This window comes from Streptococcus sp. TATVAM-FAB8, assembly GCF_046592795.1.
GTDB lineage: Bacteria > Bacillota > Bacilli > Lactobacillales > Streptococcaceae > Streptococcus > Streptococcus ruminicola.
Genome location: NZ_JAWVPQ010000006.1, coordinates 1 through 57671, shown reverse-complemented (window position 1 = coordinate 57671; position 57671 = coordinate 1). Strand labels below are relative to the sequence as shown.

At 37.8% G+C, this 57671-nt stretch carries 52 protein-coding genes and 1 other RNA gene; 46 read left to right on the top strand and 7 right to left on the bottom strand.

Features of this window, described 5'->3' with window-relative positions; genetic code table 11:
* Nucleotides 1–197 precede the first annotated feature (197 nt).
* Both SFC32_RS04990 and SFC32_RS04985 read right to left on the bottom strand, forming a co-directional pair.
* Nucleotides 198–707: a YgjV family protein gene (locus SFC32_RS04990; protein WP_411049381.1), complete on the bottom strand. Its 510-nt coding sequence runs from the start codon at nucleotides 705–707 to the stop codon at nucleotides 198–200.
* Nucleotides 708–709: 2 nt separating this feature from the next.
* Nucleotides 710–1315 carry a peptidase gene (locus SFC32_RS04985; protein ID WP_411049361.1) on the bottom strand — a complete coding sequence of 202 codons (606 nt, stop codon included), beginning with the start codon at nucleotides 1313–1315 and terminating at the stop codon, nucleotides 710–712.
* A gap of 365 nt (nucleotides 1316–1680) precedes the next feature.
* On the opposite strand from SFC32_RS04985, the gene SFC32_RS04980 reads away from it, so the two are divergent.
* The 24 genes from SFC32_RS04980 (at nucleotide 1681) to pepC (ending at nucleotide 29608) form a co-directional block, all read left to right on the top strand.
* Nucleotides 1681–3312: a Na/Pi cotransporter family protein gene (locus SFC32_RS04980; protein WP_133017839.1), complete on the top strand. Its 1632-nt coding sequence runs from the start codon at nucleotides 1681–1683 to the stop codon at nucleotides 3310–3312.
* Nucleotides 3313–3451: 139 nt separating this feature from the next.
* The gene (gene nagA / locus SFC32_RS04975) at nucleotides 3452–4600 is read left to right on the top strand and encodes an N-acetylglucosamine-6-phosphate deacetylase (protein ID WP_411049362.1); all 1149 of its coding nucleotides are present in this window, start codon (nucleotides 3452–3454) and stop codon (nucleotides 4598–4600) included.
* Between the two features lie 347 nt (nucleotides 4601–4947).
* On the top strand, nucleotides 4948–5865 hold the full coding sequence (glyQ, locus tag SFC32_RS04970; protein WP_006531137.1) for a glycine--tRNA ligase subunit alpha: 918 nt from the start codon (nucleotides 4948–4950) through the stop codon (nucleotides 5863–5865).
* Nucleotides 5865–7904, top strand: a complete 2040-nt coding sequence (glyS, locus tag SFC32_RS04965) for a glycine--tRNA ligase subunit beta (protein WP_411049363.1) — start codon at nucleotides 5865–5867, stop codon at nucleotides 7902–7904. Before glyQ ends, glyS begins: the two co-directional genes overlap by 1 nt.
* Before the next feature lie 126 nt (nucleotides 7905–8030).
* Nucleotides 8031–8288, top strand: coding sequence for a DUF896 family protein (locus SFC32_RS04960; RefSeq protein WP_039695920.1), 258 nt, complete (start codon nucleotides 8031–8033; stop codon nucleotides 8286–8288).
* A gap of 150 nt (nucleotides 8289–8438) precedes the next feature.
* A complete protein-coding gene (tkt, locus tag SFC32_RS04955; RefSeq protein ID WP_074565104.1) occupies nucleotides 8439–10424 on the top strand; it encodes a transketolase in 1986 nt (661 codons plus the stop codon).
* A 153-nt stretch (nucleotides 10425–10577) separates the two neighbouring features.
* Nucleotides 10578–10871 (top strand): bacteriocin immunity protein, encoded by a 294-nt coding sequence (locus SFC32_RS04950; RefSeq protein WP_039695918.1) that lies wholly within the window; start codon nucleotides 10578–10580, stop codon nucleotides 10869–10871.
* Nucleotides 10872–10893: 22 nt separating this feature from the next.
* Nucleotides 10894–11625, top strand: a complete 732-nt coding sequence (locus SFC32_RS04945; RefSeq protein WP_411049364.1) for an ABC transporter ATP-binding protein — start codon at nucleotides 10894–10896, stop codon at nucleotides 11623–11625.
* Nucleotides 11626–11629: 4 nt separating this feature from the next.
* Entirely contained in the window at nucleotides 11630–13252 is a 1623-nt protein-coding gene (locus SFC32_RS04940) for an ABC transporter permease (RefSeq protein ID WP_411049365.1), read from the top strand.
* 108 nt (nucleotides 13253–13360) lie between these two features.
* Nucleotides 13361–14164, top strand: a complete 804-nt coding sequence (gene proB / locus SFC32_RS04935) for a glutamate 5-kinase (protein ID WP_039695915.1) — start codon at nucleotides 13361–13363, stop codon at nucleotides 14162–14164.
* Nucleotides 14165–14180: 16 nt separating this feature from the next.
* On the top strand, nucleotides 14181–15431 hold the full coding sequence (locus SFC32_RS04930; protein WP_411049366.1) for a glutamate-5-semialdehyde dehydrogenase: 1251 nt from the start codon (nucleotides 14181–14183) through the stop codon (nucleotides 15429–15431).
* A gap of 110 nt (nucleotides 15432–15541) precedes the next feature.
* A complete protein-coding gene (gene rsmH / locus SFC32_RS04925) occupies nucleotides 15542–16492 on the top strand; it encodes a 16S rRNA (cytosine(1402)-N(4))-methyltransferase RsmH (protein WP_039695993.1) in 951 nt (316 codons plus the stop codon).
* Nucleotides 16492–16815 carry a cell division protein FtsL gene (ftsL, locus tag SFC32_RS04920; protein ID WP_039695913.1) on the top strand — a complete coding sequence of 108 codons (324 nt, stop codon included), beginning with the start codon at nucleotides 16492–16494 and terminating at the stop codon, nucleotides 16813–16815. Before rsmH ends, ftsL begins: the two co-directional genes overlap by 1 nt.
* 3 nt (nucleotides 16816–16818) lie before the next feature.
* Entirely contained in the window at nucleotides 16819–19083 is a 2265-nt protein-coding gene (pbp2X, locus tag SFC32_RS04915; protein ID WP_074603658.1) for a penicillin-binding protein PBP2X, read from the top strand.
* 6 nt (nucleotides 19084–19089) lie between these two features.
* Nucleotides 19090–20103, top strand: coding sequence for a phospho-N-acetylmuramoyl-pentapeptide-transferase (gene mraY, locus SFC32_RS04910; RefSeq protein ID WP_411049367.1), 1014 nt, complete (start codon nucleotides 19090–19092; stop codon nucleotides 20101–20103).
* 201 nt (nucleotides 20104–20304) lie between these two features.
* Nucleotides 20305–21648, top strand: a complete 1344-nt coding sequence (locus tag SFC32_RS04905; protein WP_074565088.1) for a DEAD/DEAH box helicase — start codon at nucleotides 20305–20307, stop codon at nucleotides 21646–21648.
* 192 nt (nucleotides 21649–21840) lie between these two features.
* On the top strand, nucleotides 21841–22668 hold the full coding sequence (locus SFC32_RS04900) for a transporter substrate-binding domain-containing protein (RefSeq protein ID WP_411049368.1): 828 nt from the start codon (nucleotides 21841–21843) through the stop codon (nucleotides 22666–22668).
* 14 nt (nucleotides 22669–22682) lie between these two features.
* A complete protein-coding gene (locus tag SFC32_RS04895; protein ID WP_039695908.1) occupies nucleotides 22683–23486 on the top strand; it encodes an amino acid ABC transporter permease in 804 nt (267 codons plus the stop codon).
* Complete coding sequence (locus SFC32_RS04890; RefSeq protein WP_074561298.1) at nucleotides 23486–24229, top strand: amino acid ABC transporter ATP-binding protein; 744 nt, start codon at nucleotides 23486–23488, stop codon at nucleotides 24227–24229. Before SFC32_RS04895 ends, SFC32_RS04890 begins: the two co-directional genes overlap by 1 nt.
* An 81-nt stretch (nucleotides 24230–24310) precedes the next feature.
* The gene (locus SFC32_RS04885; protein ID WP_039695906.1) at nucleotides 24311–24535 is read left to right on the top strand and encodes a DUF4059 family protein; all 225 of its coding nucleotides are present in this window, start codon (nucleotides 24311–24313) and stop codon (nucleotides 24533–24535) included.
* A 66-nt stretch (nucleotides 24536–24601) separates the two neighbouring features.
* Nucleotides 24602–25516 (top strand): thioredoxin-disulfide reductase, encoded by a 915-nt coding sequence (trxB, locus tag SFC32_RS04880; protein WP_074603646.1) that lies wholly within the window; start codon nucleotides 24602–24604, stop codon nucleotides 25514–25516.
* Between the two features lie 247 nt (nucleotides 25517–25763).
* Nucleotides 25764–27224, top strand: coding sequence for a nicotinate phosphoribosyltransferase (locus tag SFC32_RS04875; RefSeq protein WP_074561296.1), 1461 nt, complete (start codon nucleotides 25764–25766; stop codon nucleotides 27222–27224).
* Nucleotides 27224–28048, top strand: a complete 825-nt coding sequence (gene nadE, locus SFC32_RS04870; RefSeq protein ID WP_074869967.1) for an ammonia-dependent NAD(+) synthetase — start codon at nucleotides 27224–27226, stop codon at nucleotides 28046–28048. The genes SFC32_RS04875 and nadE overlap by 1 nt, the downstream gene beginning before the upstream one ends.
* A gap of 222 nt (nucleotides 28049–28270) precedes the next feature.
* Nucleotides 28271–29608: an aminopeptidase C gene (gene pepC, locus SFC32_RS04865; protein ID WP_133017851.1), complete on the top strand. Its 1338-nt coding sequence runs from the start codon at nucleotides 28271–28273 to the stop codon at nucleotides 29606–29608.
* An 85-nt stretch (nucleotides 29609–29693) separates the two neighbouring features.
* On the opposite strand, the gene pbp1a is transcribed toward pepC, so the two are convergent.
* Both pbp1a and recU read right to left on the bottom strand, forming a co-directional pair.
* Nucleotides 29694–31910, bottom strand: coding sequence for a penicillin-binding protein PBP1A (pbp1a, locus tag SFC32_RS04860; protein WP_133017852.1), 2217 nt, complete (start codon nucleotides 31908–31910; stop codon nucleotides 29694–29696).
* The gene (gene recU, locus SFC32_RS04855) at nucleotides 31897–32505 is read right to left on the bottom strand and encodes a Holliday junction resolvase RecU (RefSeq protein WP_014334359.1); all 609 of its coding nucleotides are present in this window, start codon (nucleotides 32503–32505) and stop codon (nucleotides 31897–31899) included. Before recU ends, pbp1a begins: the two co-directional genes overlap by 14 nt.
* Nucleotides 32506–32579: 74 nt before the next feature.
* On the opposite strand from recU, the gene SFC32_RS04850 reads away from it, so the two are divergent.
* The 6 genes from SFC32_RS04850 (at nucleotide 32580) to SFC32_RS04825 (ending at nucleotide 37839) form a co-directional block, all read left to right on the top strand.
* Complete coding sequence (locus SFC32_RS04850) at nucleotides 32580–33098, top strand: DUF1273 domain-containing protein (RefSeq protein ID WP_411049369.1); 519 nt, start codon at nucleotides 32580–32582, stop codon at nucleotides 33096–33098.
* A gap of 127 nt (nucleotides 33099–33225) precedes the next feature.
* The gene (gpsB, locus tag SFC32_RS04845) at nucleotides 33226–33555 is read left to right on the top strand and encodes a cell division regulator GpsB (protein ID WP_006531162.1); all 330 of its coding nucleotides are present in this window, start codon (nucleotides 33226–33228) and stop codon (nucleotides 33553–33555) included.
* An 87-nt stretch (nucleotides 33556–33642) separates the two neighbouring features.
* Nucleotides 33643–34008: RNase P RNA component class B (gene rnpB / locus SFC32_RS04840), an RNA gene on the top strand.
* A gap of 168 nt (nucleotides 34009–34176) precedes the next feature.
* Nucleotides 34177–35349, top strand: coding sequence for a class I SAM-dependent RNA methyltransferase (locus SFC32_RS04835; protein ID WP_039695898.1), 1173 nt, complete (start codon nucleotides 34177–34179; stop codon nucleotides 35347–35349).
* A gap of 63 nt (nucleotides 35350–35412) precedes the next feature.
* Nucleotides 35413–36927, top strand: a complete 1515-nt coding sequence (locus tag SFC32_RS04830; RefSeq protein WP_411049370.1) for a cell division site-positioning protein MapZ family protein — start codon at nucleotides 35413–35415, stop codon at nucleotides 36925–36927.
* 147 nt (nucleotides 36928–37074) lie between these two features.
* Nucleotides 37075–37839 carry a (S)-acetoin forming diacetyl reductase gene (locus SFC32_RS04825; RefSeq protein ID WP_411049371.1) on the top strand — a complete coding sequence of 255 codons (765 nt, stop codon included), beginning with the start codon at nucleotides 37075–37077 and terminating at the stop codon, nucleotides 37837–37839.
* Between the two features lie 90 nt (nucleotides 37840–37929).
* Here the strand turns inward: SFC32_RS04825 and SFC32_RS04820 are convergent, their stop codons facing one another.
* Entirely contained in the window at nucleotides 37930–38415 is a 486-nt protein-coding gene (locus SFC32_RS04820) for an S-ribosylhomocysteine lyase (protein WP_039695895.1), read from the bottom strand.
* A gap of 149 nt (nucleotides 38416–38564) precedes the next feature.
* Between SFC32_RS04820 and SFC32_RS04815 the strand changes: the two genes are divergently transcribed.
* The 13 genes from SFC32_RS04815 (at nucleotide 38565) to SFC32_RS04755 (ending at nucleotide 53110) form a co-directional block, all read left to right on the top strand.
* The gene (locus SFC32_RS04815) at nucleotides 38565–40172 is read left to right on the top strand and encodes a ribonuclease Y (RefSeq protein ID WP_039695894.1); all 1608 of its coding nucleotides are present in this window, start codon (nucleotides 38565–38567) and stop codon (nucleotides 40170–40172) included.
* A gap of 160 nt (nucleotides 40173–40332) precedes the next feature.
* Nucleotides 40333–40950, top strand: coding sequence for a guanylate kinase (gene gmk, locus SFC32_RS04810; protein ID WP_003063524.1), 618 nt, complete (start codon nucleotides 40333–40335; stop codon nucleotides 40948–40950).
* Nucleotides 40951–40973: 23 nt separating this feature from the next.
* Nucleotides 40974–41288 (top strand): DNA-directed RNA polymerase subunit omega, encoded by a 315-nt coding sequence (gene rpoZ, locus SFC32_RS04805; protein ID WP_014334364.1) that lies wholly within the window; start codon nucleotides 40974–40976, stop codon nucleotides 41286–41288.
* A 134-nt stretch (nucleotides 41289–41422) separates the two neighbouring features.
* The gene (locus SFC32_RS04800; protein ID WP_411049372.1) at nucleotides 41423–43813 is read left to right on the top strand and encodes a primosomal protein N'; all 2391 of its coding nucleotides are present in this window, start codon (nucleotides 41423–41425) and stop codon (nucleotides 43811–43813) included.
* A 61-nt stretch (nucleotides 43814–43874) separates the two neighbouring features.
* Nucleotides 43875–44810, top strand: coding sequence for a methionyl-tRNA formyltransferase (gene fmt / locus SFC32_RS04795; RefSeq protein WP_411049373.1), 936 nt, complete (start codon nucleotides 43875–43877; stop codon nucleotides 44808–44810).
* Nucleotides 44800–46122 (top strand): 16S rRNA (cytosine(967)-C(5))-methyltransferase RsmB, encoded by a 1323-nt coding sequence (gene rsmB, locus SFC32_RS04790; RefSeq protein ID WP_411049374.1) that lies wholly within the window; start codon nucleotides 44800–44802, stop codon nucleotides 46120–46122. Before fmt ends, rsmB begins: the two co-directional genes overlap by 11 nt.
* 37 nt (nucleotides 46123–46159) lie before the next feature.
* The gene (locus tag SFC32_RS04785; RefSeq protein WP_074482688.1) at nucleotides 46160–46897 is read left to right on the top strand and encodes a Stp1/IreP family PP2C-type Ser/Thr phosphatase; all 738 of its coding nucleotides are present in this window, start codon (nucleotides 46160–46162) and stop codon (nucleotides 46895–46897) included.
* Nucleotides 46897–48786 (top strand): Stk1 family PASTA domain-containing Ser/Thr kinase, encoded by a 1890-nt coding sequence (pknB, locus tag SFC32_RS04780; protein WP_411049375.1) that lies wholly within the window; start codon nucleotides 46897–46899, stop codon nucleotides 48784–48786. The genes SFC32_RS04785 and pknB overlap by 1 nt, the downstream gene beginning before the upstream one ends.
* A 97-nt stretch (nucleotides 48787–48883) precedes the next feature.
* Nucleotides 48884–49579, top strand: coding sequence for a cell wall-active antibiotics response protein LiaF (gene liaF / locus SFC32_RS04775; protein ID WP_039695888.1), 696 nt, complete (start codon nucleotides 48884–48886; stop codon nucleotides 49577–49579).
* Nucleotides 49576–50601, top strand: a complete 1026-nt coding sequence (locus SFC32_RS04770; protein WP_411049376.1) for a sensor histidine kinase — start codon at nucleotides 49576–49578, stop codon at nucleotides 50599–50601. The genes liaF and SFC32_RS04770 overlap by 4 nt, the downstream gene beginning before the upstream one ends.
* Nucleotides 50585–51229: a response regulator transcription factor gene (locus tag SFC32_RS04765; protein ID WP_074626744.1), complete on the top strand. Its 645-nt coding sequence runs from the start codon at nucleotides 50585–50587 to the stop codon at nucleotides 51227–51229. Before SFC32_RS04770 ends, SFC32_RS04765 begins: the two co-directional genes overlap by 17 nt.
* Before the next feature lie 124 nt (nucleotides 51230–51353).
* On the top strand, nucleotides 51354–52754 hold the full coding sequence (locus SFC32_RS04760) for a bifunctional Cof-type HAD-IIB family hydrolase/peptidylprolyl isomerase (protein WP_081341909.1): 1401 nt from the start codon (nucleotides 51354–51356) through the stop codon (nucleotides 52752–52754).
* The gene (locus SFC32_RS04755) at nucleotides 52754–53110 is read left to right on the top strand and encodes a S1 RNA-binding domain-containing protein (RefSeq protein WP_020916316.1); all 357 of its coding nucleotides are present in this window, start codon (nucleotides 52754–52756) and stop codon (nucleotides 53108–53110) included. The genes SFC32_RS04760 and SFC32_RS04755 overlap by 1 nt, the downstream gene beginning before the upstream one ends.
* 97 nt (nucleotides 53111–53207) lie before the next feature.
* Here the strand turns inward: SFC32_RS04755 and cysK are convergent, their stop codons facing one another.
* Together cysK and SFC32_RS04745 are read right to left on the bottom strand one after the other, a co-directional pair.
* The gene (cysK, locus tag SFC32_RS04750) at nucleotides 53208–54137 is read right to left on the bottom strand and encodes a cysteine synthase A (protein ID WP_411049377.1); all 930 of its coding nucleotides are present in this window, start codon (nucleotides 54135–54137) and stop codon (nucleotides 53208–53210) included.
* Nucleotides 54138–54236: 99 nt separating this feature from the next.
* On the bottom strand, nucleotides 54237–54863 hold the full coding sequence (locus tag SFC32_RS04745; protein ID WP_411049378.1) for a YigZ family protein: 627 nt from the start codon (nucleotides 54861–54863) through the stop codon (nucleotides 54237–54239).
* Nucleotides 54864–54917: 54 nt separating this feature from the next.
* Here SFC32_RS04745 and SFC32_RS04740 point away from each other — a divergent pair, with 54 nt between their 5' ends.
* The 3 genes from SFC32_RS04740 to hpf all read left to right on the top strand — a co-directional run bounded on the left by SFC32_RS04740 (nucleotide 54918) and on the right by hpf (nucleotide 57503).
* Nucleotides 54918–56216, top strand: coding sequence for a DEAD/DEAH box helicase (locus SFC32_RS04740; protein WP_411049379.1), 1299 nt, complete (start codon nucleotides 54918–54920; stop codon nucleotides 56214–56216).
* Complete coding sequence (locus SFC32_RS04735) at nucleotides 56216–56878, top strand: ComF family protein (RefSeq protein WP_411216631.1); 663 nt, start codon at nucleotides 56216–56218, stop codon at nucleotides 56876–56878. Before SFC32_RS04740 ends, SFC32_RS04735 begins: the two co-directional genes overlap by 1 nt.
* Nucleotides 56879–56954: 76 nt before the next feature.
* A complete protein-coding gene (hpf, locus tag SFC32_RS04730; protein ID WP_074603611.1) occupies nucleotides 56955–57503 on the top strand; it encodes a ribosome hibernation-promoting factor, HPF/YfiA family in 549 nt (182 codons plus the stop codon).
* The last annotated feature ends 168 nt before the right edge of the window (nucleotides 57504–57671 follow it).

Sequence of the window (57671 nt, the reverse complement as noted above, 5' to 3'; positions counted from 1 at the left end):
CAATATAAAACTGCATGAGTATGACTCATGCAGTTTTTGCATACTAATGAAAAAAGTCTTAAATAAAATCAATTTCAAGCCATTATTGCCGCAATTTGATTTTAGGACTGTTTGCGAGTGAAATGAGCAACAAAAAAGATACTTTCACACGGCAGAAAGTATCAGAAAATGAGTTTATTTCTAGTCTTGATGAAAAATCAAGACTTATTTTTCTTATGATTAAGTGAACTGTATTTTGAAATAGCAATTAAGGTTGTTAGTGTGATGACAATATCCATAAGTAAAGCAGGATAAGCTTTAATAGTGAAGTCATAAAATGCCCAGAGTAGCATATTTTCAACAGTAACCCAGCGTAGCCATTGCACTTTATCAGTTGCAAAAGAGACGATAGTATACGATACTGAAGAAATTAACGGAAGTAAGCCAAACAAACCAAGGTTGTTAAAATAAGTCCCCGCAGAAACTTGGATAATCACTAAAATAATGGTTGTGTAGATGGAATCCCAGTGTTTAATCATTAACGTGTTACGAATAATAGACACGCTGATAGAGATGGCGCCAGTGTAACCACCGAGTAAAAAATTAGCAATCATCGTAAAGAAATAATCCGATAATTGCCAAGTTAACATAGTTTTTTTCGTTTTAGCAAATGATGAAATGGCTAAGCAAGTTGCACCAATTGCTGAGAAGATAAATCCAATTGAAATCATTAATAGCTATAATAAGTGTTAGTACCATCAGTTGTAACTGATGTAGGAGTGCGAGAGGCATTGTTTGGGTCAATAGTAGACTCAGTTGTGCTGTCAGAAGATGCAGCAGTATCTGTAGTTGCTGTATTGGCAGCAGCAATAGCGTTAGAAACAGCATCAAGACGTGCTTGAAGTTGATCTTTAATAGCTTGGTTAGTTAGCACATCAATCGCAGCTTGAGCAGCAGCGACATTGTCGCTTGTTTGATTGTCTTCAGCAGTTTTTACAGCATTTTCAGCATTTGTTTGATTTGTCACTTCAGCAGAAACAACATCTAGTTGAGATTGGAAATCTGTTTTCTTAGCTTCATCAGAGATTTTGTTGATAGCCGCTTGTGCATTTGTCACAGCTTCAGCAGATGGATTAGCTTGAGCAGCTGATAACAATTCTTGGGCTTTAGCTTCTAAGTCAGCTTGACTAGAAGAGGAAGAACTGATTGAGCTTTTTGGTTGTGAACTTGACGTATTAGTCTTTGTATTACCAAAGAAAAGGTAAATACCACCAGCAAAGGCAATTAAAATGATACTTAGAATAAAATAAGTAACTTCACTTTTTGAGGCTTTCATGAAAACTCCTTCTATAATAAAATAAATGCGATGTGATAAAGAAGTTGTTATCACATTTTTTTGATAATAAACGTATTTAGTAGCATTCTGTGGCAAGCACAGCGTCCTTAACTATTATAACATATAAATGACAGCGCATTAATTTTTTTCTAAAAAGCTCCCTCAAATTTTAGTCTTTTTATCATTTATGTTTAGAAATGGCTGCTAAAAGGGGGAAAATGACTGCTTATCTTAAAAGAGTAGTATTTTTCAGTTAGTTATCAATTTAGAAAAAGCTTAAAAAACACTTGTTTGTTTTCTTTGAATACATTAAAATGGAAGTATCGGGTTTTTCCGGTAAAATTATAATATTTGAGGATAAGACTGTGTCAGTAAATTGGCAAGAAATTGCTTTTGGTTTTTTTGGAGGTCTAGGACTCTTTCTCTTCAGTATTAAATATATGGGAGACGGTCTACAACAGGCTGCAGGAGACAGACTTCGTTTTTATATCGACAAATATACGAGTAATCCTTTCTTAGGAATTCTTGTTGGTTTAGCCATGTCAGCTCTAATCCAATCAAGTTCAGGGGTAACAGTTATCACTGTTGGTCTTGTGTCAGCAGGACTTTTAACCTTGCGACAAGCGATTGGTATTGTCATGGGAGCCAATATCGGGACGACTGTAACGTCCTTTCTGATTGGTTTTAATTTGGGTGACTATGCGCTCCCAATGATTTTTATTGGTGCCGCTTTGTTATTCTTCACGTCAAACCGACGTTTGAACAATATCGGACGTATCATCTTTGGTGTTGGAGGAATTTTCTTCTCACTTAACATCATGGGTGACGCCATGGGACCATTAAAAACTGTTCCAGCCTTTCAGGATTATTTAGCAACCTTAGGTGACAAACCGATTATGGGTGTTTTGATTGGGACTGGATTGACCATGCTTATCCAATCATCAGCTGCCATTATTGGTATTTTACAAGGGTTATATGCAGGTCATTTGCTTGACCTTCAAGGCTCAATTCCTATTCTTTTAGGAAGTAATATCGGTACTTGTATCACAGCCGTGCTAGCAGCGATTGGTTCAAATATCGCAGCCAAACGTGTGGCTGGTGCTCACGTTCTCTTCAACGTTGTCGGAACAGTGCTCTTTATGATTCTTTTGGTGCCATTTACTAGCTTGATGCAATGGATGGAAGTTCATTTCAAATTGACGCCAGCCATGACGGTTGCCTTTGCCCACGGAACCTTTAACATTACAAATACCATCTTGCTCTTCCCATTCATTGGAACCTTGGCATTTGTTGTGACAAAATTAATTCCTGGTGAAGATGAAGCTGCTAAATACAAAGCTGTTTACCTTGATAAGATTATTCTAAAACAAGCGCCAGCTATTGCCCTTGGTAATGCTAAAAAACAATTGATTCACTTGGGTGCCTTTGCCACACAAGCCTTTGAAGCAGCATTCTTGTTTGTTGAAACATGTAATGAAAAATACGCTGATAAGACACAAAAATTTGAAGATACTATCAATAATGTCGATGAAGAATTGACTAAATATTTGATTGACCTTTCAAGTGAACAATTGAATCAACACGAAAGTGAAATTTTATCAAGTATCTTAGATTCATCACGTGATTTGGAACGTATCGGTGACCACAGTATCAGCTTGGTGCATTTGATGGAGCATAATATTTCAAAAGATATTACTTTCTCTCCAGTTGCTGTTCAAGAAATCGATCAACTTTACCATGAAACACATCGCATGATTTTGGATTCATTGAAAGTTGTTATTGATAACGATCTGCCTTTAGCAAATGAGTTGGTAGATCGTCACAAAGATATCGCTCATTTGGAACGTCGCATCCGTAAGAATCACATCAAACGCATGAACAACGGTGAATGTACACCACTTGCAGGGGTTAACTTCATCGATTTGATTACACCATGTACACGTATCACAGATCACGCACTTAACTTGGTTGAAAAAGTACTTGAAAATCAAATTTAATCATACATTTAATACCTTTGAACCTTTTTGGGTTTGAAGGTATTTTTTTGAATACCAATTTAGAATTGGTCTAATTTTGGTATATACCATTTACAAAAAAGCGCTTTTATTTTATAATATAAGCATGGAGGCGATTCAAATGACAAAATATATCAAAGCAGATGAATTTTACTATCCTTACCATGTTAAAGGTGCAGGTTACCTTGCTATCGAAGGCGATTCTTTTGGTGATTGGCAAGCAGAAGCACCGCATGGCGCAGACATTATAGATTATACAGGTTTTAGTGTGGCACCTGGTTTAGTAGACACACATATCCATGGCTTTGCTGGTGTTGATGTCATGGACAATCATCAAGAGGTTTTTGAAACAATGAGTAAGGCTCTTTTGGGAGCTGGTGTTACAAGCTTTTTACCAACAGCTTTGACAGCATCATTTGAGACATTAGATGATATTTGTCGTACGGCAGCTGATTTTGCTGGTAAAGAAAGCGGTGCGCGTATCCAAGGACTTTTCTTTGAAGGACCTTATTTTACAGAAAAATACAAAGGGGCTCAAAACCCGTCTTATATGAAAAATCCTTCAACAGCAGAACTTGATCAATGGCTTGAAAGTTCAAAAGGATTATTGAAAAAAATTGCTTTAGCACCTGAACGAGACGAAGTTGAAGACTTTATCGATTATGCGACTCGTAAAAATGTGATTGTAGCTCTAGGACATTCAGATGCTACTTACCAGCAAGCAGCGCAAGCAGTCGAAGCAGGGGCATCTGTTTGGGTTCATGCTTATAATGGTATGCGTGGCCTTAATCACCGTGAGCCAGGAATGGTCGGTGCAGTTTATGAACTACCAAATACCTATGCCGAGTTGATTTGTGATGGGCATCATGTGCATCCATCAGCATGTGATATTTTGATGCATCAAAAAGACCACGAACATGTTGTTTTGATTACGGATTGCATGAGTGCTGGTGGTCTTAAAGATGGTGATTATATGCTCGGAGAATATCCTGTTATCGTTGAAAAAGGAACAGCACGTTTGAAATCAAACGGTGCCCTTGCAGGTTCTATTCTTCAGTTGAAGGATGCTGTTAAAAATGTGGTTAATTGGGGAATTGCCTCAAAAGCGCAAGCTATTAGCATGGCAAGTCTCACAGCAGCAATCTCAGTTGGCATCGACGATAAATGCGGTCAAATCAAAAAAGGACACAAAGCTGATTTTATCGTTCTAGACAAAGACCTTGATTTACGAGCAACGTACCTAGGCGGACAAGAAGCCTGGAAAGCGTAATAGACTAAAAGTTGAATTTACAGTAGTAGATTCAGCTTTTTTGATATTTACTAGACACTCAAATGCATTTGTGCTAAAATAGCTGGTAAAGAGAGAGAGCCTCATGGTGTTTCTTAGCGAGTCCGAGGTGGTGGAAGTCGGATGAAACTGAAGTGAGTCGCTGGCGCTTTCGCTTAGCAATGCTAAGTTAAAATCAGATAAATGAAGTAATAAAATAGGGTGGAACCGCGTTTTAACGCCCCTTATGAGGTATCATATGGGTGTGTTGGCGGTTTTTTATATTGTAAAAAAGCTGATTTCCTTAGATACTTCGCAAAAACTAAGTTAACAAAATAAGGAGTAGATGTATGTCTAAAAAATTGACTTTCCAAGAAATTATTTTGACTTTGCAACAATTTTGGAACGACCAAGGTTGTATGTTAATGCAAGCTTACGATAATGAAAAAGGTGCTGGTACAATGAGCCCTTACACATTCCTTCGTGCCATCGGTCCAGAACCATGGAATGCAGCTTATGTAGAACCATCACGTCGTCCTGCAGATGGTCGTTACGGTGAAAACCCTAACCGTCTTTACCAACACCACCAATTCCAAGTTGTTATGAAACCATCTCCATCTAACATTCAAGAACTTTACCTTGAATCATTGGAACGTTTGGGAATCAACACTTTGGAACACGATATTCGTTTCGTTGAAGATAACTGGGAAAACCCATCAACTGGTTCAGCTGGTCTTGGATGGGAAGTTTGGCTTGACGGTATGGAAATCACTCAATTTACTTACTTCCAACAAGTTGGTGGTTTGCAAACTGGTCCTGTAACTTCAGAAGTTACTTACGGTCTTGAACGTTTGGCATCATACATCCAAGAAGTGGATTCAGTTTATGATATCGAATGGGCTCCAGGTGTAAAATACGGTGAAATCTTCCTTCAACCAGAATTTGAACACTCAAAATACTCATTTGAAATTTCTAACCAAGACATGCTTCTTGAAAACTTTGAAAAATTTGAAACTGAAGCAAAACGTTGCTTGGAAGAAAACTTGGTTCACCCAGCTTACGATTACGTTTTGAAATGTTCACACACGTTCAACTTGCTTGATGCGCGTGGAGCTGTTTCTGTAACAGAACGTGCTGGTTACATCGCTCGTATCCGTAACTTAGCTCGTGTCGTTGCTAAAACATTTGTTGCTGAACGTAAACGCCTTGGTTACCCATTGCTTGATGAAGCAACACGTGAAAAACTTTTGAAGGAGGATGCTGAATAATGGCTAAAAATTTACTTGTAGAACTTGGTTTAGAAGAATTACCAGCTTATGTTGTTACTCCAAGTGAAAAACAACTTGGCGACCGCATGGCAGCATTTTTGAAAGAAAAACGTTTGGCTTTTGAAGGCATTCAAACCTTCTCAACACCACGTCGTTTGGCTGTTCGTGTTCTTGGACTTGCAGATGCTCAAACTGATTTGACAGAAGACTTCAAAGGTCCTTCTAAAAAAATTGCTTTGGATGCTGAAGGTAATTTTACAAAAGCTGCTCAAGGTTTTGTTCGTGGTAAAGGTTTGACAACTGATGACATCGAATTCCGCGAAGTCAAAGGTGAAGAATATGTCTACGTTACAAAACACGAAGCAGGAAAAGCTGCTAAAGAAGTCCTTGTTGACATTCCAGAAATTTTGTCAGCTATGACTTTCCCAGTAAACATGCACTGGGCAAACAATACATTTGAATACATTCGCCCAGTTCACACATTGACTGTACTTCTTGATGACGAAGCTCTTGACCTTGACTTCTTGGATATCCACTCAGGTCGCGTGAGCCGTGGTCACCGTTTCCTTGGTCACGAAACAGAAATCGCAACTGCTGATTCATACGAAGAAGATTTGCGTAAAGTCTTTGTTATCGCTGATGCTAAAGAACGTCAAGACATGATTGTTAGCCAAATCAAAGCTATCGAAAAAGCTGAAAACGTTCGTGTTGAAATCGATGACGAATTGCTTAATGAAGTGCTTAACTTGGTTGAATACCCAACTGCCTTCATGGGAAGCTTCGATACTAAATACCTTGAAGTTCCAGAAGAAGTGCTTGTGACATCAATGAAAAACCACCAACGTTACTTCGTTGTTCGTGACCTTGATGGTAACTTGATGCCAAACTTCATCTCAGTTCGTAACGGTAACGAAAAACACATTGAAAACGTTATTAAAGGTAACGAAAAAGTGCTTGTCGCTCGTTTGGAAGATGGTGAATTCTTCTGGCGTGAAGACCAAAAACTTAATATCGCTGACCTTGTCGCTAAACTTGATAACGTAACATTCCATGAAAAAATTGGTTCACTTTCAGAACACATGAAACGCAGCAAAGTGATTGCTGCTTACCTTGCTGAAAAAGCTGGCGCTTCTGCTGAAGAAAGCAAAGCACTTGCACGAGCTGCCGAAATCTATAAATTTGACCTATTGACTGGTATGGTTGGTGAATTTGACGAATTGCAAGGTATTATGGGTGAAAAATATGCCCTTCTTGCTGGTGAAGATGCCGCAGTAGCAACAGCTATTCGCGAACACTACCTTCCAAACTCAGCTGATGGTGACCTTCCAGAAACTAAAGTTGGTGCACTTTTGGCACTTGCTGATAAATTGGATACAATCCTATCATTCTTCTCAGTTGGCTTGATTCCATCAGGTTCAAACGACCCATACGCTCTTCGTCGTGCGACAGCTGGTGTGGTTCGTATCATGGATGCCTTTGGTTTGAAAATTCCAATGGATGAATTGGTTGACAACCTTTACGCTTTGGAATTTGATAGCTTGACATACGAACACAAAGCAGAAGTAATGGACTTCATTCGTGCACGTGTTGAAAAAATGATGAACAAATCAGTTTCTAAAGACATTAAAGAAGCTGTTCTTGCTGGTTCAAACTTTGTTGTTGCTGAAATGCTTGAAGCTGCTGACGCTCTTGTTGAAGCAAGCAAAGTAGAAGGCTACAAAGCCGCTGTTGAAAGTCTTTCACGTGTCTTCAACCTTGCTGAAAAAGCACAAGCAGGTGTAGTAGTTGATGCTAACTTGTTTGAAAATGATGAAGAAAAAGCTTTGGCACAAGCCGCAGCTGACCTAAACTTGGCTGGTTCTGCTAGCGATAAATTGGCACAATTATTTGCTCTAAGCTCAGTTATCGACAAATTCTTTGACAATACAATGGTTATGGTGGATAATGAAGCTGTTAAAAATAACCGCTTAGCTATTCTTGCTGAATTGACAGCAAAAGCAAGCAGCGTTGCCGCATTTAACAAATTGAATACCAAATAAGCTTAAGAAATCTACTCTTTGAGTAGATTTCTGGCGTATATCAGACTTCTTAGTTTAGAGGTTTTGGTAAATTATAGAAAGGAAATAACGTTTAAACATAATTTAGACGTTAGGTGAGTCTTACTCATGAATGAAAAAAAGATTCAACGTATTAATGAACTTGCACGCAAGAAAAAAACAGTTGGTTTGACTGGTCCAGAAAAAGTTGAACAAGCTAAATTGCGTAAAGAGTATATTGAAGGTTACCGTCATTCACTTCTTCACCACATCGCTGGTATTAAAATCGTCGATGAAGATGGAAATGATGTGACACCAGAAAAACTTCGTCAATTGCAACGTGAACGTGGTTTGCACGGTCGTAGCCTTGACGATCCAAATTCATAAGAAATCGCTCAGCTATGTTTAGCTGGGCTTTTTTAGAAACTGCTTACAAGAAAGCAAATGACAATTTAATTTAAAAAGTCAAGTTTTTTATGATATAATAGAATCCGAACAATAATACTTTAAGTCCTTAAAAACAGAAAGGTTTCACTCATGACATTTGATGCTATTGATCAGTTGGCAGTAAACACTGTCCGTACGCTCTCAATTGATGCCATTCAGGCAGCCAATTCAGGTCACCCAGGCCTTCCAATGGGAGCTGCACCTATGGCTTACGTTCTTTGGAATCATGTAATGAATGTTAATCCAAAGACAAGTCGTTCTTGGTCTAACCGCGACCGTTTCGTATTGTCTGCAGGTCACGGTTCTGCTCTTTTGTATAGCCTACTTCACTTATCAGGCTACGATGTAACAATCGATGACTTGAAGAACTTCCGTCAATGGGGTTCAAAAACACCAGGTCACCCAGAAGTTAACCACACTGATGGTGTAGAAGCAACTACAGGACCACTTGGTCAAGGTATCGCTAACGCTGTTGGTATGGCAATGGCAGAAGCTCACTTAGCTGCTAAATTTAACAAACCAGGCTTTGATATTGTAGACCACTACACTTATGCTTTGCATGGTGATGGTTGTTTGATGGAAGGTGTCAGCCAAGAAGCTGCTAGTCTTGCAGGTCACTTAAAACTTGGTAAATTAGTCCTTCTTTACGATTCAAATGACATCTCACTTGATGGTCCAACATCAAAAGCCTTTACAGAAGATATTAAAGGTAAATTCGAAGCTTACGGTTGGCAACACATCTTGGTTAAAGATGGTAACGACCTTGAAGCTATTGCTAAAGCTATCGAAGAAGCTAAAGCTGAAACAGAAAAACCATCTATCATCGAAGTGAAAACAATCATTGGTTTCGGTGCTGAAAAACAAGGGACATCAGCTGTTCACGGTGCCCCTCTTGGTGTTGATGGAATTGCTTATGCTAAAAAATCTTACGGTTGGGAATATCCAGAATTCACAGTACCAGAAGAAGTTGCTAAACGCTTTGAAGTTGGTATTAAATTCCGTGGTGAAGCTGCTGAAAACGCATGGGAAACTAAATTCCGTGAATACGAAGCTGCTTATCCAGAATTAGCTGCTGAATACAAAGCTGCATTTGCTAACAAACCAGTTGACGTGAAACTTGACGACTTCGAACTTGGAACTAGCCTTGCTAGCCGTTCATCAAGTCAACAAGCTATCCAACAAATCTCAGCTCAAGTCCCATCATTCTGGGGTGGTTCAGCTGACCTTTCTGCATCAAATAATACAATGGTCAAAGTAGAATCTGATTTCCAACCAGATAACTACCTTGGTCGTAACATCTGGTTTGGTGTTCGTGAATTCGCTATGGCTGCTGCAATGAACGGTATCGCTCTTCATGGTGGTACTCGTGTTTATGGTGGTACATTCTTCGTATTCTCAAACTACCTACTTCCAGCTGTTCGTATGGCTGCTCTTCAACAATTACCAACTGTCTATGTGATGACACACGACTCAATCGCTGTTGGTGAAGATGGTCCAACACACGAACCAATTGAACAATTAGCTAGCGTTCGTTCTATGCCTAACCTTAACGTTATCCGTCCAGCAGATGGTAACGAAACAAATGCTGCATGGAAACGTGCTCTTGCTGAAACAACTCGTCCAACAATGCTTATCTTAACTCGTCAAAATCTTCCTGTTCTTGAAGGAACAAAAGAATTGGCAGAAGAAGGTTTGAACAAAGGTGCTTACATCCTTTCAGAAGCTAAAGGTGACCTTGACGGTATCCTTATCGCTACAGGTTCTGAAGTGAAATTGGCTCTTGATACTCAAGCTGCTTTGGAAGCTAAAGGTGTTCACGTTCGCGTGGTTTCAATGCCAGCACAAAACATCTTTGACGAACAAGATGCTGCTTATAAAGAAAGTATCCTTCCATCTAACGTTACAAAACGTTTGGCAATCGAAGCTGGTTCAAGCTTTGGTTGGGGCAAATATGTTGGTCTCCAAGGTAAAACTCTTACAATCGATACTTGGGGAGCTTCTGCACCAGGTGCTAAAATCTTTGAAGAATATGGATTCACAGTTGATAACGCTGTTAGCCTTTACGAATCATTGTAATCCTTAATAATTCATGATAGAAAGTCCTTGCTTTTGGCAAGGGCTTTTTATAATGATTTGACAAATGGTGTAAGAAAGGGTAAGATATTGTAAAGATTATTTGTGTTACTTCAATAGTACAAATGTATTTAATTTGGGAGAGGGGGAGATTTAATGGATGAAAGATGTAGCAAGCTATATTCAGCTATTAAAGTCGCTTATGAAGATATGGTCGTTAGACAGGACGTGAAATTATCTAAAATTTTGCTGTCGGCGTCTAATGAAGTGATTAAGAGTAGAGATGCTGGTTTATGCGCTTTGCATTTAGACCGTGACTTGAATCTTTACAGTGCTCATACTGATTTAACACTCCCACGAGGTGTTGAGGAATTAAAAAAATTAACTCAAAAGTGGGCAGCAGAATATTATGAAAAAAAGGAAGTTTCAAAGTGGATAAAGCCACTTTGAGGAGATTAGGAGGAAAGAAAAAATGATTCGTTTTGAACATGTTTCAAAATTATACGGAGACAAGGAGGCACTTAGTGATTTAAATGTAACCATTGAAAATGGGGAAATTTTTGGTTTGATTGGTCATAATGGTGCTGGTAAAACAACGACTATCAGCATTTTAACGTCAATCATTGATGCGACTTATGGTGAAATTTATGTGGATGATTTGGCTTTATCAGAACATCGTGATGACATTAAAAAACGTATTGGTTATGTTCCAGATTCACCAGATTTATTCTTGAATTTGACAGCTAGTGAGTATTGGCATTTCTTGGCAAAGATTTACGGCGTTCCTGAAAAAGAGGTTGATGAACGTATTGACCGCTTATCACATTTATTTGATATTGCTGAGCATGTTAATGAGTTGATTGAAAGTTTCTCACATGGGATGCGTCAAAAAGTCATTGTGATTGGAGCTTTGATTTCAAATCCTGATATTTGGATTTTGGATGAGCCTTTAACTGGTCTTGACCCGCAAGCTTCTTTTGATTTGAAAGAGATGATGAAAGAGCATGCGCGTGGTGGCAATACCGTTCTTTTTTCAACACATGTCTTGGCTGTTGCAGAGCAATTGTGTGACCGTATTGGGATTTTAAAAGAAGGCAAATTGATTTTTGTTGGTTCTTTGGATGAGCTAAAAGCAAATTATCCTGACAAAGATTTGGAAAGCATTTACCTAGAACTTGCTGGACGCAAGGTGAAAGAGGGGTGAGTGTATGAACTGGTCAACTGTTAGGGAACTCGTTAAGATTAATATTCTTTACTCAAATCCCCAAACTGTAACGGCGGTTAAACGTAAGCAAGAAAAGAATCCGAGAAAAAATTTTTCAACTTATAAAAGTGTGATTCGTCAGCAAATATTTTTAAGTTTGTTCTTTGCGGTGATTTACATTTTTATGTATGCTAATCTTAATTTTAAGCATTATCCTGGTTACTTTTCTTTTTACACAGCGATTTTCTTTATCATGGCAACCTTGAATGCTTTCTCAGCCATGTATAGCATTTTTTACGAAAGCGATGATGTGAAGCTTTATGCTCACTTACCGATTAAATCCAGTGAGCTATATTTAGCAAAAGTGATTTCAAGTTTTGGGATGGGCGTGACGTTTTTGATGCCTTTGTTATCATTATTTTTCATCGCTTATTGGCAAATGGCAGGGCTATTTGTGGCAATTATTGCTACCGTGATTGTTTTTGGAATTCTCTTTACAGCTTCGACAGTATTAGCACTTTATGTGAATAGCTTGGTTGGTGGGGTGATTGTTCGCAGCAATCATCGTAAATTGATTTCAACAGTCTTGATGTCTCTTTCGACGATTGGCGCTGTCGGAACGATTCTTTATATGAATGTTGTCAACAGTAAAAATATGGGAAGTGACAGCTTGACGATTCCTGATCGTCCAATCATTCCTTATTTTAGAGGTTTTTATGACGTGGTTAATGCGCCATTTAGCTTGGCTGCACTGTTAAACTTCTATTTACCTTTAGTCGTTCTTTTAGCCTTAATGATTGGTTTGGTTAAATGGGCAATGCCAAATTATTACCAAAGTACTTTGTATGCTAGTCCTAAAAAAGCTAAAACTAAGAAGCAGACGAAAAAAACGTCAAAGAGCTCAACTTCTTTAACAAAGATGATGCTTCATCATCACCTTTCAACGCTTCAAAATGCAACCTTATTGACGCAAACTTATGTGATGCCTTTGATTTATGTGGTTGTTTTCCTAACACCAATGCTGACTAATGGGTTTACTTTAGCCAAGGTGTCTACGGATTATTTTGGTATTGCTTTGTTAGTTGGAGTCATTTTGGGAACAACTTGTGCTATGCCAACAACTTTACTAGGTGTCGGCATTTCACTTGAAAAAGAGAACTATAACTTTTTGAGAAGTTTACCACTTAACTTTAAAGCTTTCCTTGTTCAGAAGTTTGTGGTTTTAGCAGGACTTCAAGCTCTTGTTCCTGCTTGTGTTTACCTAGTCGTTGGCTTGGTTTTCTTACAGTTAAATGTACTTTTGATGCTAGCCTTTTTGGTAGGCTTGTGTGCAATGATTGTTGTCCAAGGTCAATTAATGTACTGGCGTGACTATAGAAATCTGAATCTGCTTTGGCAAGATGTGACCCAACTTTTTAATCGACATTCAGGTCAGTGGCTTGCTTTTGCGATTATGATGGCAGCTTATCTTCTTGGTGGTGGATTAGCAGTAGGTTTAGTTATTCTTGGCAATATTACACAGCAAATTCTACTGATTAACATGACGCTATCAATTGTTCTTTTGGTCTTAGTGCTTATTTCTCAAATCTTGATTAGTCATAAATTTTGGAAGAAAATCTCACATTAATTTCTAAAATCTCCTGAAATTAAGATGTGAATTAAAGTTGACTAAATACTTAGATAAAACCTTAGAAAAACAGTTCCTAGGACTGTTTTTTTAGTGTATAATAAGCGTATGAAACGTAATTTTGAATCAGTAAAACGCATTGTTATAAAAATCGGGACAAGTTCCCTTGTTATGCCAAATGGCAAAATAAATTTAGAAAAAATTGATCAGCTAGCCTTTGTTATCTCTAGTTTGATGAATAAAGGGATGGAAGTTGTCTTGGTATCATCTGGTGCCATGGGATTTGGACTTAATGTTCTTAATATGGATAAACGTCCAACAGAAATTGCACGACAACAGGCCGTATCAAGTGTCGGTCAGGTGGCTATGATGAGCCTTTATTCGCAAATCTTTTCACACTATCAGACGGAAGTTAGTCAGCTTTTGATTACACGTGATGTTATTGAGTATCCAGAAAGTTTGGCAAACTTCACCAACGCTTTTGAAACTCTTCTTTCAATGGGAATTGTTCCAATCGTTAATGAAAATGATGCTATCAGTGTTGATGAAATGGATCATGCCACAAAATTCGGAGACAATGACCGTTTGTCAGCCATTGTAGCTAAAGTGACTAAAGCTGATTTGTTAATCATGTTGTCAGATATTGATGGCCTTTATGATAAAAATCCAAATGTTTATGAAGATGCTAAACTTCGTGAACATGTTAGTGAAATCACTGATGAAATCATTAAGTCAGCTGGCGGTGCTGGTAGCAAATTTGGTACAGGTGGCATGCTTAGCAAGATTAAGAGTGCCCAAATGATTTTTGACAATAATAGTCAAATGATTTTGATGAATGGAGCTAATCCACGCGATATTTTACGTGCCCTTGATGGTGCTAATATCGGAACATGGTTTTCACAATCTAAGTAATTAAGGAGGTCTTGAGATGGGCTATATTGATGAACTAGGGAAAAATGCAAAAATCGCTTCTCAAAGTCTAGTAAAACTTGGAACAGCAGAGAAAAATCGAATCTTGAATCTAGTTGCTAAGGCTTTGTTAGACGAAACAGATTTTATCCTGCAAGAAAATGTGCGTGATGTTGAAAAAGCGCAAGAAAATGGGATTTCACCGGTTATGGTAGACCGTTTGCGTCTTGATGCAAAACGCATTGAAGGCATTGTGGAAGGAGTTCGTCAAGTAGCTGATCTTCAAGACCCAATTGGTCAAGTTGTTCGTGGCTACACTAATCTTGATGGCCTTAAAATTGTACAAAAACGTGTAGCACTTGGTGTTATTGCTATGATTTTTGAAAGCCGTCCAAATGTCTCTGTCGATGCTTTTAGCCTTGCTTTCAAAACAAGTAATGCCATTATTTTACGTGGTGGTCGTGATGCTATTCATTCAAATACAGCACTTGTAACAGTTATCAGAAAAGCTCTAGCTGAGGAAGGGATCGACCAAAATGTGGTTCAATTAGTCGAAGATACTAGCCACGCTGTTGCTGAAGAATTAATGCAAGCTGTCGACTATGTTGATGTGTTGATTCCACGTGGTGGCGCACGCTTAATTCAAACGGTTAAAGAAAAATCTAAAGTTCCAGTCATTGAAACTGGAGTTGGAAATTGTCACATTTTCGTTGATGAAACAGCTGATTTGGACATGGCGACTAAGATTGTCATCAATGCCAAAACACAACGCCCAAGCGTTTGTAATGCAGCTGAGAGTCTTGTGGTTCATGAAAAAATTGCAGAGCAGTTCTTGCCTCAATTGGAAGAGGCTATTAACAAGGTTCATCCAGTGGAATTCCGTGCAGACCAAAAAGCGCTAGCTATTTTTAAAGATGCAAAGGCAGCAAGTGAGGAAGACTTTGCAACAGAATACAATGATTACATCATGTCTGTTAATGTGGTCTCTTCACTTGATGAAGCCATTGATTGGGTAAATCGTTACACAACGCATCACTCTGAAGCGATTGTGACAAAAGACCTCGAGCACGCCGAACGTTTCCAAGATGAAGTGGATGCAGCAGCAGTTTATGTGAATGCCTCAACACGATTTACAGATGGATTTGTCTTTGGCTTGGGAGCAGAAATTGGAATTTCTACCCAAAAAATGCATGCGCGTGGTCCAATGGGCTTAGAGGCATTAACAAGCACAAAATTTTATATTAATGGTAAAGGACAAATCAGAGAATAATATTTTTCAGATGAGTAAGTACCAAGTGTCTTAAACACGAGATGCTTGGTTTTTCTTTTTATCTCTATCTTTTAAGGAAGAATCTTTCTATTTGTGTTATAATGAAAGGTATGACAAAAGACTTTCATCATATTACAGTACTTCTACATGAAACCGTTGATATGCTTGATATCAAGCCAGATGGAATCTATGTAGATGCAACGCTTGGAGGAGCAGGCCACAGTGAATATCTTCTCTCTAAGCTTGGCCCGAATGGTCACCTTTATGCTTTTGACCAAGACCAGACGGCTATTGATAATGCACAAATTCGATTAAAAGATTATATTGAAAAAGGACAAGTCACTTTTATCAAGGACAACTTCCGCAATCTTGCTTCAAATTTAGCAATGCATGGAGTAACTGAGATTGATGGTATTTTATATGACCTTGGGGTGTCAAGTCCGCAACTAGATGAGCGTGAGCGTGGATTTTCTTATAAAAAGGATGCTCCGCTTGATATGCGTATGAACCGTGAGCAAGACTTAACGGCTTATGATGTGGTGAATACTTACGATTACCATGATTTGGTTCGTATTTTCTACAAATACGGTGAAGATAAGTTTTCAAAACAAATTGCGCGTAAAATTGAACAAGCTAGACAAGAAAAGCCGATTGAAACAACGACTGAGTTGGCAGAAATCATCAAATCAGCTAAGCCGGCTAAAGAGCTTAAGAAAAAAGGGCACCCTGCTAAGCAAATTTTCCAAGCCATTCGTATCGAAGTTAACGATGAATTGGGAGCGGCAGATGAGTCTATCCAACAAGCGATTGACTTATTAGCAGTTGATGGTCGTATTTCCGTAATTACTTTCCACTCGCTTGAAGACCGTTTGACAAAACAATTGTTTAAAGAAGCGTCTACAGTGGAAGTTCCAAAAGGTTTACCTTTTATTCCAGATGATATGCAGCCAAAACTAGCTCTTGTAAATCGTAAACCAATTTTACCGAGTCAAGAAGAGTTAGAAGCCAACAATCGTTCACACTCAGCAAAATTGCGCGTGGCTAGAAAGGTTCGTAAGTAATGACTGATAAACATCGTAACGAAGCCATTGCTAAGGCTCTTAAACGTCGTATTCGAAAATTTTCACGCATTGAAAAAGCTTTTTATGGTTCAATTATTTTAACGGCTATTACCATGGCGATTAGTATTATTTACCTTCAAAGCCGTAATCTTCAAGTACAACAGCAAATCACTGATTTAAATAGTCAGATTACTGAAGTACAGACAAATTACGACAATGCTAAACAAGAGGTTAACGAACTGTCAAGTCGTGACCGTGTTGAGCAAATTGCCAAAAATGCTGGTTTAACAAGCCAACAGGATAATATTAAACAGGTGGAGTAGTCTATGAAAAAATTAATGAATCGTTTTTTAGACTATGTGGTAAAGGACAGACGCACACCCGATAAGAATCGCGAGCGTGTTGGTCAAAATCTGATGATTTTGGCAGTCTTCCTTTTCTTTGTGTTTATTATCAATTTCGCGATTATTGTGGGAACAGATACCAAGTTTGGTCATAATTTATCTAAAGAAGCCTCAGATGTTTACCAACAAACAGTGACGGTTCAAGCCAAACGTGGTACGATTTATGACCGTAATGGTGTTGCACTGGCTGAGGATTCGACAACTTATAGTGTTTATGCTATTATTTCGAAATCTTATGTGTCAACAACTGGTGAAAAACTCTACGTTAAAAAATCTCAATACGATAAAGTTGCTGAGATTTTGAATGCCCAAATCGGTATTGATAAAGACGAAGTCTTAAAACAATTGAATCAAAGTGGGCTTTTCCAAGTGTCATTCGGAAGTTCAGGGTCTGGTTTATCATACAGTAAGAAATCAGAAATTGAAACAGCTATGAAGGACGCTGGAATTAAGGGAATTGGATTTGAATCAACACCTGGACGTATGTATCCAAATGGTGTCTTTGCTTCGCAATTCTTAGGACTTGCCCAATTAAAAGAAAACAAAGATGGTAAAACATCAAGCCTTGTCGGAACATCAGGTTTAGAAGCCTCATTAAACGATGTGCTATCAGGGTCAGACGGAAAAGTAACCTATCAAAAAGATAAAAATGGTAACTTGTTACTTGGTACGGAAACGACTGTTAAACGTGCTGTTGATGGAAAAGATGTCTACACAACACTTTCTGAACCATTGCAATCTTATCTTGAGTCACAAATGGATATTTTCCAAAATGATGCTCAAGGTAAATATGCCAGTGCGACAGTGGTTAATGCTAAGACAGGAGAAATCTTAGCAACGACACAACGTCCAACTTATAATGCACAGACAATGGAAGGTTATAATGAAGATAACCTAAAAACATGGAATACCCTTCTATATCAAAGTTATTATGAACCAGGGTCAACCATGAAAGTAATGACACTTGCCTCAGCTATCGATGATGGTATTTTTACGCCAAATGAAGTGATTTCAACAATCAACGGTATTACAGTTGCTGATACAAAAATCAATGACTGGAACGTCAATGAAGGTAATACTTCTGTTCAATATATGACGTATGCTCAAGGGTTTGCTTGGTCAAGTAACGTTGCTATGACAAGTCTTGAACAAAAAATGGGTAATGACAAATGGCTAAACTACTTGTCTAAGTTTAAGTTTGGTTACCCAACACGTTTTGGTATGGTTAATGAAGGTAGTGGCTTGTTACCATCAGACAATGAAGTAACCATTGCCATGAGTGCTTTCGGTCAAGGTATTGGTGTGACACAAGTTCAAATGCTTCGTGCCTTTTCTGCGATTTCTAATAAAGGGGTTATGCTTGAACCACAATTTATTAGTCAAATTTACGACCCAAATAATAATACAGCCCGTAAAGCGTCAGCTGAAATCTCTGGTAAACCTGTCTCAGAAAATGCTGCTAATCAAACACTTGATTACATGGTAACGGTTGGTACAGATTCACAATTTGGTACCTTGTATGATAGCACGGAAGGGGCACCGGTTATTCAAGTCGGTGATTACTCTGTTGCCGTCAAATCTGGTACAGCCCAAATTGCGGCACCTGCCGATCAAGGTGGAGGCTATTTGACAGGTGACAATGATTACATCAACTCAGTTGTTGCCATGGTGCCATCAGATGATCCTGATTTCATCATGTACGTCACTCTTCAACAACCCACAACAACTTTCAAACGTAATTTCTGGAAAGATGTTGTAAACCCAGTACTTGAACGTGCTATGATGATTAAAGATACTTTGACAAGTACAGCCGTGACTGGTACAGATACAGAAACCAAATACCAATTGAAAGATTATATCGGAAAAGCACCTGGTGATACCGCTCAGGAACTTCGTAATAATCTTGTTCAACCAGTTGTCGTTGGGTCAGGTAGCAAAATTAAGAAAATGTCTAAAAAAGTCGGTAGCAACCTTTCACAAAATGAACAAGTGCTGCTTTGGACAGGAAAATTAAAAACAATGCCAGACATGTATGGCTGGACGAAAGAAAATGTTGAAAAATTTGCGAAGTGGACTGGAATCAAAGTAACCATTAAAGGCTCTGGTTCAAAAGTCACTAAGCAAAGTGTCGATACCGGAAAAGATATTGACAAAGTCAAAAAAATTAAAATTACTTTAGGAGACTAAACTAAAATGTTTTTAAGTTTAATTGCAGGTATTGTCGCCTTTGCCTTGACAGTATTTGCTATGCCGCATTTTATTCGTATTTATCAATTGAAAAAAATTGGTGGGCAACAAATGCACGAGGATGTCAAACAGCATTTGGCTAAAGCTGGAACACCAACAATGGGTGGGACAGTCTTTCTAACAGTTGCCATTCTTGTTAGTCTTGTCTTTAGTTTCTTTATTGAAAGACAAGCTGGTGCTTCAATGGGAGCAACCGTAGGAATTTTAATGGTTCTTTTGATTTATGGAATTGTTGGATTCCTTGATGATTTCTTGAAAATCTTTAAACAAATCAATGAAGGTTTGACACCTTGGCAAAAAATGAGTTTGCAAATTATTGGTGGTTTGATTTTCTATTTTGTTCACGTGCGTCCAAGTGGAACAGATGACTTGAATGTCTTTGGATTTGATTTGCACCTTGGCGTTCTTTATGTTGCCTTTGTTCTTTTCTGGATTGTTGGATTTTCAAATGCGGTTAACTTGACTGATGGGATTGATGGATTGGCTTCAATCTCAGTAGCTATTAGTTTAGCAGCTTACGGTGTTATCGCAGTTGTTCAAAAACAATTTGACGTACTTTTGATTATTGTCACTATGATTGGTGCTTTGTTTGGTTTCTTTGTTTTCAATCACAAACCAGCTAAGGTCTTCATGGGTGATGTGGGAAGCTTGGCACTGGGTGCGATGCTTGCTGCAATTTCAATTGCCCTTCGTCAAGAATGGACATTGCTAATCATTGGATTTGTTTACGTTTTTGAAACAGCTTCAGTAATGCTTCAAGTATCTTACTTTAAATACACTAAGAAAAAATATGGTGAAGGTCATCGTATCTTCCGTATGACACCATTCCACCATCATTTGGAGCTTGGTGGTTTGTCTGGAAAATCAGAAAAATGGTCTGAATGGAAAGTTGATGCTTTCTTGTGGAGCGTTGGAGCTATCGCAAGCATCCTCACATTGATTTTCCTTTATGTCTTATAATAAGGAAAGCGAGTTGAGAAATTCTCAGCTCGTTTTTTTAGTTCTTAAAGCGCATAGTGCTTTGCTTTAATCCCCCTTTTAATGATATAATAGAAAGGAATGAAAAAATTCACCTAGCAGCTCTTAGCTAGGGATGAAACGATAAACAGATATAGAGAAATTTCAAGTAACACTTGATGAGATAAGAAATTGAGGTAAAACATGTCTTTTAACGATTTTAATTTTAAGCCCTACATCCGTGAGGCACTTGCAGAGCTTAAATTCAAAAATCCGACAGAAGTGCAACAAAAATTAATTCCTGTTGTACGTTCAGGTCGTGATTTGGTAGGTGAATCTAAAACAGGTTCAGGGAAAACACACACTTTCTTGCTACCTATCTTTGAAAAATTGGATGAAACAAGCGACAACGTTCAAGTTGTTATCACAGCACCAAGCCGTGAATTGGCAACACAAATCTATCAAGCTACAAAACAAATTGCGGATAAATCTGAAGCAGAAATCCGTGTAGCAAATTATGTTGGTGGGACAGATAAACTTCGTCAAATTGAGAAACTAAAATCATCTCAACCACATATCGTCATCGGAACACCTGGTCGTATTTATGATTTGGTTAAATCTGGCGACCTTGAAATCTACAAGGCACACACTTTTGTCGTTGATGAAGCTGATATGACGCTTGATATGGGATTCCTTGATACGGTTGATAAGATTGCTAGCACATTGCCAAAAGATGTTCAAATTTTGGTCTTCTCAGCAACTATTCCACAAAAATTGCAACCGTTCTTGAAGAAATATTTGACAAATCCTGTCATGGAAAAAATCAAAACAACAACAGTTATCGCAGATACCATCGATAACTGGTTGGTATCCACTAAAGGTCGTGATAAAAATGCTCAAATTTTGGAAATCACAAAAGCTCTTAACCCATACCTTGCTATGATTTTCGTGAACACCAAAGAACGTGCGGATGAATTGCACAGCTACCTTGTATCAAATGGTTTGAAAGTTGCTAAAATCCACGGTGGTATTCCACCACGTGAACGTAAACGTACGATGAACCAAATCAAAAAACTGTCTTACGAATACATCGTGGCAACAGATTTGGCAGCGCGTGGGATTGATATTGAAGGGGTTAGTCACGTTATCAACGATGCGATTCCGCAAGATTTGTCATTCTTTGTTCACCGTGTTGGACGTACAGGACGTAATGGTTTGAATGGTATTGCTATTACTCTTTACCAACCAAGTGACGATTCAGATATTCGTGAACTTGAAAAATTAGGCATTAAATTTGTACCAAAAATGCTTAAAAATGGTGAATTCCAAGATACTTATGATCGTGATCGCCGTGCCAACCGTGAAAAATCATATCAAAAACTTGATACTGAAATGATTGGTTTGGTTAAGAAGAAAAAGAAAAAAATCAAACCTGGTTACAAGAAAAAAATTCAATGGAAAGTTGATGAAAAACGCAAACGCGAACGCCGTGCCGCTAACCGTGCTAAAGGGCGTGCCGAACGTAAAGCAAGAAAACAAACTTTCTAATATCAAAAGTAGTCTGAAACAAAAGTTTCAGGCTATTTTTTAGGCTCAAATAAAAAATTAGACTATCGTGTCAAGAACTTAGCTCGATCTCATGATAGTTTTTCTCTATCAAGGTCATAGAAAATATATATTGGGCAGGCGCCTCTAAGTTTGGTAGACTGTAACAAAGATGATTAGAAAAGAGGAAGAGAGATGAAAAAGACAAACCTTTTAACAGTAGCCTTTTTAGCGGTAGTTGCTTTGGTGCTTTCAGCTTGCTCAACTCAAACGCAATCTGGTGGTAAAAAGGTCATCAAAGTAGCGACTGATTCAGACACAGCACCATTTACTTATAAGGAAAATAAAGCCTTTAAAGGTTATGATATCGATGTGGTAAAAGCTATTTTCAAGGACTCAAAGGAATACAAAGTGGAGTTTGTGACAACAGCTTTTGATTCTATTTTGACGGGTGTGGATGCAGACCGTTATCAAATTGCGGCAAATGATTTTAATTACAATGAAGAGCGTGCGCAAAAATACCTTTTCTCAGATCCAATTTCACACTCCAATTATGCGATTACGAGTGCTGAAGGGACAAGCTATGATAGTTTAGATGATTTATCAGGCAAAAAAACGGAAGTTATTTCAGGGTCAAATTACTCGCAAGTTTTGGAAAAATGGAACAAGGATAATCCAGATAAAGAACCGATTAAAATCAAGTATGCTGCAAGCTCAACTGGTTTAACGACACGTGTTCAACACATTGAAAATGGAACGATTGATTTTATTCTTTACGACGCCATTTCATCAAATTATTTGGTTGAAGACCAAGGCTTTAATTTAACAGTAACTAATGTTAAAGAAAAAGTCGGTGGTGAAAACGATGGACTAGAATATCTCTTGTTCGCTGATACTAGTGATGGTAAAGAACTGCAAGCATTCGTTAATAAACGCCTTAAAACTCTACAAGAAGATGGAACGTTAGCTGAATTAAGTCAAACTTACTTTGGTGGAGATTTCGTCTCATCTGTTAAATCTTAAAAGAAGGAGTATTCATGTCTTTTATAATACTTACAACTGGCTTATCTTGGTATGATAAGTTAGTTGAAAAAATTCCTGAAGGTCAGCTCTTTAGTTGGCGTGCGGTCTTTGATGCCATCCCTGATTTGTTGGGACATTTGCCAACAACTCTTGGCTTGACTTTAGCAGGTGCTTTCTTTGGTTTGATTTTAGCTTTAGTCTTTGCTATTGTGAAAATCAATCGTCCTAAAGTTTTGTATCCTATTCAAGCTGTTTTTGTCAGTTTTTTACGTGGAACACCGATTTTGGTTCAGTTGATGCTGACTTACTACGGCATCCCACTCTTTTTAAAATTTCTTAAACTAAAATACGGATTTGACTGGAATATCAATGCTATTCCTGCATCGGTCTTTGCTGTGACAGCTTTTGCTTTTAATGAAGCTGCCTACACCAGTGAGACCATTCGTGCGGCCATTCAAGCTGTAAATGTTGGTGAAATCGAAGCTGCGCGTAGTCTTGGAATGACTTCGTTTCAAGTTTATCGCCGTGTGATTATTCCAAATGCTGCAGTGATTGCCACACCAACTTTGATTAATAGTTTAATTGGCTTGACCAAAGGAACATCACTAGCCTTTAATGCTGGAATTGTTGAAATGTTTGCCCAAGCTCAGATTTTAGGTGGGTCAGATTACCGTTACTTTGAACGATATATTTCTGTCGCTCTGGTTTACTGGGTTATCAGTATTATTATCGAACAAATTGGGCGTTTAATTGAGAAAAAAATGGCTATTGATACTCCAAAAATAAGCCAAGATACGATAACAGGAGATATTCGCTAATGATTAAGATTTCAAATTTAACAAAAGCATTCTCTGGTCAGAAGGTTTTAGATGGTTTAGATGTGGCTATTAAAAAGGGTGAAGTCTTGGCCCTTGTTGGAGCATCTGGAGCAGGAAAGTCAACGTTTTTACGTAGTTTGAATTATTTAGAGCAAGCGGATTATGGTAGCATTGCTATCGATGATTTCAAAGTTGATTTTCAAAATATCACCAAAGAAGAAGTGCTTGAGTTGCGTCGAAAACTGGCTATGGTTTTTCAGCAATTTAACCTTTTTGAACGCCGCACCGCACTTGAAAATGTCAAAGAAGGCTTAAAGATTGTCAAAAAACTATCAGATGCTGAGGCAACTAAGATTGCTAAAGAAGAATTAGCTAAAGTTGGGTTGTCTGATCGTGAGAATCATTACCCAAGGCATTTATCTGGTGGGCAAAAGCAGCGCGTGGCTTTAGCGCGAGCCCTTGCCATGAAACCTGATGTCCTTCTTTTAGATGAACCTACTTCTGCCCTTGACCCAGAGTTGGTCGGAGAAGTGGAAAAATCAATTGCAGATGCTGCAAAAGCAGGACAAACCATGATTTTGGTGAGCCATGATATGAATTTTGTTTATCAAGTAGCTGATAAAGTTCTCTTTTTGGATAAGGGACGTATTCTTGAAGCTGGTCGACCAGAAGAGATTTTTAAACATCCCAAAGAAGCAAGAACCAAAGAATTCTTTGCAAATTATACAAAAACGTATATTTAAAGACACAGATTTGATATAATAAGAGCTGAAAGTTTTTTCAGCTTTTTTAGAGCAAAATAGAATACGAGTGCAAGGTGAAATATGTTTTTAGAAATTTTTAGTCTCTATATTCAGGGATTACTTTTATCAATTATCAGTGTTTTTTTAGTTGGTGTTTTTTGGAATTTTTGGCGAGCTAGACGCAAATATGATAAAACAGCCAAAGAACGCCAAGCTTTTTTGTATGATATTTTGATGATATCTATTATGGTCATTCCAGTTCTTTCTTTTGCTTTTATGGCCATTTTATTGATGTTTAAAGCATAATAATTGTGTTTTAGAGATGAGCTTGATAGAATAGAAAAATAATCGATAAAACGAGGTAAAAAATACATGTACGATACATTAATTATTGGTTCAGGTCCTGCAGGGATGACTGCTGGGCTTTATGCCGCACGTGCTAACCTTAAAGTTGGTATTATTGAACAAGGTGCTCCTGGTGGGCAAATGAATAATACATCAGAAATTGAAAACTACCCAGGTTACGATCACATTTCTGGACCAGAATTGTCAATGAAAATGCATGCACCGCTTGAAAAATTTGGCGTGGAAAATATTTATGGTATCGTCAAAAGCATTGAAGATGCTGGCGATGTTAAGCGCGTCATCACTGAAGATGCTACTTATGAGGCTAAGACAATTATTTTGGCGACTGGTGCTAAAAACCGTGCTCTTGGCGTAGCTGGTGAAGAAGAGTACACAAGCCGTGGGGTGTCATACTGTGCAGTTTGTGATGGAGCATTCTTCCGTAACCAAGATTTATTAGTTGTCGGTGGTGGTGACTCAGCTGTTGAAGAAGCTGGTTATTTAACACAATTTGCAAAATCGGTAACCATTATTCACCGTCGTGATGAACTACGCGCGCAAAAGATTTTGCAAGACCGTGCCTTTGCTAACGAGAAAATCAATTTCATCTGGGATTCCGTTGTTAAAGAAATCAAAGGAAATGATATCAAGGTTTCAGGTGTTGTTGTAGAAAATGTTAAAACTGGTGAAATCAGTGAACATGAGTTTGGTGGTATTTTCATCTACGTTGGTGTTGACCCAGTTTCAAAAATGGTTGAAGGACTTGGTATTACAGATGAAGCTGGTTGGGTTATCGCAGATGACCACATGAAGACAGCTATTCCAGGTATCTTTGCTATCGGTGATGTGCGTAAGAAAGAACTCCGTCAAATCACAACAGCAGTTGGTGATGGTGCTATTGCTGGACAAGGTGTTTATCAATATATCGAAAATATGAAATAATAAAAAGCTGAGATTTTATCTCGGCTTTTTTAGTAGCTGAAAAGGAAGAAAGGAAGTGAAAAACTTTTCTGAAAGTCAGATTTTTTTCAAATCTTTGCGCAAAACCTCACAAAGTTTTAGCCAGTCTCTCGTAATTGTGCTATAATATGGGGGATAATTAATCTTTTGACAGATGCTAGCAAAGGTTGGTAAAACCAGATGCAATAAGACTAGCATTGGGTCGATATTTTTAAAAAGGGGATACCACATGTATCAAGATGATAGTTTAACTCTCCACACAGATTTGTATCAAATTAATATGATGCAAGTTTATTTCGATAAAGGCATTCACAACCGTAAAGCGGTTTTTGAAGTCTTTTTCCGTAAAGAACCATTTTCAAATGGCTATGCTGTTTTTGCTGGTTTGCAACGTATGGTTGAATATCTTAAAAACCTTCGTTTTACAGAAACAGATATTGCTTACTTAGAAGATTTAGGTTATCCAGCTGATTTCATCGCTTATTTGAAAGATTTTAAATTAGAATTAACCATTCGTTCAGCTCAAGAAGGTGACCTTGTTTTCGCTAATGAACCAATCGTCCAAGTGGAAGGACCTTTGGCACAATGTCAATTGGTTGAAACAGCTTTGCTTAACATCGTAAACTTCCAAACGTTGATTGCCACAAAAGCTGCTCGTATCCGTTCAGTTATTAATGATGAACCATTGCTAGAATTTGGTAGTCGTCGTGCTCAAGAAATGGATGCAGCAATTTGGGGAACACGTGCTGCTGTAATCGGTGGTGCTAATGCCACATCAAATGTTCGTGCTGGTAAAATGTTTGATATTCCAGTGTCTGGAACACATGCACATGCTCTTGTTCAAGCTTACGGTGATGACTATGAAGCCTTCATGGCTTACGCAGGCACTCACAAAGATTGCGTCTTTTTGGTTGATACTTATGATACACTTCGTTTGGGTGTTCCAGCAGCTATCCGTGTAGCCAATGAACTTGGCGACAAGATTAACTTCCTTGGAGTTCGTATCGACTCTGGTGATATGGCTTACTTGTCTAAAAAAATCCGCGAACAATTGGATGCTGCAGGTTACCCAGATGCTAAAATTTACGCTTCAAATGATTTGGATGAAAATACCATTCTTAACCTTAAAATGCAAAAAGCCAAAATTGACGTTTGGGGTGTTGGTACAAAACTTATCACAGCTTATGACCAACCAGCTCTTGGTGCTGTTTACAAAATCGTCTCAATCGAAGATGAAAATGGTGTGATGCAAGACACTATCAAATTGTCTAACAACGCTGAAAAAGTGTCTACACCAGGTAAAAAACAAGTTTGGCGTATCACAAGTCGCGAAAGAAATAAAACAGAAGGTGACTACATCACTTTCACTGATACAGATGTTAACCAACTTGATGAAGTTTACATGTTCCACCCAACATACACTTACATCAATAAAACAGTAAAAGATTTTGAAGCTGTTCCTCTTCTTGTTGATATCTTTGATAAAGGTGAATTGGTTTACGATTTGCCAACACTTGCTGAAATCCAAGATTATGCTCGCAAAGAATACGACAAACTTTGGGACGAATACAAACGTCTACTTAACCCACAAGATTATCCAGTTGACTTGTCACAAGAAGTTTGGCAAAACAAAATGGATCTTATCGACCGTATTCGCAAAGAAGCTCAACAAAAAGGAGAAGTTAAGTAATGACATTACAAGAAAAAATCATTGCAGAATTGGGTGTTAAACCAAGTATTGACCCTAAAGAAGAAATCCGTGTGTCTGTTGATTTCTTGAAAGATTACATGAAAAAACATTCTTTCTTGAAATCTTATGTGCTTGGTATTTCTGGTGGTCAAGATTCAAGCTTGGCAGGACGTTTGGCACAAATCGCTATGGAAGAATTGCGTGCTGAAACTGGTGATGACAGCTATAAATTCATCGCAGTTCGTTTGCCATACGGTGTTCAAGCTGACGAAGAAGATGCACAACGTGCACTTAAATTCATAAAACCAGATGTTAGCATTGCTGTAAATATCAAAGAAGCTGTTGATGGACAAGTTCATGAACTTGAAAAAGCTGGTATTGACGTTTCTGACTTTAACAAAGGGAACATCAAAGCTCGTCAACGTATGATTACTCAATACGCTGTAGCAGGTGCAAATAGCGGTGCTGTTATCGGTACTGACCACGCTGCAGAAAACATCACTGGATTCTTTACAAAATTTGGTGATGGTGGTGCTGACGTGATTCCACTTTATCGCCTTAACAAACGTCAAGGTAAACAATTATTGGCTGAACTTGGTGCAGATCCAGCTATCTACGAAAAAATTCCAACAGCTGATTTGGAAGAAAATCGTCCTGGTATCGCTGATGAAGTAGCTCTAGGAGTTACTTACAATGATATTGATGATTACCTTGAAGGTAAAACAGTTTCACCAGAAGCACAAGCCAAAATCGAAAACTGGTGGAATAAAACAGAACACAAACGTCACCTACCAATTACAGTATTTGACGATTTCTGGAAATAATATTTCAAAATTAAAAGCCCTATTTGGGCTTTTTTGTTTGACTTTATTGTTTGAAAATTCTGACATATATTGTTATGAAAGTTTACACATTTTTTTGAAAGTTTCAAAAAGTTCTACAATTTCTCTTGAAAAATGCCTAATAAGCGTTATAATGGTTATTAGTTAAGTTAGGTTAAGTCAGAAAATATTACATGAGAACTTAGCCACATTATAGGAGGAATTATGTCAGAATTATCATCAACATTTACTGATAAGCTATTTGCTGATTTTCAAGCTGATAGCAAATTGCGTGCTGTTGAAAATGCTGTAACTCACAATGGGTTGTTAAAATCTCTTGAAACACGTCAAAGTGAAATGGAAAACGACCACGCTTTTTCAATTGATTTAACAAAAGATAAAGTTGCTAACCAAAAAGCTTCAGGTCGTTGCTGGATGTTTGCAGCTCTTAATACTTTCCGTCATAAAATGATCTCAGACCTTAACTTGGAAAACTTCGAACTTTCTCAAGCTCACACATTCTTCTGGGACAAATACGAAAAATCAAACTGGTTCTTAGAACAAGTTATTGCAACAGCTGACCAAGAACTTGGTAGCCGTAAAGTAAAATTCTTACTTGATGTGCCACAACAAGATGGTGGTCAATGGGATATGGTTGTTGCTCTTTTTGAAAAATACGGTGTTGTGCCAAAAGCTGCTTACCCAGAATCAATTTCATCAAGCAACAGTCGTGAATTGAACCAATACCTTAACAAATTGTTGCGTCAAGATGCACAAATTTTGCGTGAAGCAATTGCAGCAGGCGCTGATGACAAAGCTGTTCAAACTAAAAAAGAAGCTCTTCTTCAAGAAGTCTTCAATTTCTTAGCTATCAACCTTGGTTTGCCACCACGTACATTTGATTTTGCTTACCGTGATAAAGACAATAACTATCATTCAGATAAAAATATCACACCACAAGAATTCTTCAAAAAATATGTTGGTTTAGATCTTTCTGAATACGTATCAGTTATCAATGCCCCAACAGCTGACAAACCTTATGGTAAATCATACACTGTTGAAATGCTTGGTAACGTGGTTGGTAGCCGTGATGTTCGTTACATCAACCTTGATATGGAACGTTTCAAAGAATTGGCTATCGCGCAAATGCAAGCTGGTGAAACTGTTTGGTTTGGTTCTGATGTTGGCCAAATTTCAGACCGCCAAAAAGGTATCATGGCAACAAATGTTTACGATTTTGAAACAGCTATGGATATCAACTTCACACAAGATAAAGCAGGTCGTCTTGATTACAGCGAAAGCTTGATGACACACGCTATGGTCCTTACAGGTGTTGATTTGGACGAAAATGGCAAATCTCTTAAATGGAAAGTTGAAAATTCATGGGGAGATAAAGTTGGTAACAAAGGTTACTTTGTTGCTTCAGATGCTTGGATGGATGAATTCACATACCAAATCGTGGTACGTAAAGAATTCTTGACAGCAGAAGAACGCGCTGCTTATGAAGCTGAACCAATCGTTCTTGCACCTTGGGATCCAATGGGAGCTCTTGCAAGCAAATAATATAAAACTAAAAACGTTAGCTGATATCAGCTAGCGTTTTTTGGCACAATAAAATCACCTCTGACTAAGCAGGGGTGATTTTTTATTATTCGTTACCTTCAGTGCTGCTGTTAGTATCAGTAGATTCGCTGCTTTCTGAGCTAGCTTCTGTTGATGAAGTATCTTCGCTAGATGATTGACTAGATGAAGCTTCTTCAGAAGAGCTTGAGCTTGAACCATAGATGTTGCTGTAGACTGAGCTTGATGATGGTGAATAAGTGTAATTACTTGAGCCGCTTAAGTAAGCATAGCCGCCGCTTGTGTAAACACCTTTAGGAACTTCAAAGTCTTCGCTTCCGCTACCATATTTTTCGTTGAGGTAGCTTTGCATAGCTTTGTAAACATCAGCTGCAACGTTTAGACCGTTACCGTAAATTGGTGTCATACGGTTTTTATAACCTGTCCAAACAGCCATTGAGTACTGTGGTGTGTATCCGACAAACATTTCATCGGGAGCCATTGTTCCGACAGCACTATTGTAAATGCCAGTTGATTCTTCGATTTCAGCAAGTTCATCATCTGAGTAGTTTGATGTACCTGTTTTACCAGCTTGGTAGATACCTGGGAGAGCAGCTCTCGTACCAGTACCGTATGTCAAAACAGTTTTCATCATTGAAGTCATCAAGTAAGCTGTTGTTTCTTTCATGGCACGGCTACCAGATGCGCTAAATGATTTACTTGTACCATCGTTGAATTCGATTTTGTTGACATATTGTGGTTCGTAGTAGATTCCACCGTTAGCAAATGCGGCATAGGCAGCAGCCATTTTTTCACTGCTTGCACCGTATTTTTGGCTAGAATCACTTGTTGAACTTGAGATGGCATTCGAGTAATAAAGTTGTGGGTAGTAAATGCCAAGACCTTCCAAGAATGATTTAGCTTTATTTAAGCCGACAGATTCAAGAGCTCTAACCGCTGGTACGTTACGTGATTGTTGGATAGCGGTTTGAATGGTCATGTTGCCGTAGTATTGACGGTCCCAGTTATAAATTTGAGTTGAAGTGCCTGGCCAGTAGTATTTGCTATCGCTAGTGACAGCAGCAGTACTTGTGTAGACACCATTTTCAATCGCTGGAGCATAGTCTGTGATTGGTTTCATTGTAGAACCCCAGTCACGGTCAGTTAGAACGGCTTGGTTAGTTCCGAGTGAAACGGTTGTATCTTGGTTACGTGAACCAAGTTGAGCAATAACTTTACCAGTGCTTACGTCAACAACAGTTGAAGCAACTTGTAAATCTGTATCTGGATAATAGACGTAAGAGTCAGTGTTATAGATATCCCAGAGGTATTTTTGAGCTTCTGTATCAACGTTTGTGTAAACTTTCAAACCAGCTGAGTAGATATCTTGACCAGTTTTGTCGCTTACTTCTTGAATAACTTCTTTGATGTAGTTATCAAGATAAGGTTCATAACTTGTTGATTCAGTTAGTGTTTGCAGACCATCTGTGACTGGAGTAGCACGAGCTGTATCGTATTCAGATTTTGTAATGTTACCATCTTCATACATTTCAGCAAGAACAGTATCACGACGGTTTTGAGCAGCTTCTGGATTTGTGTAAGGATCATATTGACTTGGTGCTTGAGGAATACCAGCAAGCAAAGCCAACTGTGCAATAGACAAATCTTTCAAATCTTTACCGTAGTAAGATTTAGCTGCTGTTAGCATACCGTAGTTACCGTTACCCATGTACACTTTGTTAATGTAGAAGGTAAGAATTTCTTCTTTGGTATACTTACGTTCCATTTGAAGAGCTAGCCAAGCTTCTTGAGCTTTACGTTTCAAGGTTTGGTCAGATTCACTTGTTGAGAAGTAAGCCAATTTGATTAACTGTTGGTCAAGTGTTGAACCACCTTGTGTGCTAGAGCTTGTGAAGTTATTTAGCGCTGCTCCGAGGATACGGTAAACATCGATACCACGGTGCTTGAAGAAACGTTTATCTTCGATAGAAGTCACTGCATTAACCAAGTTCAATGGAATACTGTTAGCTGATACGCTCTCACGTTTTTCAGAACCCAAGTCAGCAATTAAGGTTCCGTTGGTATCATAAATCAGACTTGAGTTAGTTGATGATAATTTAGCTGCTGTTAGTTTTGGTGTGCTGCTAACATAGAATGCAAAGATTGAGCCACCAATTAGAAAACCAGCAACAACCAAAGACATCAGAGTGATTAAACCGTATTTTAGCACCTTAAGAGCAGTTGCTTTAGATGCAGGATTGCTTGTTCGTCTGTGTTTTGTTGTTTTCTTTTTAATTGTGATCACCGCCTAATATTTTTTGATCGATAATGTCCAAATAAGGAACTTGAGGGAGTGAACTTGTTGTCACCATATACCCATTTTTTCTGATATAATCAAGTGGCATGGATTTGGTGCCGAGGTTGATTTGGTAAAAGTCTACTAGAGCACTAGCAGGTAAGAAATAAGTTTCCTTAAGTGTCGAAAAGTGAAGTAGTACAAAGCAGATGCCGTCTTGCTTTAAGACATGTTCCATGTGCTCAATCTGGTGAGCGTGGAAGTTTTTTAAGGGCATGGAAGTCTTTTGTCGCGTTTCTTTCGCTTCAAAGTCAATGTAGCGTCCTTTGTAGACACCAGAATAATCGGTCGTGGATGCTTGGCGAAAGTAAGCTTCTACAATTTTGGCACGGCTTCTTTTGGGATAATCAACTTTTACAATTTGAATTGGGGTTGGTTTTTTGTGAACGACAGCAATATCACGAGATAAGTAGTAATTATTAGTTTCATTGATTGCTGCTTCAAAACTCATCCCACGATTAGCAAAGTTAATCGTTGATTTTGTGTTCTTCCTAGAAGCTGGGGCTGCTTGTTTTCGAATAAGATGATGAGGGTAATTAACCATAAAACTCCTAACATTCATGCTTAAGTCAATATAAGCACTACTATTATAACATATTTTTAGAAAGGAAACAGGTTATGACTGCAATTCTCGTCACGGGCTATAAGAGTTTTGAACTTGGTATTTTTCAAGAAAAAGACCAACGAATCGAGATTATCAAGAAGGCGATTAGGCATGATTTGAATCGTTATTTTGATGAAGGAGTTGATTGGTTAATCTTTATGGGAAACCTTGGATTTGAATATTGGGCATTACAGGTTGCAAAAGAGCTCCAAGAGGAGTATGATTTTAGTATTGCTACTATTTTTACTTTTGAAAATCATGGTCATAATTGGAACGAAGCCAATCAAGTCAAATTGAGTGAGTTCAAACAGGTGGATTTTGTGAAGTATTCCTATAAAGAGTATGAAAATCCAAGTCAGTTTAGAGCGTACAATCAATTTTTAGTAGATAATACAGACGGTGCTTACCTTTTTTATGATCCAGAAAATGAAACAAATCTGAAATATCTGGTAGAAGTCATGCGAGAAAAAGGTAACTATCCTATCCAGTATTTAACCTTTGATCGCCTTAATGAATTCCTTGAAGATTGGTAATGAATTTTTAATAATGATTTAAAGGTAAATGCTTGATTTTTCACTAAATTTTCTGTAACATATATCTTGATATGACGTTTTCATATTCGAAGGTTAACTAGAATAGTTTTGTTTGGAGAGAGATAGAATGGCAAGTATTATTTTTAGTCCTAAGGACATTTTTGAACAAGAATTCAAAACCAGCATGCGTGGTTACGATAAAAAAGAAGTAGACGAGTTCCTTGATGATGTTATCAAAGATTATGAATCTTATATTTCTCAACTTCAAGAACTACGTGCTGAAAATGAAAAATTAAAACAAGAATTGGCTGCTAAACCAAAAGCAGCACCAGCAACTTCTTATGTTGCTCCACAGGCTGAGCACGCACGTGTTGCTCAAACTGCAACAAACTTCGATATTTTGAAACGTATTAGTCGTTTGGAAAAAGAAGTTTTTGGTAAACAAATCACTGAATAATAACTTTTTAGTCGGTTTCGACAAAGTTATTAAATGAGTTTGTATGTGACTTATCTTCCTTTACGAAGGTAAGAAAGATAAATTGCAATTTTTGGATAATCGCGTGGTATTCTAATACCATGAGGAAAGTCCATGCTAGCACTGGCTGTGATGCCGGTAGTGTTTGTGCTAGGTGAATTAATAAGCCTAGGGACATCTTTTGATGTTACGGCGAGTGAAAAGGCTAAGTCTTTGATATGCCTAAATAGCTCTGAAAAGTGCCACAGTGACGTAGTTCTTGAGGAAACTCGAGAAGTGGAACGCGGTAAACCCCTCAAGCTAGCAACCCAAACTTTGGTAGGGGCACGGGATAGTAGGAATCCGAACGATCTATCCTGACTGGAAACAGTAGACAGATGATTATCGAAGGAGATAAGACCTAGTTATCTCTGGAACAAAACATGGCTTATAGAAAATTGCATATAGGTATCTAGCTAGCTTAGGCTAGCTTTTATTTTTGTATTTTAATACTAAATCGAGGCTTGATTTGGTATTTGAAAATTAATTGATTTTTACTAGCTATAAGCCAGTAAAACGTGTTAAACTTATAGATAAGTATTTTGATGAAATAGGAATGTGTGAATGAAAAAAACATTTAATTTAGTGGCGACTGCAGCTGCAGGGCTTGAAGCTGTTGTTGGGCGCGAAATCCGTGATTTAGGGATTGATTGCCAGGTTGAAAATGGTAAAGTACGTTTTCAAGGGGATGTTAGAACGATTATTACAACAAACCTTTGGCTTCGTGCGGCTGACCGTGTCAAAATTGTTGTTGGAGAATTTCCAGCACGTACCTTTGAAGAATTATTCCAAGGAGTTTATAAATTAGATTGGGAAAACTACTTGCCTTTAGGTGCTAAATTCCCAATTTCAAAAGCAAAATGTGTCAAATCAAAATTGCACAATGAGCCAAGTGTTCAAGCTATCAGTAAAAAAGCAGTTGTAAAAAAACTTCAAAAAGTTTACCACCGTCCAGATGGTGTTCCTTTGCAAGAAAATGGTGCGGAATTCAGAATTGAAGTATCTATTTTGAAAGATAAAGCAACCGTTATGATTGATACCACTGGTGCTAGTCTCTTTAAACGTGGTTACCGTGTGGAAAAAGGAGGCGCTCCGATTAAAGAAAATATGGCAGCTGCTATTATTGAGTTGTCAAACTGGTACCCAGATAAACCGTTTATCGATCCAACGTGCGGTTCTGGAACATTTTGTATTGAAGCTGCTATGATTGGGATGAACATTGCTCCTGGTTTTAATCGAGACTTTGCTTTTGAAGAATGGAATTGGGTTGACGCTGATTTGGTTCAAAAAGTTCGTGATGAGGCTGAAGAAAAAGCTAACTACGATATCGAGCTTGATATTTCAGGATTTGATATTGATGGTCGCATGATTGAAATCGCTAAGAAAAATGCAGAAGAAGCAGGGCTTGGCGATGTCATTAAATTGAAACAAATGCGTCTTCAAGACTTGAAAACCGATAAAATCAACGGTGTTATCATTTCTAACCCACCTTACGGTGAGCGATTGCTTGATGACAAAGCAGTCGACATCTTGTATAATGAGATGGGACAGACCTTTGCACCACTTAAAACATGGAGCAAATTTATTCTGACCAGCGATGAACAGTTTGAACGAAAATACGGGTCACAAGCTGATAAAAAACGTAAATTGTATAATGGTACTCTTAGAGTTGATTTGTACCAATTTTACGGTGAACGTGTTAAACGCTCTGCTATCACGCAAGCAAAAGAAAAGTAAGGAAAAGTGCGCTTAACAACATCGTTAAGCAGTTGAGATTTTATTTAGAGAGGTGACCAGAACGTGTCAGAAAAAAAAGACATGCCATCTTCTGAAGAAAAAGATGGGCTTAACTTTGAAGATGTTAAAAATCTAACCATTGAAGAAGCTGTTCGAAAAGATTCTGAAATGAAAGCTGGAATTACTGAGTCTGATGGCGTTTTAGATAAGTATATTAAACAGCACCGAGATGAAGTAACATCGCAAAAATTTGAAACAAAGTTATCTGATTTTGAAGATTTAGATACAAAAGCTTTGGATAACTTTATTAAAAAACAACGTGAAGAACTTGTTAATAGCGGGATTGTTAGCAAGGACGTTTTTGAGGAAACTGCTGACCCTAAATCAGAAGTTGAATCAGAAGATGTAGCCAAACCAGTCGTTGAAGAGACTGAAGTTAAAGAGGTTGAGGCTGAGCCTGAGCCTGAGTCTGAACCAGTCGAAACTGTTGACACAGAAAAAAAAGCAGCAACAGAAGTAGAGACAACTACTCCGGAAGTTGAAGAAACTGTAGCTGCTCCTGCTAAAGAGGTTAAAGAAACTGAAAAAGAAGCTGCTTCAATTGCTCTTTCAGCTGATGATAGCAAACCAACATCTAAGAAAAAACGTGTTATCATTGGTGGTTTAGCAGCTCTTGTTGTCGCTATTTTTGGTGCAGGTTATGCGCTACACTACACTAAAGATTCAACAACCACAGTAGCTAGCTCATCAACTTCATCAAGCCAGAAAAAAACGACATCAAGTTCAAGTGCTGCAGAAAAAGCTAAAAAAGCTAAAAAAGCATTTGATGATGCTTATGCAGCTTTGTTCACTGATGATACTAAAACGAAGTTGAAAAATAGTGAATTTGACAAGATTTCTGTTCTAAAAGAAAAATTGGATGACCTAAAAGGTACTGATTTTTATGATGCTGCTAAAAAACAATACGATACTGTAGCAGCTCACATTACAGCTATCAAAGCAATCAACGCTTTGTTTGAAAAAGATGTTATTGTTGATGGTAAAAAAGTTTCAGGAACTGTTAAAGCTGATGCCAAATTCGACAGCTTATCTAGTGATGTTTTGAATACAGGTGACGCTAACTTGGATAATTTATTGCAATCAGTGATTACTGATGGTAAAAATCAATTAGCGGCTAAAGCACAATCAAGTAGCCAAGCGCAAGCAGCTGCTAACTCTGCCAGCCAGACAGAAAGCAATGATAAAGCAGCTGAAGCTAAACCAGCAGCGCCTGCATCTGATAATTCAAATCTTCAACGAGATAAGAGTCGTGTTCCTTATAACGACTCAGCGATTGCTGATTCAAATAATCCAGCTTGGACATTTGGTGACGGTGTACTTGAAAAAATCGTTTCAACATCACAAGCTCGTGGTTATTTCTCTGGAAATGACTATATTCTTGAAAAAGTTAATATTATCAATGGTAATGGTTACTATAACATGTTTAGAAAAGACGGAACTTACCTCTTCTCAATTAACTGTAAAACAGGTTATTTTGTAGGTAATGGTTCAGGTCACTCTGACGCTTTGGATTATTAATTTTTAAAGGCGATTCCTAGAATAGGGCGCCTTTTTTGTTTGTATTTTCAAAGTAATGAAAAAATCTGTGAAAAGATTCAAAAAGTTTGACACTAAAATTTGTAAGCGCTATAATTAACCTAACTTAAAGATTAAGGGGTGATATTTATGGTAAAAGTAGCCATTGTTACTGGTGCAGGTCAAGGAATTGGCTTTGCCATTGCTAAACGTCTTCACGCTGATGGATTTAAGATTGGAATCTTGGATTATAACCAAGAAACTGCTGAAAAAGCTGTTCAAGAACTGTCGCCACAGGCTGCTTACGCTGTTGTAGCAGATGTTTCTAAACGTGAAGAAGTTGCTAAGGCTTTTGAACAGGTTGTTGAGCATTTCGGAGATTTGTCGGTAGTTGTTAATAACGCAGGGGTTGCACCAACAACGCCTTTAAATACTATCACAGAAGAAGTCTTCGAACGTACTTTTGCCATTAATGTCGGTGGTACTATTTGGGGTGCTCAAGCAGCTTTAGCTGAGTTTAAAAAATTAGGTCATGGCGGTAAAATTATCAATGCTTCTTCACAAGCTGGTGTCGTTGGTAATCCAAATCTAACGATTTATGGCGGTAGTAAATTTGCTATTCGTGGTATCACACAAACCCTAGCGCGTGATTTGGCAGATTATGGCATTACGGTAAACGCCTATGCACCAGGTATTGTTAAAACACCGATGATGTTTGATATTGCTCATGAAGTTGGTAAAAATGCTGGTAAAGATGATGAATGGGGCATGCAAACTTTTGCTAAAGATATTACCCTAAAACGTTTATCTGAACCAGAAGATGTAGCTAAAGCTGTTAGCTTTCTAGCAGGACCAGATTCTGATTACATCACTGGACAAACTATTATTGTGGATGGTGGTATGCAATTTCATTAATCCATCTATAAAGCCCAAAAAAGACAGGGAAAATCATTTCTCTGTCCTTTTTGATGTGAAAAAAGCCAGCAGCTAGCTGACTTAAAAGAATTAGATGACGTGACGTTCAAATGGATCGTCTGAGATACCATCTTTAAGAATAAGTTTTGCCCATTCTTTTGCTGTAAATAGACTGTGGTCTTTGTAGTTACCACAAGACTCGATAGTAGTACCTGGAACGTCATCCCATGATGTTACAGTAGCGATTTCTTCTAAACTTGATTTGATGACTTTGGCAATTTCAGTGGTGTTGTGTTTGCCCCACATAATCAAATGGAAACCAGTACGGCAGCCAAATGGTGAACAGTCAATCATTCCGTCGATACGTTCACGGATAAGTTTAGCGAGCAAGTGTTCGATTGTGTGCAATCCAGCAGTTGGAATAGCATTTTCATTTGGTTGAACAAGACGAATATCAAAGTTTGTAATCACATCACCTTTAGGACCAACTTCCTCAGAAATAAGACGGACATAAGGTGCTTTAACAATTGTATGGTCAAGTTCGAAACTTTCTACAGTTACTTCTTTTTTAGACATAATAGACTCCTTTTTTATTCCTCTAATAATCATATCATAAATTTTAGTAAAACGCTTTACAATTTTAAATTGTGAAAAAACTCGATTTATGGTAAACTTGAAAGTAGCTTTCTATAGATGAAATCTAAAATTTTTATTGAGGTAAAAACATGGCAAATATTATTATCTTGGTTGTTTTTGCCCTCATTGGTTTGATAGTTGGTTATGCACTGATTTCCATCAGACTTAAGTCTGCGAAAGAAGCTGCAGAACTCACTCTTTTAAATGCAGAACAGGATGCTGTGAATCTACGTGGTAAGGCTGAATTAGAAGCTGAGCACATTAGAAAATCAGCTGAGCGAGAAACGAAAGCTCATCGCAAAGAATTACTGATCGAAGCAAAAGAAGAGGCTAGAAAATATCGAGAAGAGATTGAAAAAGAATTTAAATCTGAAAGACAAGAGTTAAAACAAATGGAGACTCGTTTGACAGAACGAGCGTCTTCTCTTGATCGCAAGGATGAAAATCTAACCAGCAAAGAAAAAGTGTTGGATAGCAAAGAACAAAGTCTAACCGATAAATCTAGACACATTAATGAGCGTGAAAAACAAATCGGAGAACTCGAAGAACAGAAAAAAGCGGAACTTGAACGTGTAGCTTTGATGACGATTGCAGAAGCGCGTGAAATTATTTTGACGGAAACTGAAACTAATTTGACGCATGAAATTGCCACTCGTATTAAAGATGCTGAACGTGAGGTTCGCGATAAGTCTAACAAGCTCGCCAAAAACATTCTCGCTCAAGCCATGCAACGAATGGCTGGTGAATACGTTACTGAGCAAACCATTACAACCGTTCATCTTCCTGATGATAGCATGAAAGGTCGTATTATTGGTCGTGAAGGACGTAACATTCGTACCCTTGAAAGTTTGACAGGGATTGATGTCATCATTGATGACACTCCTGAAGTGGTCGTTCTTTCAGGATTCGATCCAATCCGTCGTGAAATTGCTCGTATGACCTTGGAAGCTCTAATTCAAGATGGTCGTATCCATCCAGCGCGTATTGAAGAATTGGTTGAAAAGAACCGTTTGGAAATGGATAACCGCATTCGTGAATATGGTGAAGCTGCTGCTTTTGAAATCGGTGCAGTAAACTTGCATCCTGATTTAATTAAAATTATGGGACGTTTGCAATTTAGAACGTCATATGGTCAAAATGTTCTTCGCCACTCAGTTGAAGTTGGTAAGATGGCTGGTATTCTTGCTAGCGAACTTGGCGAAAACGTAATGCTTGCTCGTCGTGCAGGTTTCTTGCATGATATGGGTAAAGCCATTGACCGTGAAGTCGAAGGTAGCCACGTTGAGATTGGTGCAGAATTTGCTCGTAAGTACAAAGAAAACCCAATCGTGGTTAACGCAATTGCAAGTCACCACGGCGATGTAGAACCTGAAAGTGTCATTGCTGTTATCGTGGCAGCAGCCGATGCTCTTAGCTCAGCTCGTCCAGGTGCTCGTAATGAGTCTATGGAAAACTACATCAAACGTCTACGTGATTTGGAAGAAATTGCCAAGAGCTTCGATGGCGTTCAAAACAGCTATGCCTTGCAAGCTGGACGCGAAATTCGTATCATGGTGCAACCAAATAAAATTTCCGATGATGAGGTAACAATCATCGCACACAAAGTTCGTGAAAAAATTGAAAATAACCTTGATTACCCTGGTAATATTAAAGTTACAGTTATTCGTGAACTACGTGCAGTCGATTACGCAAAATAATGAAAATAGACAAGAAGAAGTACGTTTTAGATGTGCTTCTTTTTAATGTGAAGGAGCTTGTAAATTCCCTTGAAATATAGCCTTATCTTTGATATACTAGACTGTAGTCTAATTGATAAAAAGCAAGTCTTAACTTGTAGTCTATAATAAGGAGAGTGGCATGACCGAACGTGGTTTGTTAATTGTTTTCTCAGGACCTTCTGGGGTTGGTAAGGGAACAGTTCGCCAAGAAATTTTTTCAACACCTGATCATAAATTTGAGTATTCTGTTTCTATGACAACGCGCCAAAAGCGTCCAGGAGAAGTTGATGGCGTTGATTATTTCTTCCGAACTCGTGAAGAATTTGAAGAGCTTATTAAAAATGGTCAAATGTTGGAATATGCTGAATATGTAGGCAACTACTACGGCACACCACTGACTTACGTTAATGAAACGCTCGATAAAGGAATCGATGTATTCCTTGAAATCGAAGTTCAAGGGGCTCTTCAAGTTAAGAAAAAAGTTCCAGATGGTGTCTTCATTTTCTTGACTCCACCAGATTTGGACGAATTAAAAGATCGTTTGGTCGGTCGTGGTACTGATAGCGAAGAAGTTATCCGCCAACGTATCGAACGTGCTAAAGAAGAGATTGCTTTGATGCGCGAATACGATTATGCTGTTGTTAATGATGAAGTGCCTTTGGCAGCTGAACGTGTTAAACGCATTATCGAAGCAGAACATTTCCGTGTTGATCGTGTTATTGGACGTTACAACGACATGATTAAAGACATTGACTAAAAGAGAGAAGAGAGAAAAAAGCTATGATGTTAAAACCTTCTATTGACACTTTGCTTGATAAAGTGCCATCAAAATACTCACTTTGCATTCTTCAAGCTAAACGCGCTCACGAACTTGAAGCTGGTGCAAAACCAACTCAAGAATTCAAATCAGTAAAAGCTACTTTGCAAGCTCTTGAAGAAATTGAATCTGGTAACGTTGTTATCCACCCAGATCCAGAAGCAAAACGTGCTGCTGTACATGCTCGTATCGAAGCAGAACGCTTGGCGAAAGAAGAAGAAGAACGTAAAATCAAAGAACAAATCGCTAAAGAAAAAGAAGAAGGAGAAAAAATCTAAGGTATTTTATCTTAGATTTTTCTTGTAATAAATCATTGTGATAAAGTAAACAAGTATTTTAAAAGCTTACTTATCGCGATGATTATTCTTTTTTTCGTTAGGATATTTTTTGAGTTTATTTAGAAAGGATAGTTATGACAAAAATCGCTCAGGTCATTGTTGATGTGCCGTTAATGCAGACCGATAAGCCTTTCTCGTATCTTGTGCCAGAAGACATGCAAAATCAAGTCGTGTTAGGTTCACGGGTGCATGTTCCTTTTGGTCGTGGCAATCGTCTTTTGCAGGGGTTTGTTGTCGGCTTTTCTGAAAGCTTAGACAGTGATAGCAGTGAGCTTAAGGCTATTTGCGAGGTATTGGATTTTGAACCAGTTTTAAATGAAGAGCAGCTTGCTTTAGCAGATCAAATGCGTCATACTGTTTTTTCTTATAAGATTTCAATTTTGAAATCAATGATTCCTAATTTGCTCAATTCAACATACGATAAACGCTTGATGCCGACAGAAACGTTGTCTGATGAAGAGCGATTGGCTTTATTTGGCGATAAAGACAGCAGGCTTCACTCAAGCTTATCTGAAGAAGAAGCTAAAAAAGTTGCTAGACTGGTTCAAGCAGGAAAAATTTCAGTTGATTATCTTGCTAAAGATAAGAAAAATATCAAAACTGAAAAATTCTATCAAGTTAATTCTGACCAGTTAGCTCAAGCAGAAATTTCAGCAAGAGCTAAGAAGCGTTTGTTGTTACGTGATTACTTGCTTGAGCATCCTGAAACAGGAAAATTGACAGACCTGTACCAGCTCTTTTCACGTGACGTTGTCAAATTCTTTGTGGAAAATCATCTGCTAACCATTTTAGAAAAAGAGAAAAAACGTTCAGATGCTTATTTTGACGTTGCAACGACGGATTTTCTTGAGTTAAATGCAGAACAAGCTGCTGTGGTTGAAAAGGTGACTAGTCAAATTGGCAAGGAGTCTAAACCTTTCTTGTTAGAAGGCGTGACTGGTTCAGGTAAGACCGAAGTGTATTTGCACATTATTGATAAGGTCTTGAAACTTGGTAAAACAGCGATTGTTTTGGTGCCTGAAATTTCTTTGACGCCTCAGATGACTAATCGCTTTATTTCACGTTTTGGTAAGCAAGTGGCGATTATGCACTCGGCTTTGTCTGATGGTGAAAAATTTGATGAATGGCGAAAGATAAAATCGGGTCAAGCGCGCGTTGTCGTAGGTGCTAGATCTGCTATCTTTGTTCCAATGGAAAATATTGGCGCAATTATCATCGATGAAGAGCATGAGGCAACTTACAAGCAAGAATCGAATCCACGTTACCATGCGCGCGATGTGGCTTTGCTTCGTGCAAAATATCATAAGGCTGTTTTGTTAATGGGGTCTGCAACGCCAAGCATTGAGAGCCGTGCGCGTGCTAGCCGTAATGTTTATCAGTTCTTACAATTGACTCACCGTGCCAATCCTTTGGCTAAGATTCCAAAAGTTGACATTGTTGATTTTCGTGATTACGTTGGGCAACAGGAAGTCAGCAATTACACGCCTTATCTGCTGGAAAAAATTGCGGATCGTTTGGAGAAAAATGAGCAAGTTGTGCTCATGTTGAACCGACGAGGGTATTCAAGTTTCGTTATGTGTCGTGATTGTGGTTACGTGGATGAATGTCCAAATTGTGATATTTCTTTGACGCTTCATATGGACACTAAGACTATGAATTGTCACTACTGTGGTTTTGAAAAAGCCATTCCACACACTTGTCCAAATTGTCATAGTCGCAGCATTCGTTATTATGGAACGGGGACACAGAAGGCTTACGATGAATTGGCAGAAGTCTTCCCGCAAGCGCGTATTTTGCGAATGGATGTTGATACTACGCGACAAAAGGGAGCTCATCAGCGTATTCTTGATAAATTTGGGAATCATGAAGCTGATATTTTGTTAGGAACACAGATGATTGCCAAAGGACTTGATTTTCCAAATGTTACTTTGGTAGGTGTGTTGAATGCGGATACATCACTAAATTTGCCTGATTTTAGATCGTCTGAGCGAACATTTCAATTGTTGACTCAGGTTGCAGGTCGTGCTGGACGTGCTGAAAAAGAAGGAGAGGTCTTGATTCAGACCTACAATCCACAGCACTACGCCATCAAGTTAGCTCAAAAGCAAGATTATGAAGCTTTTTACGCTTATGAGATGGGCATTCGTAAGCAATTATCTTACCCACCATATTATTTTACGGTTGGCTTAACCTTGTCACACAAGGATGAGCAGACTGTTGTGCGTAAGTCTTTTGAATTGCTTCAAATTTTGCGTCAGAATTTATCTGACAAAATTAAAATTCTCGGTCCAACGCCTAAGCCGATTGCCAGAACGCACAATCTTTATCATTATCAAATCATTGTCAAATATCGCTTTGAGGACCACTTAGAAAGTGTCTTGAATCAGATTTTAGACATGACTCAATTACCTGAAAATAAGGATTTGCGACTGGTAATAGACCATGAGCCACAAAATTTTATGTAGGCTCTCACTATGCTATAATAAAGAAAAATTTAAGTAATAAAATCCTTTGAGAGGAAGAAAAATGACAAAATTAATTTTTATGGGAACACCTGATTTTGCAGCGACTGTTCTAGAAGGTTTACTAGATGATGCCAACTACGATGTTTTAGCGGTTGTGACGCAACCAGACCGCGCGGTTGGTCGTAAAAAAGAAATCAAAATGACACCTGTTAAAGAAGTTGCTTTGGCACACAATTTACCAGTTTATCAACCTGAAAAAATGTCTGGTTCAGATGAAATGGCTGAGCTTATGACTTTAGGGGCAGATGGTATTGTAACAGCTGCTTTTGGTCAATTTTTACCAACAAAATTGCTTGATTCTGTTGATTTTGCAGTTAATGTGCATGCCTCACTGCTTCCTAAATACCGTGGTGGTGCACCAATTCACTACGCTATCATCAACGGTGACAAAGAAGCAGGTGTGACAATCATGGAAATGGTTAAGAAAATGGATGCTGGAGACATGATTGCTAAAGCATCAACACCAATTACTGACGAAGATAACGTTGGGACAATGTTTGAAAAATTAGCCGTTATTGGACGTGATTTACTTTTGAAAACATTACCAGATTACATTGCTGGCAATATCAAACCAGAACCACAAGATGAAAGCAAAGCAACTTTCTCACCAAATATCACACCAGAAGAAGAACGCATTGATTGGAATAAATCAGCACGTGATGTCTTTAACCACATCCGTGGTTTGTATCCATGGCCTGTTGCCCACACACTTCTTGATGGCAAACGATTCAAAATCTATGAAGCAAGCTTGGCAGAAGGTCAAGGACAACCAGGTCAAATCATTGAAAAAGGCAAGAAAACTTTGGTTGTGGCAACTGGAGACGGTGCAATTTCTCTAAAAACAGTTCAACCAGCAGGGAAACCACGCATGAGCGTTGTGGATTTCTTAAATGGTGTTGGACGTAAACTTGAAGTAGGTGACCTTATTGGCGAATGATTGGAAGAAACAAGCACGTGGCTTAGCGCTACTTGTTCTTGAAAATGTCTTTGAAGAAGGAGCTTATTCTAATATCGCTCTTAATCAAGAACTAAAACACACGAAACTATCGCAAAAAGATAAGTCTTTGGTGACAGAAATCGTCTATGGTACAGTAGCACGAAAGATTACCCTAGAATGGTATTTAGCTCACTATATCGAAGACCGTGACAAATTGGATCCTTGGGTTTATTATCTTTTGATGCTTAGCCTTTATCAATTATTGTATCTTGACAAGATGCCAGCTCATGCTGTAGTAAATGACGCGGTTAATATTGCTAAAAATCGTGGCAATAAAAAAGGTGCTGAAAAATTTGTCAATGCGATTTTGCGACGTTTGACTAAAGATGACCTCCCAAATCCTGAAAGCATTAAACGTAAAAACAAACGTTATTCAGTTCTTTATTCTTTACCAGTCTGGTTGGTTAAAAAACTGATTGACCAATTTGGTGAAGACCGTGCAAAAGCCATTATGCAAAGCTTATTTGTTCGAAATAAAGCAAGCATTCGAGTGACAAATCCTGAAAAATTAGCTGAGATTAAAGCTGCAACAGGCGCAGAACCATCTACTTTATCGCCAGTTGGTTTGGTTAAAACATCAGGTCACTTTGCTGGAACAGACTATTTTGCCCAAGGTGATATCACGATTCAAGATGAATCTAGTCAATTGGTGGCCCCAACTCTTAATATTCAGGGCGATGAAAATATCTTAGATGCTTGCGCAGCTCCAGGTGGAAAGACCACTCATATGGCTTCTTATCTGACAAGTGGTCATATCACAGCATTAGATTTATACGACCACAAGCTTGATTTGGTAATGGATAATGCCAAACGACTACATGTGGCTGATAAAATTTCTACACAAAAAATGGATGCCACAACAGTTCACGAACATTTTGCACCAGACACTTTTGATAAAATATTAGTTGATGCACCATGTTCAGGAATTGGTCTTATCCGCCGTAAACCTGACATTAAGTACAATAAAGAAAATCAAGATTTCACGGCTTTACAGGAAATTCAATTGCAAATTCTTGATAGCGTTTGTCAAACATTGCGTAAAGGTGGTATAATAACTTATAGCACTTGTACGATTTTTGATGAGGAAAACTTCCAAGTCATTAACAAATTTTTAGAAACTCATCCAAATTTTGAACAGGTAAAACTGAGTCATACGCAAGAAGATATTGTAAGAGATGGTTGTATTGCGATTACCCCTGAACAATATCAGACAGACGGGTTCTTTATTGGACAAGTTAAACGTATCTTGTAATCTCAAGGAGGAAACTGACACAGTCAGAAGGAAAACTATGAAAATTTCACTTGTAACTGATATCGGACAAAGACGTTCAAATAATCAGGATTTTATTAATAAATTTGATAACGAAAAAGGTATCACTTTAGTCATCCTAGCAGATGGTATGGGAGGTCATCGTGCTGGTAATATTGCTAGTGAAATGACCGTTACTGACCTTGGACGTGAATGGATTACTACCGATTTTACTGAATTAAGCCAAATTCGTGATTGGCTGATTACTGCGCTTGAAGCAGAAAATCAAAGAATTTATGAACTGGGTCAAACCGATGAGTATAAAGGTATGGGAACAACCGTTGAAGCTTTAGCGATTGTTGATAACAATGTTATCTTTGCTCACGTTGGTGATTCACGCATTGGCTTGCTTCATAATGGTGAATACGAATTGTTAACAAGCGATCACTCTCTTGTTAATGAATTGGTTAAAGCTGGTCAATTGACAGAAGAAGAAGCTGCTAATCACCCACAAAAAAATATTATCACGCAATCTATTGGACAAGCTAATCCAGTTGAACCTGATTTAGGGGTTCAAGTTCTTGAAGAAGACGATTATCTTATCATTAACAGTGATGGTTTAACAAACATGATTACCAATGACGAAATTGTTAGCATTTTGAGCCAAGATAAAAATCTTGACGATAAAAATAATGAGTTAGTTACTCTTGCTAACGAACGTGGAGGTCTTGATAATATCACCATTGCTCTTATCCACGCCGAAAGTGAGGAAGCTTAATGATTCAGATTGGCAAATTATTTGCTGGTCGTTATCGGATCCTCAAATCTATCGGACGGGGTGGAATGGCAGATGTTTATCTTGCCAAAGATCTAATTCTTGATAATGAAGAAGTGGCTATCAAAGTCCTTCGAACTAATTATCAAACAGATCAAATTGCCGTTGCTCGTTTCCAACGTGAAGCGCGTGCCATGGCAGAGCTAAACCATCCAAATATCGTTTCGATTCGTGATATTGGAGAAGAAGACGGACAGCAATTCTTAGTAATGGAATATGTTGATGGTTCGGACTTGAAAAAATATATTCAAGATCATGCCCCGCTTTCTAATAATGAAGTTGTTAGAATCATGGAAGAAGTCTTGTCTGCGATGACTTTGGCTCATCAACAAGGAATTGTTCACCGTGATTTGAAACCACAAAATATCTTGTTAACCAAAGATGGAACAGTTAAAGTTACCGACTTTGGTATCGCTGTAGCCTTTGCAGAAACAAGTTTAACACAGACAAACTCAATGCTTGGTAGTGTACACTATTTATCACCTGAACAAGCGCGTGGTTCAAAAGCCACTGTTCAAAGTGATATCTACGCTATGGGGATTATGTTGTTTGAAATGTTGACTGGTCACATCCCATATGATGGTGATTCAGCTGTTACAATTGCTCTTCAGCATTTCCAAAAACCACTTCCATCAATCATTGATGAAAATAAAAATGTTCCACAAGCTTTGGAAAATGTTGTCATTAAAGCAACTGCAAAACGTTTGAGTGATCGCTACGCCTCAACTTTTGAGATGAGCCGTGATTTAATGACTGCTCTTTCATATAATCGCAGTCGTGAACGCAAACTTGTCTTTGAAGATACAGAAAATACGAAGACACTTCCAAAAGTAACAACTTCAACACCTGTTCCCTCAACTACAGAACAATTGTTGAAAAAACAAAAAGCGGCTAAAGTTAATCGTGAAGCTGCGGATAATAAAATTGCAAAAGCGAAAACGAAGAAGAAAAAATCACATCGTATGTTTGGTACTTTAGTGAAAATTTTCTTTGCGGTCGTAGTAGTTGCAATTGCTATCTTTACTTACTTGACGCTAAGCGCACCAGCTTCAGTCAACGTTCCAGATGTAGCAGGAACAAGTTTAGCAGATGCTAAGACAAGTTTAACTTCAGCTGGACTTAAAGTTGGTGATATTCATAAAGTAGCTAGTGATACTGTGCAAAAAGGTCATGTTATTAAGACTGACCCAACAGCAGGTTCATCTAAAAAAGAAGGTGCCAAAGTTGACATTTATGTGTCAAAAGGAACATCAGGCTTTAAGATGAAAGATTATACTGGTCAAAACTATCAAGAAGTTATCAAAGAACTCAAAGATAAGCACGGTATTTCAAGTGATAAGATTGATCTCGAATGGATAACAGGTACTAACTATGACGGTGGTACTATCATTAGTCAAACACCTGAAAAAGGTACAAAAGTAGCTAGTGAAGATAAGATTACTTTCAAGGTTGCAGCAATCGTTATGCCAAACCTTATTGGTTATACTTACCAAGATGCAATTGCTGAATTGACTGCACTTGGCTTATCAAGCTCACATATTACAGTATTCCAAGCAGATGCTACTTCATCAACTGGATACTCTCAAGTCAAAACACCATCTGCCTCTACAGTTGTTGTGGCACAAGATCCTTACTTTGGCGCAGCTATTGAAGGAAATGTGAAACTTTACTTCTCAGCTGGAAGTGAATCTCAGTCTTCAGAAGTCGCACCATCTCAATCTGTTCCTGAGTCATCTGAGACAAGTGAAACTAGTGAGTCAAGTTCTTCAAGTAGCAGCAGTAGCAGCACTGAAGAAAGTTCACAAACCGACTCATCATCAGTTGAACAATAAGATATTATAAGAACACCTAAATAGGTGTTCTTTTTTAGTCAAAATCGAGCAATTTCCGCTTCTTTTTGGTAAAATACAGAAAAAGAAAGGGTATGATATGAGGAAAGTTCAATTTTTTGTCATTGTCGAAACTATTTTATTAGTCATGGGCTTAATGACAATTATGGCCAACAATTTATCGAGTTTTATCTTAATTTTAGTTTTAATTCTTTTGGCATTACGTTTTTATAATCAAGACAAGCGCAATAATTTATTGTTAACAGTAGGATTGGTTCTTTTATTTTTGATTTTGATGCTTAATCCATACATTATCATGGCGGTTGTGCTTGGGGTTGTTTATGTGGTCATTAATCACTTTTCGCAAGTTAAGAAGAAAAATCGCTTTGCTTTGGTTCGTTTTCGTGAGGAAGACTTGAAAGCAAAACCAATTCGCAATCAATGGATTGGGGCGGATATGCATGACAGTGATTTTTATGCCTTTGATGACATCAACATGGTTCGTTTAACAGGCAGTGACACTATTGATTTAAGCAGTGTCATCGTAACTGGTAAGGATAATGTGGTAATCATTCGCAAAGTTTTTGGTCCAACAAAGATTTTAGTTCCTATTGACGTTGCGGTTAAATTGGATGTTAGTGCGATTTATGGCAGTGTTCGTTATTTTGATTTTGAAGAATATGACCTGCGAAATGAATCTTTAAAATTATGGCATCCTAAAGATGAAGAATGTTTGAAAGCTGTTAAGGTGATTGTTAATGTTTTAGCAGGAGATGTTGAGGTGGTGCGTAAATGAAAAAACATCATTTTTTACTTTTGATTCTTTATGCAAGTATTATCATCATTTCAATTGTTGTTGTTGTCCTAGATAGTTTAGAGTTGCATTTGAAAAGTTTGATAACAGATTTTTGGATGGGAGAACGTTTTGTTTTTTCAATTGTCTTTCTTATCTTAGCTGTTACTATTTTGTTATTACTACTTTGGGTTATTTTGGATGATAATAGTAAACGAAGTATTAACCAAAATCTGCGCCGCATTTTAAATAATCAAGAGGTATCTCTTGATGAAGATACAGAAATCAACACGAATTTGTCACGCTTGTCTAAAAAGATGACACACTTAACAAATAGTCTTCAAAATACTGAGAATAGTCGTATTCAAAATGGTCAAGAAATTGTAGAACAAGAACGCAAACGTATCGCACGTGATTTACATGACACAGTTAGCCAAGAACTGTTTGCTTCCTCAATGATTCTTTCTGGGGTATCTGCTAACCTTGATCAGATTGAAAGAGAGCAGCTTGAATTCCAGTTGACTGCCGTTGAAAGTATGCTACAAAATGCTCAAAAAGACCTGCGTATTTTACTCTTACATTTACGACCTACTGAATTAGAAAATAAAACCCTTTCAGAAGGTTTTGATATCCTCTTGAAAGAATTAACAGATAAGAGTAGTATAGAAGTTGTTTATAAGAAAAATATCGGAAAACTACCTAAAAAGATTGAGGATAATGTTTTTCGAATTGCTCAAGAATTTATCAGCAATACGCTTAAACATGCCAAGGCAACACGTTTAGAAGTTTACCTCAATCAGACAGAGACAGAATTACAATTAAAAATGGTTGATAATGGTGTCGGTTTTGATATGGATGAAAGGCATGATTTAAGTTATGGTCTTAATAATATTGAAGAACGTGTTGATGACATGGCAGGGACAATGACACTATTGAGCCAAAAAGGAAAAGGAGTATCAATGGATATCCGCTTGCCTTTGGTTAAGGGAGAAAACAAGGAGAAAGAAGATGACCCAAAAAATTAGAGTTATCCTAGTTGATGACCACGAAATGGTACGTCTTGGTTTGAAAAGTTTTTTTAACTTGCAACCTGACGTTGAAGTTGTTGGCGAAGCAGGCAATGGTATTGAAGGGATAAAACTTGCTTTAGAGTTAAAACCAGATGTGGTAGTAATGGATTTGGTAATGCCTGAAATGAGTGGCGTTGAAGCGACCTTAAAACTCTTAAAAGAGTGGAAAGAAGCTAAAATCCTTGTTCTGACATCTTATCTTGATAATGAAAAAATCTACCCAGTTATTGAAGCAGGTGCTAAAGGTTATATGTTAAAAACATCTAGTGCCGCTGAAATTCTTAACGCCATTCAGAAAGTAGCGCGTGGTGAACTAGCAATCGAAACAGAAGTTGATAAGAAGATCAAAGCACACGATCAAAGACCAGAATTGCATGAAGATTTGACAGCGCGTGAACGAGATATTTTAAGGCTTTTAGCCAAAGGTTATGACAATCAGACTATTGCTGATGAACTGTTTATCTCGCTAAAAACTGTTAAAACACACGTTTCAAATATCTTAGCTAAGCTAGAAGTGGATGACCGTACACAAGCAGTTGTCTATGCCTTTAAGCATCATTTAGTACCGCAAGATGAGGATTAATGTTATAATAAAAACATAGCTTTTCTTTGATTTCAAAGTTAGAAAGGAAAATGGGACAAAAAGTCTAAGGACTTTTATGGAAAATGAGATTTTAGTGACCATTTCCTTTCCCATAATGATACAGATGGATGTAAAAACAAAATACAAGGCTAAAAAAACGAAGATTGTTTTCTTTGATATTGATGATACCTTACGTGTCAAAGTCACAGGTTATATGCCAGAATCAATCAAGTATGTTTTTAAAAGCTTGAAAGAAAAAGGAATTATGACAGGGATTGCTACGGGACGCGCTCTCTATGGTGTTGTTCCTGAAATCCGTGATTTAAACCCTGATTATTTTGTCACAATCAATGGAACATATGTTGTTGACAAAAAAGAAGCAGAGATTGTTAGTGATCCTCTTCCACGTGATTTAGTTGAAAAATACGTCAACTGGGCTAAGTCAGAAGGTATTGAGTACGGCTTTACTGGTAAGGATAAACCAGTCGTGTCAAAACGTTGTGATTTGATTGATGATGCGATGAAACCTATTTATGGTATTTGTGATGTTGAGCCAGATTTTTATTTAACAAATGATGTTTATCAAATGTGGACATTTGCTGAAAATAATGCTGATTTGCAATTGCCAGAAGACTTAGCTAGTGAGATTCGTTTGGTACCTTGGCACGAACACTCATCTGATGTTGTTAAGGTTGGCGTTTCTAAAGCTTCAGGAGTTGCCCATGTTTTAGAAAGTCAAAACTTAAAACCACTCAATGCCATGATGTTTGGAGATGGTCCAAATGATATGGAAATCTTTGATTATGTTGGCTTGAAAATTGCTATGGGCAATGCCGTGCCTGAACTCAAAGAAAAAGCAGATTTTGTAACAAAAACAGTAGAAGAAGATGGCATTTTATATGCCTTGGAGGAACTCGGTTTGGTAGAAAAACAATTAAATTTCCCACAAGTTGATTTATCAACAGTTGAAGGTCCAGTTGCGACAATTAAAACAAATCATGGTGACATGAAAATCAAACTTTTCCCTGATCATGCACCAAAAACAGTAGCAAACTTTGTTGCTTTGTCAAAAGATGGTTACTATGACGGTATCATTTTCCACCGTATCATTCCTGAATTCATGATTCAAGGTGGTGACCCAACTGGTACTGGTATGGGTGGACAATCTATCTATGGCGATAGCTTTGAAGATGAATTCTCAGAAGAACTTTACAATGTTCGTGGAGCTCTTTCAATGGCAAATGCTGGTCCAAATACAAACGGAAGCCAGTTCTTTATCGTTCAAAATAGCAAAATTCCATACGCTCAAAAAGAACTAGAACGTGGTGGTTGGCCAAAACCAATCGCAGAACTTTATGCTGCTAAAGGTGGAACACCTCACCTTGACCGTCGTCACACAGTCTTTGGACAAATCATGGACGAAGAATCATACAAAGTTCTTGATGAAATTGCAAACGTTGAAACTGGCGCACAAGACCGCCCAGTTGAAGATGTAGTTATTGAAACAATTGAGGTAGTAGATTAATGAGAATTGGCGACAAAATCACTGGAACAATAACAGGTATAAAACCTTATGGTGCCTTTGTCGCATTGGATAATGGGACTACAGGCCTTATTCATATCTCAGAAATTAAAACAGGCTATATTGAAAATATTTACCAACTGCTTAAAGTTGGTGAGAAAGTCTTGGTACAAGTTGTTGATTTTGATGAATTTACGCAAAAAGCTAGCCTTTCTTTGCGTACCCTTGAAGAGGAAAAACATCACCTCCACAGACGCCATCGTTTTTCAAATAGTCATTTAAATATTGGTTTTCAACCATTGGCAGACAATCTGCCAAAATGGACAAAAGAAAGCCTTGAATTACTAACAAAAGATTGATAAAATGCTGAGACGAAGTGCTCAGCATTTTTTTTATCATAATTATAAGAAAACAAGGTTAGAGCAGAACTCTAGCCTTGTTTGATTTTAGATAGATTTATTCACCAAAGTCGTAAAGAGAAGTTGAAAGGTAACGTTCGCCGTTGTCAGGAAGAAGGGCTAAGACTTTTTTACCTTTACCAAGTTCTTTGGCTTTTTCAATAGCTGCAAAGATGGCTGCGCCAGAAGAGATACCAGCAAGGAATCCTTCTTTTCCACCAAGGTTACGGCTTGTTACAATAGCATCGTCTGATGCGACGCGAATGACAGCATCATAAGATTTAGTATCAAGGGTATCTGGGATAAAGCCAGCTGAAATTCCTTGAATTTTGTGTGGACCAGGTTTTTCACCAGAAAGAACAGCAGATTCATCAGCTTCAACTGCATAGACTTTGATGTCTGGGTTTGCTTTTTTAAGAGCGTGAGAAACACCAGAAACAGTTCCTCCAGTACCAACACCAGCTACGAAAGCATCAAGACCTTTTGGACCGAAAGCTTCAATGATTTCAGCTCCTGTTGTTGCTTCATGAACAGCTGGGTTAGATGGATTAGCAAATTGAAGTGGTACCCATCCATTTTTCTCTGCAGCGACTTCTTTGGCTTTAGCGATAGCACCTTTCATTCCTTCGCTTCCTGGTGTCAAAACAAGTTCAGCACCATAAGCTTGGATAATTTTACGACGTTCAAGGCTCATTGTTTCAGGCATTACAATAATGACTTTGTATCCTTTAGCTGCACCGACCCAAGCAAGACCAATACCAGTATTACCTGATGTAGGTTCAACAATTGTATCACCAGGTTTGATTGTACCTGATTTTTCAGCGTCTTCAATCATACGAAGAGCAATGCGGTCTTTAACAGATGAGCCTGGGTTAAATGATTCAATTTTGACGTAAACATCAGCAGCATCTTCAGGAACAATGTTGTTAAGTTTGATAATAGGAGTGTTTCCAATTAATTCAGTAATTGAGTTATAAATTTTTGCCATAAATGATTCTCCTTGAATTAAAATTTATAGGTCAAGTATATGCTCAAATTGACTGTTTGTAAAATATATAATTCTTATCATGGTGATAGGGAAATCTTATCACAAGGCAACTTCGACAATTTTTGAACCAGATTTTTCAAAAGAAACCTTACCTTGATAAAATTCAACAAGACGGTCACTGACCTCTTGGACATTTTCAGGATCAAGGTAGATGTGAGTCGTTACATTTTCTAGAAATTCGGTGTCAAATTCTTGAAGATCTTCAGCTTGCAAGAAGTTGGAGAATGTTTGGTATTGTGGGTAAGAAAGGGTGAGTTTTAGCCCTTCTTGTTCCTTAACTTCTACGATACCAATCTCTTTAAGAGCATTAGCAACGCTGCCAGCGTAAGCACGGATTAGCCCACCTGCACCAAGCTTAATACCACCAAAATAACGTGTGACAACGGCGACAACATTGGTTAAACCTTGTTTTTCCAAAACAGTTAGCATCGGTACACCAGCTGTTCCACTTGGCTCACCATCATCACTAGAACGCTTGATTTCGGCATTTTCTCCAATAATCATAGCTGAACAAGAATGAGTTGCTTTATAATGTTCTTTTTTGATTTGAGCAATAAATTCTCGTCCTTCTTCTTCAGTTTCAACGCGTTTTAATTGGCAAATAAAGCGTGATTTTTTAATCTCTTCCTCGCAAATGCCATCGTTTTTAATTGTTTTATAGTTCATATCAAAATTTTACAAGATTTTTTGGGATTTAGCAAAATTTTCGAATAAATAAGTATGACAGAGTTAAATGATTACTATGGAAGAATTTTTACAGAAAGTCAGTTAACAGATGACTTGAAAAAAGAAGCAAAAGTCCTTCCTTCGATTAAAAGAGAAAAAGGGCAAATGATTTGCAATCGCTGTGGAAGTGTTATGTCACCAAATCATACCCTCCAAACAGGCCGAGTTTATTGTAGAGAATGCTTAGTTTTTGGCAGAAATACTAGTGATGCTAAGCTTTATTATTTTCCTCAGAAGCCTTTTTTAAAGACTCAGTCTTTAAAGTGGCAAGGAAAACTAACTCCTTATCAAGATGAAGTTTCCAAAGGCATGCTTGCAGGTATTTCTGAAAAACGCGATTTATTGATTCACGCCGTAACTGGTGCGGGCAAAACCGAAATGATTTATCAATCTTTAGCCAAAGTTATTGATAATGGTGGAAGTGTCTGCTTAGCGAGTCCACGGATTGATGTTTGTTTAGAACTTTATAAACGTTTATCACGGGATTTTTCTTGCCCGATTACGCTTTTATACGGTGATTCTGAGCCGTATAAACGTTCTCCACTGGTAATTGCAACGGCCCATCAACTTTTAAAATTTTACCGAGCATTTGATTTATTAATCATCGACGAAGTTGATGCCTTTCCCTTTGTTGATAATAAAATGCTTTATTACGCTGTCAATCAATCGCTAAAAGATGATGGCGTTGAACTCTTTTTAACAGCGACTTCGACTGATGAACTTGATAAAAAGGTGAAAAAAGGAGAGTTGACAAAGCTGCATTTGGCAAGACGTTTTCATGCCAATCCTTTGGTAGTCCCCAAAATGGTTTGGTTAAGCAAAGTGCTAATTTCAATGAAAAAGAAAAAATTTCCTCCTAAACTAATCTCTCTTTTAAAAAAACAAAGGCAAAGTCAATTCCCGCTTCTTATCTTTTTTCCGAATATTGAACAAGGTAGAGAATTTACAAGTATCTTACAAACCATTTTTCCAGATGAAAGGATAGGACTTGTGTCAAGTAAAACCGAAAATCGTCTGGAATTGGTAGAAGAATTTAGACAAGGAAAATTAACCATACTAGTGACGACAACCATTCTAGAACGTGGGGTAACCTTTCCTTGTGTCGATGTTTTTGTTCTACTTGCAAATCATAAATTGTACAGCAAAAGTGCACTTGTACAGATATCAGGACGAGTTGGACGAGCAGCCGAGAGACCGACAGGAGAGCTATTGTTCTTGCATGATGGCGTAACAAAAGCTATGAAAAAAGCTATTTCTGAAATAAAAGAAATGAATCATAAAGGAGGATTTTAATGGTATGTTTGCTTTGCGGACAAGAATTTTCTGAGAAGGAAACTTTTCTAGGAATTATTACAATGCGCAAGAGCCGTTACTTGATTTGCAAAGAGTGTCAGGAAAACTTTGAAAAAATTGGTGATGACCACTGTCCAACGTGCTACCGAAAAGGCAGTAAAGAGCAGTGTGATGATTGCAAGGAGTGGGCAAAAGAAAATCATAAAGTTTCGCACCGAGCACTGTATACTTACAATGAAGCCATGAAAGAGTATTTTTCAAAATACAAATTTCAAGGAGATGCTATGCTAAGCCATGTTTTTGCAAAAGAAGTCAAACAAGTCTTGAAGAACTACAAGGGCTATACCATTATTCCTGTCTCACTCAGCAAAGAACGAATGACAGAAAGACAATTCAATCAAGTTACAGGCATTCTAGATGCTGCTAAGATTTCTTACTATGATATTTTAGAGAAGAAAGATATTAAAAAGCAATCTGAAAAAAGTAGAAAAGAAAGACTGACAAGTGACTGTCCTTTTAGGATTAAATCAGATATTCCGATACCAGATAAATTATTAATTATTGATGATATTTACACAACGGGAGCAACTTTAAAAGGAATTTATCGCTTATTTTATGAAAAAGGAGTAAAGATTGTAAAAAGTTTAACAATTGCACGGTAAATGCTTGCAAATTTTCATGAAAGCAGTATAATAAAAGAGTAAAGAAAGCGCTTTATAGCGAGAAAGAGGTGTTTTTATGATTAAATATAGTGTTCGTGGAGAAAACATCGAAGTAACAGATGCTATCCGTAACTATGTCGAATCTAAACTCGGAAAAATTGAAAAATACTTCAATACTGAACAAGAATTAGATGCTCGTGTTAATCTAAAAGTCTACCGTGAAAAAACTGCAAAAGTTGAAGTAACAATTTTGGTTGATTCAATCACTCTTAGAGCTGAAGACGTTTCACAAGATATGTATGGATCAATCGATTTGGTAACTGACAAGATTGAACGTCAAATTCGTAAAAATAAGACTAAAATTGCTAAAAAACATCGTGAAAAAGTTCCAGCTAGCCAAATTTTCACAAGTGAGTTTGAAGCTGAACCTGTAGAAGAAGGACCAGCAGTAAACGTCGTTCGTACAAAACACGTTAGCTTGAAACCGATGGATCTTGACGAAGCGCTTCTTCAAATGGACCTTTTGGGACATGATTTCTTTATCTACACAGATGCTGAAGATGGTGTAACAAACATTCTTTATCGTCGTGAAGACGGTGAACTTGGTTTAATCGAAGCCAAATAACCCGTAGAAAAATCCGCTAAATTTTTTAGCGGATTTTTTAATTTACCTATTGACATAGGAAGCGATAGATGATAAATTAATATAGTTGCTGCTTGAGAGCGAGCCTTTCAAGAGACTTAAGTTAATAACAAAAAAACTTAAAAAAAGTTATTGACAAAAGCGATTGGC

Bases quoted from the DNA above. Each gene is read 5' to 3' on its own strand.
- SFC32_RS04985 (WP_411049361.1), bottom strand. From the start codon at position 1,315: ATGAAAGCCTCAAAAAGTGAAGTTACTTATTTTATTCTAAGTATCATT.
- nagA (WP_411049362.1), top strand. From the start codon at position 3,452: ATGACAAAATATATCAAAGCAGATGAATTTTACTATCCTTACCATGTT.
- glyQ (WP_006531137.1), top strand. From the start codon at position 4,948: ATGTCTAAAAAATTGACTTTCCAAGAAATTATTTTGACTTTGCAACAA.
- glyS (WP_411049363.1), top strand. From the start codon at position 5,865: ATGGCTAAAAATTTACTTGTAGAACTTGGTTTAGAAGAATTACCAGCT.
- SFC32_RS04960 (WP_039695920.1), top strand. From the start codon at position 8,031: ATGAATGAAAAAAAGATTCAACGTATTAATGAACTTGCACGCAAGAAA.
- tkt (WP_074565104.1), top strand. From the start codon at position 8,439: ATGACATTTGATGCTATTGATCAGTTGGCAGTAAACACTGTCCGTACG.
- SFC32_RS04950 (WP_039695918.1), top strand. From the start codon at position 10,578: ATGGATGAAAGATGTAGCAAGCTATATTCAGCTATTAAAGTCGCTTAT.
- SFC32_RS04945 (WP_411049364.1), top strand. From the start codon at position 10,894: ATGATTCGTTTTGAACATGTTTCAAAATTATACGGAGACAAGGAGGCA.
- SFC32_RS04940 (WP_411049365.1), top strand. From the start codon at position 11,630: ATGAACTGGTCAACTGTTAGGGAACTCGTTAAGATTAATATTCTTTAC.
- proB (WP_039695915.1), top strand. From the start codon at position 13,361: ATGAAACGTAATTTTGAATCAGTAAAACGCATTGTTATAAAAATCGGG.
- SFC32_RS04930 (WP_411049366.1), top strand. From the start codon at position 14,181: ATGGGCTATATTGATGAACTAGGGAAAAATGCAAAAATCGCTTCTCAA.
- rsmH (WP_039695993.1), top strand. From the start codon at position 15,542: ATGACAAAAGACTTTCATCATATTACAGTACTTCTACATGAAACCGTT.
- ftsL (WP_039695913.1), top strand. From the start codon at position 16,492: ATGACTGATAAACATCGTAACGAAGCCATTGCTAAGGCTCTTAAACGT.
- pbp2X (WP_074603658.1), top strand. From the start codon at position 16,819: ATGAAAAAATTAATGAATCGTTTTTTAGACTATGTGGTAAAGGACAGA.
- mraY (WP_411049367.1), top strand. From the start codon at position 19,090: ATGTTTTTAAGTTTAATTGCAGGTATTGTCGCCTTTGCCTTGACAGTA.
- SFC32_RS04905 (WP_074565088.1), top strand. From the start codon at position 20,305: ATGTCTTTTAACGATTTTAATTTTAAGCCCTACATCCGTGAGGCACTT.
- SFC32_RS04900 (WP_411049368.1), top strand. From the start codon at position 21,841: ATGAAAAAGACAAACCTTTTAACAGTAGCCTTTTTAGCGGTAGTTGCT.
- SFC32_RS04895 (WP_039695908.1), top strand. From the start codon at position 22,683: ATGTCTTTTATAATACTTACAACTGGCTTATCTTGGTATGATAAGTTA.
- SFC32_RS04890 (WP_074561298.1), top strand. From the start codon at position 23,486: ATGATTAAGATTTCAAATTTAACAAAAGCATTCTCTGGTCAGAAGGTT.
- SFC32_RS04885 (WP_039695906.1), top strand. From the start codon at position 24,311: ATGTTTTTAGAAATTTTTAGTCTCTATATTCAGGGATTACTTTTATCA.
- trxB (WP_074603646.1), top strand. From the start codon at position 24,602: ATGTACGATACATTAATTATTGGTTCAGGTCCTGCAGGGATGACTGCT.
- SFC32_RS04875 (WP_074561296.1), top strand. From the start codon at position 25,764: ATGTATCAAGATGATAGTTTAACTCTCCACACAGATTTGTATCAAATT.
- nadE (WP_074869967.1), top strand. From the start codon at position 27,224: ATGACATTACAAGAAAAAATCATTGCAGAATTGGGTGTTAAACCAAGT.
- pepC (WP_133017851.1), top strand. From the start codon at position 28,271: ATGTCAGAATTATCATCAACATTTACTGATAAGCTATTTGCTGATTTT.
- recU (WP_014334359.1), bottom strand. From the start codon at position 32,505: ATGGTTAATTACCCTCATCATCTTATTCGAAAACAAGCAGCCCCAGCT.
- SFC32_RS04850 (WP_411049369.1), top strand. From the start codon at position 32,580: ATGACTGCAATTCTCGTCACGGGCTATAAGAGTTTTGAACTTGGTATT.
- gpsB (WP_006531162.1), top strand. From the start codon at position 33,226: ATGGCAAGTATTATTTTTAGTCCTAAGGACATTTTTGAACAAGAATTC.
- SFC32_RS04835 (WP_039695898.1), top strand. From the start codon at position 34,177: ATGAAAAAAACATTTAATTTAGTGGCGACTGCAGCTGCAGGGCTTGAA.
- SFC32_RS04825 (WP_411049371.1), top strand. From the start codon at position 37,075: ATGGTAAAAGTAGCCATTGTTACTGGTGCAGGTCAAGGAATTGGCTTT.
- SFC32_RS04820 (WP_039695895.1), bottom strand. From the start codon at position 38,415: ATGTCTAAAAAAGAAGTAACTGTAGAAAGTTTCGAACTTGACCATACA.
- SFC32_RS04815 (WP_039695894.1), top strand. From the start codon at position 38,565: ATGGCAAATATTATTATCTTGGTTGTTTTTGCCCTCATTGGTTTGATA.
- gmk (WP_003063524.1), top strand. From the start codon at position 40,333: ATGACCGAACGTGGTTTGTTAATTGTTTTCTCAGGACCTTCTGGGGTT.
- rpoZ (WP_014334364.1), top strand. From the start codon at position 40,974: ATGATGTTAAAACCTTCTATTGACACTTTGCTTGATAAAGTGCCATCA.
- SFC32_RS04800 (WP_411049372.1), top strand. From the start codon at position 41,423: ATGACAAAAATCGCTCAGGTCATTGTTGATGTGCCGTTAATGCAGACC.
- fmt (WP_411049373.1), top strand. From the start codon at position 43,875: ATGACAAAATTAATTTTTATGGGAACACCTGATTTTGCAGCGACTGTT.
- SFC32_RS04785 (WP_074482688.1), top strand. From the start codon at position 46,160: ATGAAAATTTCACTTGTAACTGATATCGGACAAAGACGTTCAAATAAT.
- pknB (WP_411049375.1), top strand. From the start codon at position 46,897: ATGATTCAGATTGGCAAATTATTTGCTGGTCGTTATCGGATCCTCAAA.
- liaF (WP_039695888.1), top strand. From the start codon at position 48,884: ATGAGGAAAGTTCAATTTTTTGTCATTGTCGAAACTATTTTATTAGTC.
- SFC32_RS04770 (WP_411049376.1), top strand. From the start codon at position 49,576: ATGAAAAAACATCATTTTTTACTTTTGATTCTTTATGCAAGTATTATC.
- SFC32_RS04765 (WP_074626744.1), top strand. From the start codon at position 50,585: ATGACCCAAAAAATTAGAGTTATCCTAGTTGATGACCACGAAATGGTA.
- SFC32_RS04760 (WP_081341909.1), top strand. From the start codon at position 51,354: ATGGATGTAAAAACAAAATACAAGGCTAAAAAAACGAAGATTGTTTTC.
- SFC32_RS04755 (WP_020916316.1), top strand. From the start codon at position 52,754: ATGAGAATTGGCGACAAAATCACTGGAACAATAACAGGTATAAAACCT.
- cysK (WP_411049377.1), bottom strand. From the start codon at position 54,137: ATGGCAAAAATTTATAACTCAATTACTGAATTAATTGGAAACACTCCT.
- SFC32_RS04745 (WP_411049378.1), bottom strand. From the start codon at position 54,863: ATGAACTATAAAACAATTAAAAACGATGGCATTTGCGAGGAAGAGATT.
- SFC32_RS04740 (WP_411049379.1), top strand. From the start codon at position 54,918: ATGACAGAGTTAAATGATTACTATGGAAGAATTTTTACAGAAAGTCAG.
- SFC32_RS04735 (WP_411216631.1), top strand. From the start codon at position 56,216: ATGGTATGTTTGCTTTGCGGACAAGAATTTTCTGAGAAGGAAACTTTT.
- hpf (WP_074603611.1), top strand. From the start codon at position 56,955: ATGATTAAATATAGTGTTCGTGGAGAAAACATCGAAGTAACAGATGCT.